The following is a 57,671-nucleotide window of genomic DNA, read 5'->3' as shown; positions in this document are numbered from 1 at the left end:
CAGTTCACGCCGGCCCGCGTGATCATGCAGGACTTCACCGGTGTGCCGTGTGTCGTGGACCTCGCCACCATGCGTGAGGCTGTCAAGGAGCTGGGCGGCGACCCGGCCAAGATCAACCCCCTCGCCCCGGCCGAGCTGGTCATCGACCACTCCGTCATCGCCGACAAGTTCGGTACGAAGGAAGCCTTCGGCCAGAACGTCGAGCTGGAGTACGGCCGCAACAAGGAGCGCTACCAGTTCCTGCGCTGGGGCCAGACCGCCTTCGACGAGTTCAAGGTCGTCCCCCCGGGCACCGGCATTGTTCACCAGGTCAACATCGAGCACCTGGCCCGTACGGTCATGGTCCGGGGTGGCCAGGCGTACCCCGACACCCTCGTCGGCACCGACTCGCACACCACCATGGTCAACGGCCTCGGTGTGCTGGGCTGGGGCGTCGGCGGCATCGAGGCCGAGGCCGCGATGCTCGGCCAGCCGGTCTCCATGCTCATCCCGCGCGTCGTCGGCTTCAAGCTGACCGGCGAGCTCCCGGCCGGCACCACCGCCACCGACCTGGTGCTGACCATCACCGAGATGCTCCGCAAGCACGGTGTCGTCGGCAAGTTCGTCGAGTTCTACGGTGAGGGCGTCGCCGCCACCTCGCTCGCCAACCGCGCCACCATCGGCAACATGTCGCCGGAGTTCGGCTCCACCGCCGCGATCTTCCCGATCGACGACGAGACGCTGAAGTACCTGCGCCTGACCGGCCGCGACGAGCAGCAGGTCGCGCTCGTCGAGGCGTACGCCAAGGAGCAGGGCCTCTGGCTGGACCCGGCCGCCGAGCCGGACTTCTCCGAGAAGCTGGAGCTGGACCTGTCGACGGTCGTTCCGTCGATCGCCGGTCCGAAGCGCCCGCAGGACCGCATCGTCCTCGCCGACGCCAAGGCGCAGTTCGCCCAGGACGTGCGCAACTACGTCTCCGAGGACGAGGAGTCGGGCAAGGAGTCCTTCCCGGCCTCCGACTCCCCGGCCTCCTCCAACGGTGTCCCGTCGCGTCCGACCACGGTCACGGCCCCCGACGGCACGACGTACGAGATCGACCACGGCGCCGTCACCGTCGCCGCGATCACCTCCTGCACCAACACCTCGAACCCGTACGTCATGGTCGCCGCGGCGCTCGTGGCGAAGAAGGCGGTCGAGAAGGGCCTGACCCGCAAGCCGTGGGTCAAGACCACCCTCGCCCCGGGCTCGAAGGTCGTCACCGACTACTTCGACAAGGCGGGCCTCACCCCGTACCTCGACAAGGTCGGCTTCAACCTCGTCGGCTACGGCTGCACCACCTGCATCGGCAACTCCGGCCCGCTGCCGGAGGAGGTCTCCAAGGCGGTCAACGAGCACGACCTGGCCGTGACCTCGGTGCTCTCCGGCAACCGTAACTTCGAGGGCCGGATCAACCCCGACGTCAAGATGAACTACCTGGCGTCCCCGCCGCTGGTCGTCGCGTACGCCATCGCCGGTTCGATGAAGGTCGACATCACCAAGGACGCCCTGGGCATCGACCAGGACGGCAAGCCGGTCCACCTCGCGGACATCTGGCCGTCGGAGGCCGAGGTGAACGACGTCGTCGCCAACTCCATCGGCGAGGACATGTTCAACAAGTCCTACCAGGACGTCTTCGCGGGCGACGCCCAGTGGCAGGCTCTGTCGATCCCGACCGGCAACACCTTCGAGTGGGACCCGCAGTCCACCTACGTGCGCAAGCCCCCGTACTTCGAGGGCATGACGATGGAGACGACCCCGGTCGCCGACATCACCGGCGCCCGGGTGCTGGCCAAGCTCGGCGACTCGGTCACCACCGACCACATCTCCCCGGCCGGTGCGATCAAGGCCGACACCCCGGCCGGCAAGTACCTCACGGAGCACGGCGTCGAGCGTCGTGACTTCAACTCCTACGGCTCGCGCCGAGGCAACCACGAGGTCATGATCCGCGGCACCTTCGCCAACATCCGCCTGCGCAACCAGATCGCCCCGGGCACCGAGGGTGGCTTCACCCGCGACTTCACCCAGGCCGACGCGCCGGTGTCGTTCATCTACGACGCCTCGCAGAACTACCAGGCCGCCGGCACCCCGCTGGTCATCCTGGCGGGCAAGGAGTACGGCTCCGGCTCGTCCCGCGACTGGGCCGCCAAGGGCACCGCGCTCCTCGGTGTCAAGGCCGTCATCGCCGAGTCCTACGAGCGCATCCACCGCTCGAACCTCATCGGCATGGGCGTCCTCCCGCTCCAGTTCCCGGAGGGTGCGACCGCCGAGTCCCTCGGCCTGACCGGCGAGGAGACCTTCTCCTTCACCGGCGTCGAGGAGCTCAACAACGGCACCACGCCGCGCACGGTCAAGGTCACCACCGACACCGGTGTGGAGTTCGACGCGGTCGTCCGCATCGACACCCCCGGTGAGGCGGACTACTACCGCAACGGCGGCATCATGCAGTACGTGCTCCGCAGCCTGATCCGCAAGTAGCCGGTCCGGCAGGGCAGTGGGCCGCACCTCTTCGCAGGACGAAGGGGTGCGGCCCTTTCCCGTACCGGCTCACCGTTGCACGGTCAGCGCTTGAGCGCCTTGGGCGAGGTGTAGCCGACGACGTACTTCGACACCGCCGACTGCTTGGTGTTCTTGTAGTTGAGCTTCTCGCTGGAGTTGCCCTCGACGGAGAAGTACGCCTTGTACTTGGTGCTGTACGCGGTGAGGACGCCGACGTGGTCGATGACACCGTCCCTGTTCCAGTCGTAGCTGACGACATCGCCCTTCTTCGGTATGTACGGGTTCTTCTTCTTGGCCACGTCGGCGCGGGTGTGCCAGGTGTGGTTGGTGCGCCCGTAGTTGCGGAAGGAAGCGGCGGACGCGTTGATCCCCGTCACCTTCGCGCCGCCCCAGTACCAGGTGTACTTCGCGAAGTCGGAGCACCAGGCGCGGGACTTCCACTTCACGGGCGTCCAGGTCTTGGTGCCCTTGACGTACATGTAGCCCTTGCTCGTGCCGCAGGTGGCGCGGTTGGTGCCGGTGCGCGGGGCCTTCGTGCCGTCGAAGCGGCGGTTGCGCGGGTCGGTCCAGAAGCCGGTGTAGAAGTTGCAGTTGTTCTTGGCGTTGACTCCGTTGGCCGCGCCCTCGAACTTGCGCTTCTTCACCTCGGCGTTCTTGCTGGTGTACTGACCGAGTGCCTGGGCGGCGATCTTGTTGCCGACCGTGCTGGCCGTGCTGGCCGTGCCGGCCGTGTCGGCCGTGTCGGTCTGGACGGCGGTCGCGGGGTACGTCGTGACCCCCAGGGTGAGCACGGTGCCGAGGCCGGCCGTCGCCAGGGCATGGCGAATTCGCATGTCTGCTCCTTGAGATCGGGCTGTTGTCCTGCTTCTCGGCAAGTGGGTCCTCGGCTGCCGGCTTCGCTGTCTTCTCCGGGAGCCCGTCCCCGAACCTGTCCGACGGGATGGACATCACCGTGCTCGGGCGACCCTGTCCCAACCTTGGAAAGAGCTTGAAACAGCTGCTCGGAGCCATTGGCTTCGGTCTAGGATCGCGCTCGGGGGGTGGGTGGCGTGGCCTTGGAATTCCGCGTGCTCGGAGGGGTCGAGGCCCGCGTCGACGGCCAGCGGCTGGACCTGGGGCCCGCACGGCAGCAACGTGTGCTGGCCGTGCTGCTGCTCGAAGCCGGCCAAGTGGTCACGGCGGACGAACTCGTGGACCGGGTCTGGGGCGAGCACGCCCCGCAACGCGCCCGGCCGACGCTGTACAGCTACCTCTCCAGGCTGCGCCAGGCGTTACGCACCGCGGCGCAGGACGCGCGGATCGCGCGGCGGTCGGGAGGATACGTACTGACCGTCGCCGCCACGGCTGCCGACCTGCACCGCTTCCGGGCCCTCTCCGCCAGGGCCAGGACCAGCGCGCACGCGGGGGACGAGCCGGCGGCGGCGCGCCTCTTCCAGGAGGCCCTCGCGAACTGGCAGGGCGAGCTGTGTCCCGGCATGGACACCCCGTGGTTCAACTCCCGGCGCGAGGCGGCGCAGGTCGAACGCCTCGCGGCCGTACTGGACTGGAGCGACCTCCAGCTGCGCCGCGGGTTCCACACCGAGCTGGTGACCGTGCTGTCCTCGCTCGCCGAGGACAACCCGCTGGACGAACGGCTCGCCGGGCAGCTGATGCTCGCCCTCTACCGCGGCGGACGCCCCGCCGACGCACTCAACCACTACCAGGAACTACGCAGTCGTCTCGTCGAGGAGCTGGGCATCGACCCGGCGCCGCCGCTGCGGAGCCTGCACCAGCAGATCCTGATCTCCGATCCGCGGCTCGCCCCACCGGCGCGCGACACCACGCCCGACCCGGTGCACCCCGCCACGACACACCCCAGACAACTGCCCGCTCCGCCGCCCCTGCTGGCCGGCCGGGACAGCGAACTGGTCTGCCTGGACAAACTGTTGGCGCCACAGGACGAACCGCACGGCGGGACTGTGCCGATCGCCGTGATCTGCGGCACCGGCGGCGTCGGCAAGACCTCGCTGGCACTGCGCTGGGCCCATGGCTGGCAGGAGCGCTGCCCCGACGGTCAGCTCTTCGCCGATCTGCAGGGCTTCACCCCCTCCGGTGAACCCGCCGACCCGTACGCGGTCATGCGCGGCTTCCTGGAAGCCCTCGGCGCCGACCCCGGGAGCCTTCCCGCCGCCCCTCAGTCCCAGGCCGCGCTGTACCGGAGCCTCACGGCAGGCCGGCGCCTGCTCATCGTGCTCGACAACGCCCGTGACACCGACCAGGTGGTGCCCCTGTTACCGGGCAGCCCCACCTGTACGGTCCTGATCACGAGCCGTCACCGGCTGCCCGGCCTCGCCGCCTCGCACGGCGCCGTCCAGCTCACCCTGGAGACGCTCGACCGCGCCGAGGCGCGAGACCTGCTCGTCCGCCGACTCGGCTCCCACCGGATCGCCGCGGAACCCGGGGCGGCGACCGAACTGCTCCACCACTGCGCCGGGCTGCCCATCGCCATCAGCGTCCTCGCCGCTCGCCTCACCACGGACCCGATGCTCACCCTGATCGCCCTGGCGGCCGAACTCCGGGAGGCGGCGACCCCGCTGGACGCCCTGGAGACGGGCGAGGCGAACGGCGACATCCGGATCGTCTTCGCCTCCTCGTATTTCGCACTCGACACCGATTCCGCCCGGGTCTTCCGGCAGTTGGCCCAGGCACCCGGGGCGGACATCGGCCTGCCCGCCGCCGCCAGCCTCACCGGCCTGTCGCCGCCCCGCCTCCGTACCCGGCTGCACCGCCTCCAGGCCCACCACCTCGTCCAGGAGCGCGTCCCCGGCCGCTTCACCTGTCACGACCTGCTGCGCGCGTACGCCCTGGAGATGACGGAGACCGTTGCCCCCGCCGGAGAGGCGGAAGCGGCACTCACCCGCGTACTCGACCACTACGCGCACACCGCGTACGCGGCCGACCGGCTCCTGCTGCCCCACCGCGACCCGCTCGCCCCGGCATCGCCGGCGGACGGCACGCGCCTTGAGGAATTCGCCGATGCCGACCGGGCCATGGCGTGGTTCGCGAGCGAGCACACCGTGCTGACAGCGGCCGTCAACCACGCGGTACGCGCCGGACACGACGCCCAGGCATGGCGGATGGCCTGGGCGATCACCACCTTCCTCGCCCGACGCGCGTGGTGGCCCGACGTCACCGCCGTGCACAGCACGGCGCTCGCCGCCGCGGTCCGCCTCGGGGATCCGACCGCCCAGGCGGAGTCCCGCCGCGCGCTCGCCTGGGCCCGCACGGAGACCGGGCGCTTCGCCGAAGCCCACCGGGAACTCGCCCACGCGCTGGCTCTCGCGGCGACGAACGGCGATCTCCTCTCCGCCGCCCACACCCACCTGGCCCTGGGCTGGCTGTACGAGCGCGAGGGCGACAATTCCGCCGCTCTGCGGCACGACCGGAGCGCCGTCGAGTACTTCACCTCGGCCGGAAACCTCCCGGGACGGGCCCGCGCCCTGAACGCGGTGGCCTGGGACCACACCCAGCTCGGGGACCACGAAGCATCGGTACGCCGCTGCCAGGAGGCGCTGGTGATCCAGCGGGAGCTTGGCGACGAACGAGGCCGGGCCGGCACCTGGGACACCCTCGGCTACGCCTACCACCGGCTCGGCGAACACGCGAAGGCCATCGACTGCTACCAGCACAGCCTGGACCTCAACCGCGCGCTGGGGCACCGCTACAACGAGGCCGAGACGCTGGTCCATCTGAGCCAGGCCCACCTCGCGACGGAGGCCGTCGAGCCGGCCAGGGACGCCCTGAGCGAGGCCCTCGCCATCTACCTCGACATCCACGCGCTCAGCCCCGAGGTGAACGAGGTCCGCGCGCTTCTGCGTGACCTGGGCGGCGCTCCGGAAACGAGTTGACCGGTGAGGGCCCGGACCGGTCGTATGAACCCGGCAGACAACCGTCGCCACCCCGACCCCCGAAGGGCGCCCATGCGGCCGGGCAAGATGCATGCCGACGAACCGGACTTCACCGAATCCCTCGTACACCGGCTGATCGCCTCGCAGTTCCCGGATTGGGCCGGACTGCCCGTCGAACAGGTCGTCCCCGTGGGCACGTCCAACGCCATGTACCGGCTCGGCGAGGACCTGGTGGTGCGACTGCCCCGCACGGCGGGGACGGCCGGTGAGGTGGCGATGGAGCAGCGCTGGCTGCCCCGGCTCGCCCCCTGGCTGCCCGCCGCGATCCCCGTACCGCTGGGCAGGGGTGTGCCCGCGGAGGGCTATCCATGGCACTGGTCGGTCTTCCGGTGGCTCGACGGCGCGAACCCGGTGGTCGGACAGCTGGCCGAACCCGGCCTGTTCGCAACGGACCTGGCGGACTTCGTCACCGCGCTGCACCGGATCGACCCCGCCGACGCACCGCCCTCCTTCCGCAGCGAGCCCCTGGCGGCCCGCGACGCCTCGACGCGCGCCGCACTCGCGGCGCTGCACGAGGCAGTGGACACCGGCGCGGCGCTCGCCGTGTGGGAGGCGGCGCTGCGGGCCTCCGCAACGACCGGCCCGGCCGTCTGGATCCACGCGGATCTGCAACCCGGCAACCTGCTGCTCGCGAACGGACGGCTCAGCGCCGTCATCGACTTCGGCTGCATGGGGCTGGGCGATGCCGCAGTCGACCTCATCGCGGCGTGGTACCTGCTGCCGGCGCACGCGCGCGGAGCCTTCCGTACCGCCGCGAACGCCGATGACGCGGCCTGGGCGCGGGGCCGGGGCTGGGCGCTGTCGACCGCGCTCGGCGAACTGCGCTACTACCGGGACTCGAATCCGGCCATGGCGACGATCGCCCGGCACGTCATCCGCGAAGTCCTCGCCGACGACGGATCCGCGTGGTGAGTGCGGCCCTTCGCGTCGGGCGCGGCGGCCGAGGTTGTTCTTCTACCGCTTGACGCTCTGCACGAAGGCCGCCCAGACCGGTGCGCGGAAGGGCAGCACCGGGCTGTTGGTCAGTTTGGTGTCGCGTACGGGGACGAAGCCGGGGACGTTGTCGGCGGCCTCGACGCAGCTTCCACCGTCTCCGTTGCTGTAGGACGAAGTTCGCCAAGCGGCACGGCTGAGGTCGGGCGTGCTTTTCATCGGTCGTAGTCCTTCGCCGCCGAGGTGATCAGTGCCAGGGACGCCTCCGGCGACAGCGCGACGGCCCTGGCCAGATCGTATGCCGATCGATAGTGCGCCACCAGAGCCGCATCTTCGATGAGTTGACCCGTGTAGGCGCCCTCCGTGTACACGACGGGCGGGGCGTCGACGAACTGCATCAGTGAGGACATGGTGTTCAGGAAAGGACGGAAGCCGGCGGAGAAGGGAAGATCGCATGCGGATGAGCCCGGGCCGTCTCGACGAGGTGGGCGAGCTGATCCCTCACGGCGCGGAGGCCGCCGATCGGCACGCGCAGTGCGGCCTCGTGAATGATCGCCCAGAAGTCCGGCCCGTTCTCGCAGCTGAAGAGTTGAGCGCGCTCCATGCGAGCGCTGACCGTCCGTTCCACCTCTTCGTCGGATGCCCGCCGCATCGTTCCTCTGGTCAACGCCGTGGCGCAGGCCCGCGTCTGGAGTACCCCCGGGATCAGCATCGGTGCGTACTCCTCGATGGACCTGGCCCGCTTCTCCAGTTCCGCCGCATCCGCGAAGTACCCCGCCACCTTCGACTTCCGCGCCAGACGGCACAGCCGCTGAAGGTGCTTGCCGCTCCCCAGGAGTTCGTCGAAGATGCGGGACATGTCGTCCTGCGGACGACGCTCCGCCATCTCGAACAGCCCGATGTACGTACCCGAGCAGAACGCCCTGTCACCCAGATCGCTCTGGGACATCCCGGCGGCCTCACGCAAGCGGCGCAACTCGGAACCGTAGAAGGAACGGGCGTCGGCGTACGGGTCGAGATCCTTGGGCTGCGGCATACGCCGCAATGTAGCGGCGCGCGGACGCATCGCTGCGGGAAACCTGGAATGCGCCACCCGTAGGCGTCCACCGCTGCCCCGACACCGAGGGTGAGCCGCACCCCGCCGCCGGCCCGGTGGAATGCGATCGTGGGCCCGCGGGTTCACACAACGACAACGACAACGACAGCGGCAACGGCACAGGCACAAGGCACAGGCACAGGCACAGAAAGAGCGGAATCATCATGGGCGAGCTGATCCTGATCCGGCACGGCGAGACGGAGTGGTCACGGTCCGGGCAGCACACGAGCTACACCGATCTGCCCCTGACCGCCTTCGGGGAACGGCAGGCCCGTGCGCTGGCGCCCCTGCTCGCCGACCGGCGCATCGCACTCACCCTCGTCAGTCCCGCCGTACGCGCCCGGCGCACCGCCGAGCTCGCCGGACTCGCCGCCCCCCGCATCACACCCGAGCTGCGCGAATGGGACTACGGCGGCTACGAAGGGGTGACCACCGACGAGATCCGCCGCACCCGCCCCGAGTGGAACCTCTGGACCGACGGAGTCGCTGCCGGCCCCGAGGCGCACCCCGGCGAAGCCCCCGACGAGGTCGGTGCCCGCGCCGACCGGGTGCTGGCCGAAGTCGCGGAGGCGGCGAGCCGTGACACGGACGAGGACGTCGCGCTCGTCGCGCACTCCCACTTCCTGCGCGTGCTCACCGCCCGCTACCTCGGCCTGACCCCGGCCGAGGGCACACTGTTCCAGCTCGCCACGGGAGCCGTATCCCGGCTCGGCACCGAGCACGGGAAGCCGGTCGTCACGGCATGGAATGTGACATTGCCGGAGAGCCTGTTTCCCCGGGCCGTACCGGAGACACCGGAACGCGACTGAGCGGGAGACGCGCCGCCCCGTGAGCGGACCGACGGCCGGTACCCCGGGGCGGGGGTACCGGCCGTCGGCCGTGACGAAGGGGAAACGTCGGGTCAGGAGAGCAACTCCAGCTCCGCGAGCGTGCCTTCACCGGCGAACACCAGGCGGTAGTGCGCGTACGAGCCCGGATCGGTCACCGAGAACACCCGCGTCTGCCTGTCCCAGGCAAAGGACTCGGCCGAGCGCTTGTCGAGGTCCTTCCAGGTCGTGCCGTCGTACGAGCCCTGGAGGACCCAGCCGGCCGGGGCCCCGGCCGCCTTGTCCGACGTCAGTGTGTAGCGGACCGCTTCCGTGGCCGAGGGGACCGGCAGGTCCACCGTGGCGACCTTCGCCGAGGTGGCCGACGTGTTGTCGAACAGGGCGCCGTCGCCCTTCACCACGTCCGCCTGCGGCGACGCCACCTCGTCGTCCGTGGTGATCGAGGTCGGTGCCGCGTCCTTGCCGGTGCCCCACGACGACGGCCTCGGGCTCATGTCGAAGTCCAGCACACCGCCCTCGGCCAGCAGCTCGTGCGGCAGCGAAGTGGAGGTCCACTTCTTGCCGTTGACCCTCAGGCCCTGCACATAGATGTTCTTCGCACTGTTCTTCGGTGCCCTGACGACCAGGTCGTGGCCGTTCTCCAGATGGACCGTGGTCTTCTTGAAGAGCGGGGAGCCGATCGCGTACTCGCCACTGCCCATGACCAGCGGGTAGAAGCCGAGCGAGGAGAAGAGGTACCAGGCCGACTGCTCGCCGTTGTCCTCGTCGCCGTGGTAGCCCTGCCCGATGTCGCTGCCGGTGTAGAGCCGGCTCAGGACCTCGCGGACCTTCTCCTGCGTCTTCCAGGGCCGCGAGGCCGCGTCGTACATGTAGGTGACATGGTGTGCGACCTGGTTGCTGTGGCCGTACTGCCCCATCCGTACGTCACGGGCCTCGGTCATCTCGTGGATGACACCGCCGTACGAGCCGACGAACTCGGGGCCCGCTGTCTCGGGAGTGGCGAAGTACGTGTCGAGCTTCTTCGCCAGGCCGTCCCGGCCGCCGTACAGATTCGCCAGACCGCGGCTGTCCTGCGGGGCGGTGAAGGCGTAGCCCCAGCCGTTGGTCTCCGTGTAGTCGTAGCCCCAGACCCGGGGGTCGTACTTCTCCGAGGGGAGCCGCCAGTCGCCCTTGGCGTCCTTGCCCTGGAAGAAGCCGGCCTTGTCGTCGAAGAGCTGGACGTAGTTGCGGGCGCGGTTGAGGAAGTACTCGGACTCCTCCTTGTACCGCTCCTTCTTCGTCTTCTTGTAGAGAGCCCGGCCCATCTGCGCGATGCCGTAGTCGTTGAGGTAGCCCTCCAGCGACCAGGACAGGCCCTCGTGCGTCGAGGTGTTCGCGTAGCCGACGAACGGGGAGGTGACCATGCCCTTGCGGCCGACGCCCGAGGACGGCGGGACCACCGTGGCGTTCTTCAGCGCCGCGTCGTACGCCGCCTCCGCGTCGAACTTCACGCCCTTGACGTAGGCGTCCGCGAACGCGACGTCCGAGGAGGTACCGGTCATCAGGTCGGAGTAGCCGGGGGAGGACCAGCGGGAGATCCAGCCGCCGTCCTTGTACTGCTGGACGAAGCCGTCGACCATCTCGCCGGCCCTGTCCGGGGTGAGCAGGGAGTACGCGGGCCACGTCGTCCGGTAGGTGTCCCAGAAGCCGTTGTTGACGTACACCTTGCCGTCGACGATCTTCGCCCCGGTGTGCGTCGGGGTGTCGGAGCCGACCTGCGGGGAGAAGGGGCTTGCGTACTTGTCCTTGCCGTCGACCCTCTCGAAGCCCGAGTTCGGGTACAGGTACAGCCGGTACAGGCTCGAGTAGAGGGTGGTCAGCTGATCGGCCGTGGCACCCTCGACCTCCACCTTGCCCAGGATGTCGTCCCAGGCCCGCTGCGCCCGGTCCTCGACCCGGCCGAAGGAGCGGGAGTCGGGGATCTCGGCGGCGAGGTTCCGCTTCGCCTGGTCGATGCTGATCAGCGAGGTCGCCAGGCGCAGGTTCACCGTGCGGTCCTTGCCCGCGTCGAAGCGGAGGTAGCCCGTGACGTCGTCGCCACCGCCGCCGGACAGCTTGCCGCTCGCGGTGACCGGGGCGTCGAAGACGCCGTACACGAACAGGCGGGTGGCACCGGTCGAGCCGCCGCTCTTCACATCGGAGAATCCGGTGAAGGAGCTGGTGTCCGGGTCGAGGGTGAGCCCGCCGTCGTTGGAGACGTTGTCGAAGACGATGCTCGCGTCGTCACCGGGGTAGGTGAACCGCATCCGGGCCGCGTGGTCGGACGGCGTCATCTCGGCCTTGAGGCCGTTGTCGAAGCTCACACCGTAGTAGTGCGGCTTCGCCGTCTCGTTCTCGTGGTGGAACGGCAGCGCACGCGCCTTGCGGGAGGCGTCCGGGGTGCCGCTGACCGCCGAGGGCATCAGCTGGAAGGTCTGCCGGTCGCCCATCCAGGGGCTCGGCTCATGGCTGGCGCTGAACGCCTGGAGGGTGGGCAGGTTGTCGTCGTTGTTGCCGCGCGCGTAGTCGTACAGCCAGCTGGTCGATCCGGCGTTGGTGACCGGCGTCCAGAAGTTGAAGCCGTTCGGGACCGCGGTGGCGGGGAAGTTGTTGCCCCGGGAGAAGCCGCCGCTGGAGTTGGTGCCGCGGACCGTCGACGCGTAGTCGGAGAGGTGCGCGCGGCGCTTCTCGGGCGCCTTCGGGGCGATCTCGATGTCGTCGATCCAGCCCTGGAACTTCGCCGTGCCCTTGGGGGAGTCGTACGCCACCAGGATCCGGTCGACGGTCTTTCCCGCCGCGACCGTGCCGATCGTCGACTCGACCTTGTTCCACTGGTTGACGTACAGCCGCTTGGCGTCGGCCTGACCCTGCGGGGTCAGCAGGCCGCCGTTGCTGTCGGTGGCCCGCAGATCGCTCAGATACGTGCCGTCCGTGAACGCCAGGTCCACCGCGACATGGGTCGCCGGATAGGAGAGGTCGGTCTCGCCCATCTGGGGATGGACCAGATAGGACAGTGAGGTGTCACGGGTGACGGCCGTGTTCACATCGAAGACCTTGTTGTACGAGTAGGCGCGGCCGTCCGCCTTGTGCGTACCGGCGTACCGCAGGGCCTTCTTCCCGGTGAAGCCCGCGCCCGCCTTCGCGGTGGGGGAGCCGGAGGGGCCGCGGTCGGGCTGGCTGCGCATCTCGTCGGGGGCCGGGACCGAGGTGTCGCCGTCGGAGAACTGGACATCGGCGAGCTGGGTGGCGTCGGAGGCGCCGTTGTTCTTCGTGATCCGCAGACGGTAGTGCTGATATGCCGTGTCAGATGTGAAATCGTACGACTTCGTCTGGAACCGCTCGGTGAAGGTCTGACCGGTCCGGGAGTCGAGGTCCTTCCAGTCCTTGCCGTCGGCGGAGCCCTGCAGGGTCCAGTCCTTGGGGTCGCGCTCGTCATGGTCATTGGCCGAAGTGAGCGCGTATGTCACGACCTTGACCGGTTCATCGAGATCGAACTCGACCCAGCCGGTGGGCTCGAAGGCCAGCCACTTGGTGCCGGACTCCCCGTCGATCAGGTTTTCCTTGACCTCCCCGCCACCGGTGTTCTCGCCACTGGCGCGGACATCTGTCACCTTGTCGGTGACATTGCCCGGTATTCCTGCGGAGAAGCCGCCATCGACACCCGATGACCGCTTCTTTCCGTCGGGACCCTCTTCTACGGTGTTGCGCCAGTCCGGCTGCTTTTCGTCCGCTTCGAAGGATGAGCTGAATGTCCGGTCCCCCGAAGGGGCCCGGCCCTTTTCGTGGGTCCGGGCCGACTGGGCGGCGGCCACGGAGGGGGCGGTCACGACCAGAACGAGTGAAGCCGCGATCAGTGCGGCCGTACGGCTTTGTCTCTTGCGAGAACCATGTCGGGGCTGCATGCCGAGCCATTCCTCCCGAGGAAGTGCGCCTGGACAACGTTGTCATAGAGCTGCGCAAGGTCCAGTAGGGAGCCAAGTGCCGGGGTGTGTCAAGGGTGTTGGGTGGGAAGCGCAAGCCGAATCGACCGTAATGCGGAAATCGTTACACCCGGATCAGGAAGGTGCGGGTGGCATGTATCCGCGAGGTCTCAACTCGGGAAAGACTGCCGCTCAAACTCGCATTCGATCTTGCTCAGTCGACCGGAAGTGGACTATACCTGTCGGCGTCCGCACCGCTTTTCCGGCCACGCGGACAAGGGGGACACGGGGGAAGGGCCGAGGACAGCACGACGGGTGCATCCGATGCCAGATCTCCCCGACCCCCCACTGCACATGGCTAGCCTGAAATCAGCACTACCCAAGCGCAACTGACCGCGGTGGCGGGGCCCTTCGCCTGAGGCGAATATCGACGGGCGACCGGTACACACCGCCTGAGTCCTGGAGAAGGCGAGGACTTGAGCATGGGATCCACCTCCGCCCACAAGAATGAGGGCCTTGGCCGTCGCGATGTGATCAAGCGATCGGCCGCACTCGGCCTGATCAGCGTTCCGACAATGGGCTTCCTGTCGGCGTGCGCGAGCGGCGACAGCAGCAGCGACAAGAAGGTCGAGAAGGGCAAGGCCACCAAGGCGAACCCGCTCGGCGTCAACGAGACGGCCCCGCTCGAGGTGGTCATCTTCGACGGCGGCTTCGGCCAGCAGTACGCGATCGACGCGGAGAAGAAGTACAACGCGGCGTTCCCGAAGGCTCCGAAGGTCAAGCACGTCGCGACCCAGAAGATCCAGTCGCAGCTGCAGCCCCGTTTCAACGGCGGCACCCCGCCGGACCTGATCGACAACTCCGGCGCCGAGCAGATGGACATGGGTGTCCTGGTCGGCAAGAAGCAGCTGCTCGACCTGACGCCGCTGATGGACGCCCCGTCCATCGACGACCCGAGCAAGAAGGTCCGCGACACGCTGCGCCCCGGTGTCCTGGAGATGGGCCAGTTCGACGGCGACCCGGTCTGGATCATGTACTACGCGTACACCGTGTACGGCGTCTGGTACTCGCAGACCGCGCTGGAGAAGCTCGACGCGCAGTACCCCGAGACCTGGGACGACATGCTCGCCCTCTGCGCGAAGGCGAAGAAGCAGGGCATCGCGGGCTGGACGTACGCCGGTAAGTACCCGTACTACCTGCCGTTCTCGCTCTACCCGTTCATCGCCAAGATCGGCGGCCGGGAGGTTCTCGACAAGATCGACAACCTGGAGCCGAACGCCTGGAAGGACCCCGCGGTCAAGGCGGCGTTCGAGGCGTACTACGAGCTGTACAAGAAGGGGTACATCCTCAAGGGCACCCCCGGTCTGACCCACATCCAGTCGCAGACCGAGTGGACCAAGGGCAAGGCGCTCTTCCTCCCGAACGGTTCGTGGGTGGAGAACGAGGCCGCGCCGACCACGCCCAAGGACTTCAAGATGATGGTCGCGCCGCCGTCCGGCCTGGACGCGTCTGACAAGCTGCCGTTCGGCACCATCTGGGCGTCCGGCGGCGAGCCCTTCATCGTCCCGGCCAACGCGAAGAACCCCGAGGGCGGCATGGAGCAGCTGCGCATCATGCTCTCCGAGGAGTCCTCGAAGAACTTCACCAAGCAGGTCAAGTCGCTCAGCGCCTTCAACGGCGGCACCGACGGTCTGACCCTGTCGACCGCCATGCAGTCCGGCGTCGACGTGCTGAAGAAGGCCGGCGACAACGTGGTGAACCCGCGCCTGCAGGACTGGTACGTGAAGCTCCAGAAGGAGCAGATCGGTGTCGCCGGTATCGGCGAGATGATGGCCGGCCGCGCGACCCCGGCGGAAGCCATCAAGAAGATCCAGGCCTTCGCCGACGCGGCGGCCAAGGACCAGTCCATCAAGCACTACAAGCACCAGTGAGCAACCGTCACCAGCGGCGGCACCCGCGGAAAGATCGGGGTCGGTAAACGATGCAGCATGGCAAGTACCGTTTCATCGTGGGATTCTTGGTACTCCCACTCGCGTTGTACGCGGTCTTCGTCATTTGGCCGTTCATCCAGTCCATCTACTACTCGTTCACGGACTGGACCGGCCTGAGCCCGGACTTCAAGATGGTCGGGTTCGGCAACTACACGAGGATGCTGAAGGACGACATCTTCTGGAAGTCGTTGCAGCACAGCGTGTTGCTTGTGGTGCTGCTGCCGCTGGTGACGCTGGGCCTGGCGCTCTTCTTCGCCTTCATGCTCAATGTCGGGGGCCGGCGGCGCAAGAACGCCGCGGTCTCCGGCGTGCGCGGCTCGGGTTTCTACAAGATCGCCTATTTCTTCCCGCAGGTGCTCTCGATCGTCATCGTGGCCCTGCTCTTCCAGTTCGCGTTCAATCCCACCAGCGGGATGCTGAATTCGACACTGAAGACGATCGGTCTGGGTTCCGTCCAGCCGGACTGGCTGGGCGACCCGAGCCTTGCTCTGGTCTGCGTCATGTCGGTGCTGGTCTGGTCGACGGTCGGATTCTTCGTCGTGCTGTTCTCGGCCGGAATGGCGTCCATCCCGAAGGACTTCTACGAGGCGGCGCTCCTCGACGGCGCCAACCGCTTCACCACGTTCTTCCGGATCACCCTTCCGCTGCTCTGGGACACGGTGCAGTCGGGCTGGGTCTACATGGGGATCCTGGCCCTGGGCGTCGAGGCGTTCACCGCCGTGCAGGTCATGACCGTGGGCCCCGGTGGCCCCGACTACTCGACCACGGTCCTGCCGCTGTACGTGTACCAGACGGCCTTCCGTGACGGGCAGGCCGGCTACGCGACGACGATCGGTGTCGGACTGCTCATCGTCACCATGGCCTTCGCCGCCATCGTGATGCGACTGGGCCGGCGCGATCGGCTGGAGTTCTGATGCTGCGATTCCCGGGAGACGGTTCCCGGACCCCCAGCAGGCACCACAGGTCGGCCTCCGTGTCCGGCTCGACAGTACGAGGTGAGTACACGTGAAGACGACTGACACCCCTCCCGCGGCCCCCGCTGCGGACCCGGCCCCGGTGGCCAAGGCGCCCGCACCGGCCGTGAAGGAGAAGAACGGTGAGGGCCAGGTCCTCAACGTCTTCTCGCACGGTGTGCTGATCATCTGGGCGATCCTGGTCGTCCTGCCGCTGCTGTGGGCGGTGATGGCGTCGTTCAAGACCGACGACTCGATCCTTTCGACGCCTTGGGCGCTGCCCGACAAACTGCACTTCGAGAACTGGTCGCGTGCCTGGAGCCAGGCGCACATGAGCGATTACTTCTTCAACACCGTCGTGGTGGTGGGCTGTTCGCTCGTCGGCACCCTGCTGCTGGGGTCGATGGCGGCGTACGTACTGGCGCGGTTCGACTTTCCCGGCAACCGCTTCATCTACTACCTGTTCATCGGCGGGATGAGCTTCCCGATCATCCTGGCGCTGGTCCCGCTGTTCTTCGTCATGAACAACATGGGCCTGCTGAACACGCGGCACGGACTGATCATGGTCTACATCGCGTACTCGCTGCCGTTCACCGTCTTCTTCCTCACCTCGTTCTTCCGGACGCTGCCGACCTCGGTGGCGGAAGCGGCGATGCTCGACGGGGCCTCGCACACCCGGACGTTCTTCCAGGTGATGCTGCCGATGGCGAAACCCGGCCTGATCAGCGTCGGGATCTTCAACTTCCTGGGGCAGTGGAACCAGTACATGCTGCCGACGGTCCTCAACACGGAACCGAATTACCGGGTGCTCTCCCAGGGCCTGGTCGAACTGGCCACCAGCCAGGGGTACAAGGGCGACTGGTCCGGTCTCTTCGCCGGTCTGGTGATGGCGATGCTGCCGGTCCTCGCGGCCTACATCATCTTCCAGCGCCAGGTCGTCGCCGGACTCACCGCGGGCGCGGTGAAGTAACCACCGGCACCGTCCCCGCACCCACGAACCGCCCCTCGGCCATGCGCCGGCGGGCGGTTCATGCGTGGACGGGGCGTTCATGCGTGTACGAACGGCCGCCCCGGGTGCGGACGCAATGCTCATCCGAGGCTTCGCTCGCTCAAGGTCTTGACGGGGGGTGCCGCAAAACGCTCAGCTTAGAGTTCACATGTTAGAGAAAACGGTAGGAGTGAGAGAGTCGATGGAGACTCCGGGGTCGCAGACATCTCTGCATCGCGCCAACCTTGAGCGGGTCGTGCGCGCGGTACGCATGGCCGGCTCGCTCACCCAGGCGGAGATCGCACGGAGCACCGGCCTGTCAGCGGCCACCGTCTCCAATATCGTTCGTGAACTGAAGGACGGCGGCACGGTCGAGGTCACCCCCACCTCGGCGGGCGGCCGCCGGGCCCGCAGCGTCTCGCTCAGCGGTGACGCGGGCATCGTGATCGGGGTCGACTTCGGCCATACGCATCTGCGGGTGGCGGTCGGCAACCTCGCTCACCAGGTGCTCGCCGAGGAGGCCGAGCCGCTGGATGTCGACGCCTCGTCCGCGCAGGGGTTCGGGCGGGCGGAGCAGCTGGTCAGGCGGCTGATCGAGACGACCGGGATCAGTCCGGAGAAGGTGATCGGGGTGGGCCTCGGTGTTCCCGGCCCGATCGACGTGGAGTCCGGCACGCTGGGCTCCACGTCGATCCTGCCGGGCTGGACGGGCATCAACCCCAGCAAGGAGCTCGCAGGCCGGCTCGGTGTGCCGGTGTACGTCGACAACGACGCCAACCTCGGCGCGCTCGGCGAGCTGGTCTGGGGGAGCGGCCGGGGGGTCAAGGACCTCGCCTACATCAAGGTCGCCAGCGGTGTCGGCGCCGGCCTGGTGATCGATGGGCGGATCTACCGGGGTCCGGGCGGCACGGCGGGCGAGATCGGGCACATCACGCTCGACGAATCGGGCCCGGTGTGCCGCTGCGGCAACCGCGGGTGCCTGGAGACCTTCACGGCCGCCCGGTACGTCCTGCCGCTGCTCCAGCCCAGCCACGGGACCGATCTCACCATGGAACGGGTGGTCCAGCTGGCCCGCGAGGGCGATCCGGGCTGCCGCCGGGTGATCGGGGACGTCGGGCGGCACATCGGCAGCGGGGTGGCCAACCTCTGCAATCTGCTCAACCCCAGCCGGGTGATCCTCGGCGGTTCGCTCGCCGAGGCGGGCGAGCTGGTGCTCGCGCCGATCCGTGACTCGGTCTCGCGCTACGCCATTCCGAGCGCCGCCCGGCAGCTGTCGGTGCTGCCGGGGGCGCTGGGCGGCCGGGCCGAAGTGCTGGGCGCACTGGCATTGGTGCTCAGCGAGATGGGGGATTCAACCCTTTTGGGGAGCAGCTCGCCGAAAGCCGCTCCTGCCTTCACTTAGATAACGAATGGCACCGTTGTCATCTCGTTAAGGATTTACTCCTTGACGCTGACGTTGCAGCCGAGTTGACTGCCAGCCACCTCGGCCGCAACGTTGCGGCCACGTCAGGGAGGCAACCCGTAATGAACGCAACGACGCGACGCATCGTCATAGGCACGGCCGCGGTCTCGATGGCCGTCTCCCTCGCCGCCTGTGGCAAGGCGGGCGACGACAAGGACTCCGGCAGCGGCGGGGACGGCAAGACCATCGGTCTGCTCCTGCCGGAGAACAAGACCACGCGTTACGAGACGTTCGACCGCCCGATCATCGAGGCGAAGATCAAGGCGCTGTGCGCCGACTGCGAGGTCAAGTACAACAACGCCGCGCAGGACAGCGAGACCCAGAAGAAGCAGTTCGACGCGCTGGTCACGCAGGGTGTGAAGGTCATCATCCTGGACACCGTCGACTACAAGGCCGCGAAGTCCTGGGTCCAGCAGGCCGCGAAGAAGGACGTCAAGGTCGTCGCGTACGACCGTCTCGCCGAGGGCCCGATCTCCGCCTACGTGTCGTACGACAACGAGAAGATCGGCCAGCTCCAGGGCGAGGCGCTGGTCAAGGCGCTGGGCGACAAGGCCAAGGACAGCAATGTCGTCATGATCAACGGCGCGCCGACCGACCCGAACGCCCCCTTCTTCAAGAAGGGCGCGCACAGCGTCCTCGACAAGCAGGTCAAGAAGGTCGTCTACGAGCAGGACATCCCGGACTGGTCGCCGGACGAGGCCAACAAGAAGATGGGCGCGGCCATCGACTCCCTGGGCAAGGACGGCTTCCAGGGCGTCTACTCCGCCAACGACGGCATGGCCGGCGGCATCATCACGGCCCTGAAGAAGCAGGGCGTCAAGGTTCCGGTCGGCGGTCAGGACTCCGAACTCGCCGGTCTGCAGCGCATCCTCACGGGCGAGCAGTCCTTCTCGATCTACAAGCAGATCAAGCCGGAGGCCGAGACCACCGCCGAGATCGCCGTCAAGCTGCTCAAGGGCGAGAAGATCGACGAACTGGCCCCGGTCAAGGTCGACAGCCTCTCGGGCGAGTTCAAGGGCATCCCGTCGCGTCTGTACGACGCCTCGGTCGTGACCAAGGAGAACATCGCCTCCACGATCGTCGCGGACAAGGTCTACAAGGCCGAGGAGATCTGCACCGCCCAGTACAAGGCGGCCTGCGACGCCGCCGGCATCAAGTAACCCGCGCCGGCAGGCGTCACCCGGTCCGGTCCGGCACCCGCCCCGTCAAATGCCCCGCAGCAGGGGCGGGCGCCGGACTGCTCACCGGCTTCGGACATCCCGCCGGTTCCGGCCCTCGGCGTGCGGTCGTCCCCCGGGCGACGGCCACTGCGGGACGGACCCCGGAGACCGCCCGGCCACCCCGGTGGCCCGGCGACCGGCACTGCCCCCTGTGCTCAGCAGCACCATCCCCGCCGGTCAGGCGGCGAAGGAGATGATTCACGTGTCCGCTACGCCCGTGCTGGCGTTGCGCGGAATCTCCAAGCGGTTCGGCGCCGTCCAGGCGCTCACCGATGTGGACCTGGAGATTCGTTCCGGCGAAGTGGTCGCCCTGGTCGGCGACAACGGCGCCGGCAAGTCGACCCTCGTCAAGACCATTTCGGGTGTCCACCCGATCGACGAAGGCGCCATCGAGTGGGAGGGCAGGACGGTCCGGATCAACCGGCCCAACGACGCCCAGGAGCTCGGAGTCGCCACCGTCTACCAGGACTTGGCCCTCTGCGACAACCTCGATGTGGTCGCCAACCTCTTCCTCGGCAGCGAACTGCGCAAGGTCTCCGTCCTCGACGAGATCGCGATGGAGAAGCGTGCCAAGGAACTGCTGGACACCCTGTCCATCCGGATCCCCAGCGTCCGTATCCCGGTCGCCTCGCTCTCCGGCGGTCAGCGCCAGGTCGTGGCCATCGCCCGCGCCCTGATCGGTGACCCCAAGGTCGTCATCCTGGACGAGCCGACCGCCGCACTCGGCGTGGAGCAGACCGCCCAGGTCCTCGACCTCGTCGAGCGGCTGCGCGAGCGCGGCCACGGCGTCATCCTCATCAGCCACAACATGGCCGATGTGCGCGCCGTCGCCGACAAGGTGGCGGTGCTGCGGCTGGGCCGCAACAACGGGGTCTTCGACGTGGCGACCACGTCCCACGAGGAGATCATCTCCGCGATCACCGGTGCCACGGACAACGCCGTCACGCGCCGCCAGGCCCGCACAGCCACGAAGGAGGACGCGAAGTGAGCGACCTCGCCAAGACCCCCAAGACCTCCGTCGAGAAGCCCGCCGCGGCGGCACCGGCGGCCGAGCCGTCGGCGGCCCCCGTTCCCGCGGTGGACCCGCGCCTGCTCGTCCGCGAAGAGGGCTTCGCGGGCTACTGGTCCGAGTTCACCCGCAAGGTGCGCGGCGGCGAGCTCGGCTCACTGCCGGTCTTCGTCGGACTGATCGTCATCGCGATCGTCTTCCAGTTCCAGAACAGCAACTTCCTCTCCGCCAGCTCCGTCGCCAACATCGCCGTCTACAGCTCCGGCCTCGGCATCATGGCGGTCGGCATCGTCTTCGTGCTGCTGCTCGGCGAGATCGACCTGTCCGTCGGCTCGGTCGCCGGTGTCGGCGCGGCAGTCTGGGCCGTACTCAACGTCAATCACGGCTGGAACGACTGGACGGCGGTCCTCGCCGCGGTGCTCTCCGGGATGGCGCTCGGCGCCCTGCACGGCTTCTTCTTCGCCAAGATCGGGGTGCCGGCCTTCGTCGTCACCCTGGCGGGATTCCTCGGCTGGAGCGGTCTGCAGGAGTGGATGATGGGCGGTGAGGGCTCGATCAACACGCCGTCCGGCAGCATCGTCGAGAACCTCACCAACTACTTCTTCGAGGACAAGGCCGCCGGATACGGTCTCGCCCTGGTCGCCGTCCTCGCGTACGCCGCCTCGCTCCTGGTGGACAGCCGGCGCCGCAGGTCCGCGGGCCTGCCCGCCCGCCCGACCGCCGAGATCGTGCTCCGTACGGGCGTCGTCGCGGTCCTGTGCTTCGCCGTCGCCTACGTACTGAACGAGCCCGCCGGCGCCCGCGGCCTGCCGCTGGCCCTGGTGCTCTTCCTCGCGGTGCTGGTCGCCGCGGACTTCGTGGCCCGCCGGACCACCTTCGGCCGCCAGGTCTTCGCGGTGGGCGGCAACCCGGAGGCGGCCCGCCGCGCCGGTATCAACGTCGACCGGGTCCGGATCACCGTCTTCGCGCTCTCCGGGATGCTGGGCGCCTTCGGCGGTCTCTTCATCGCCAGCCTCTCCGGCGGCGCCACCAAGAGCGTCGGCGGCGGAAACACGCTGATGCTGGTCATCGCGGCCGCCGTGATCGGCGGCACCAGCCTCTTCGGCGGCCGGGGCAAGGTCTGGTCCGCGCTGCTCGGCATGATCGTGATCCAGTCGATCCAGCAGGGCCTGAACATGATCGGTATGGCCAACGCCATCCAGTACATGATCACCGGCGCGGTCCTGCTGGCCGCCGTGGTCATCGACTCGGTCTCCCGCCGCACCCAGAAGACCGCGGGCCGCGCGTAGCCCCCGGGCCAACACGGTCCAGTGCCCGGCACCCCGGACGGGGGCCGGGCACTGTCGGTTGCGGGGTACGGGGTGTGACAGCCCACTCCATGCCCGATGCCCGCGAGGGCGGGCGGAACATTAGACTCATCGGATCGGCATGCTCGACCAGCTCAAGACGCAAGGAGGCACGGGTGGCTCTGCTGACCCGCATCGGTGGACCGCGTGACCTGGACCGGCTCACTCCCGAGCAGCTGGACCAGCTCGCCGAAGAGATCCGGACCTTCCTCGTCGACGCCGTGTCGAAGACCGGCGGCCACCTCGGCCCCAACCTGGGTGTGGTCGAGCTGACCATCGCCCTGCACCGGGTCTTCGACTCGCCGAAGGACAAGGTGCTGTTCGACACCGGCCACCAGAGCTATGTGCACAAATTGCTCACCGGCCGGCAGGACTTCTCGAAGCTCAAGAGCAAGGGGGGCCTGTCCGGTTACCCCTCGCGCGCCGAGTCCGAGCACGACATCATCGAGAACTCGCACGCCTCCACCGTCCTCGGCTGGGCCGACGGTCTCGCCAAGGCCAACGAGGTACTGGGCAAGGACGACCACGTCGTCGCGGTCATCGGTGACGGCGCACTCACCGGCGGCATGGCCTGGGAGGCGCTGAACAACATCGCCGCCGCCAAGGACCGCCCGCTCGTCATCGTCGTCAACGACAACGAGCGCTCCTACGCGCCGACCATCGGCGGCCTCGCCAACCACCTCGCCACGCTGCGCACCACCGACGGCTACGAGCGTTTCCTGGCCCGCGGCAAGGACATCCTGGAGCGCACCCCCGTCGTCGGGAGGCCGCTGTACGAGACACTGCACGGAGCCAAGAAGGGGCTGAAGGACTTCATCGCCCCGCAGGGCATGTTCGAGGATCTCGGCCTGAAGTACGTCGGCCCGATCGACGGCCACGACATCGAGGCCCTGGAGTCCGCGCTCCAGCGGGCCAAGCGCTTCGGCGGACCCGTCATCGTGCACTGCCTCACCGAGAAGGGCCGCGGCTACACCCCCGCCCTGCTCGACGAGGCCGACCGCTTCCACGCCGTCGGCAAGATCCACCCCGACACCGGCCTCCCGGTCGCCACCTCGGGCCTCGACTGGACCTCCGTGTTCGGCGAGGAGATGGTCAAGCTCGGCAAGGAGCGCGAGGACATCGTCGCGATCACCGCGGCCATGCTCCAGCCGGTCGGCCTGACCAAGTTCGAGAAGGCGTTCCCGGACCGGATCTACGACGTCGGCATCGCCGAGCAGCACGGCGCGGTCTCCGCGGCCGGCCTCGCCACCGGCGGACTGCACCCCGTCTTCGCGGTGTACGCCACCTTCCTCAACCGTGCCTTCGACCAGGTCCTGATGGATGTCGCGCTGCACAGGTGCGGTGTGACCTTCGTCCTGGACCGGGCCGGTGTCACCGGCACCGACGGCGCCTCGCACAACGGCATGTGGGACATGTCGATCCTGCAGTGCGTGCCCACGCTCCGGATCGCCGCCCCGCGCGACGCCGACCAGGTCCGCGCCCAGCTCCGCGAGGCCGTCGAGGTCGACGACGCACCGACCGTGGTCCGCTTCTCCAAGGGCGCGGTCGGCCCGGCGGTCAAGGCCGTCGGCAGGGTCGGCGGCATGGACGTGCTGCGCGAGCCCGGCACCACCCGGCCGGACGTGCTCCTGGTCTCCGTCGGCGCGCTCGCCCCGATGTGCCTGGAGATCGCCGATCTGCTGGAGGCCCAGGGCATCTCGACGACCGTCGTCGACCCGCGCTGGGTCAAGCCGGTCGACGAGGCGATGGCCCCGCTCGCCGAGCAGCACCGGGTCGTCGTCACCGTCGAGGACAACAGCCGGGCCGGCGGAGTCGGTTCCGCCGTCGCCCAGGCGCTGCGCGATGCGGACGTCGACGTACCGCTGCGTGACTTCGGCATCCCGTCGCGCTTCCTCGACCACGCCTCCCGCAAGGAGGTCATGGCCGAGATCGGGCTGACCGCACCGGACATCGCCCGCCAGGTCACCGGCCTCGTCGCCAAGCTGGACGGCCGCTTCGGGACCGGCGCCGACACCCCCTCCGTGATCGAGCCCGCCCGCGACTGACCCCAAGGCCGAGGTCCGTAGCGGCGATTTCGGCCGATGGGCCGGTCGGGCCACCCTGTACGGGTGGTCCGACCGGCCCATTTGCGTGAAATCGCCCGATACGGAGCCCTGTACCGTCGGCGCGGTCCCAATCATGGCGTACACGACGAGTGCGTGGAGGTACGCCGGTGACTGCCCAGCAGGACACACCACCCAGCAGTGACGGACTGTTCCGGACCAAGACGGTCGAGCAGTCCATCCGCGACACCGAGGAGCCGGAGCACGCGCTCAGGAAGTCCCTCTCCGCCCTGGACCTCACGGTCTTCGGAGTGGGCGTCATCATCGGCACCGGCATCTTCGTCCTCACCGGCAAGGTGGCCAAGGAGACGGCCGGGCCCGCCACCGCCCTCGCCTTCGTGGCCGCCGGCGTCGTCTGCGCCCTGGCGGCGCTCTGCTACGCCGAGTTCGCCTCCACCGTCCCGGTCGCCGGCTCCGCCTACACGTTCTCGTACGCCTCGCTCGGTGAACTGGTCGCCTGGATCATCGGCTGGGACCTGGTGCTGGAATTCGCGCTGGGCACTGCGGTGGTGGCGGTCGGCTGGTCCGGCTACGTCCGCTCACTGATGGACAACTTCGGCTGGCACATGCCCGCGGCGCTCTCCGGACCGGATGTGGCAAAAGGACTCGGCTTCGACATCCTGGCCTTCGCCCTGGTGCTCGTCCTGACCGTGGTGCTGGTGCTCGGCATGAAGCTGTCCGCCCGGGTCACGACCGTCGTGGTCGCCATCAAGGTCACGGTGGTCCTGATCGTGATCGCCGCCGGACTGTTCTTCGTGAAGGCCGCCAACTACTCGCCGTTCATCCCCGAGGCACAGCCGCAGACCTCGGGCTCCGGACTGACCGCACCGCTGGTCCAGCTGATGTTCGGTTACGCACCCACCAACTTCGGTGTCATGGGCATCTTCACCGCCGCCTCCGTCGTCTTCTTCGCCTTCATCGGCTTCGACGTGGTGGCCACCGCAGCCGAGGAGACAAAGCTTCCGCAACGTGACATGCCACGTGGCATCCTCGCCTCGCTCTTCATCTGCACCGTGCTCTATGTCGCCGTATCGCTGGTGGTCACGGGCATGGAGCACTACAGCCGGCTGTCGGTGGAAGCCCCGCTGGCCGATGCCTTCAAGGCCGTCGGCCATCCCGTCTACGCCGGACTCATCAGCTTCGGTGCCGCGATCGGCCTCACCACGGTCTGTCTGATCCTGCTGCTGGGACAGACCCGGGTCTTCTTCGCGATGAGCCGCGACGGGCTGCTCCCGCGGTTCTTCTCCAAGACGCACCCGAAGTTCGGCACCCCGTACCGCCCGACCATCCTGCTCGGCGTGATCATCGCGATCGTCGCCGGTTTCACCAGCATCAACGAGCTGGCAACGCTGGTGAACATCGGCACGCTCTTCGCGTTCGTCGTCGTGGCCCTGGGCGTACTGGTGCTGCGCCGCACCCGCCCCGATCTCCACCGGTCCTTCCGCACCCCGTGGGTGCCGCTGATCCCGATCCTCTCGGTGGCCGCGTCGGTGTGGCTGATGCTCAATCTGCCCGCGGAGACCTGGCTGCGGTTCGCCGTCTGGATGGTCATCGGCGTGGTCATCTACTTCGCCTACGGGCGCAGGCGCAGCCGGATCAACGAGCCCGTCGGCCAGGCGTAGTCCCGTCGGTACGCGACGGAGCCGCCGGCCGGTGACGGAGTCCCACGCACCGGCCGCCCCTCGCTCCGTCAGCCGCCGGTGGCGGGGGACTTCTTGGCGGACTCCGGGATCGTGCCGTCCTTGCGGATGGCCTTCCAGAGCTCGCCCGCCTGCGGCTGGGCCGCCACCACGCGGTTGGGGTCCTGCTTGTCGTACGCCACCGGAAGCGTGATCGTTTCCATCGTGCCCGGGTCCACGCCGTTCATCGACCGGGCGAACTCCGCGAGGGACTTGAGCGAGGCGAGACCCTCGTCGGTGGTCAGCGACTTGGTGGCCGAGCTGGCGATCTTGTAGGACTTGGCCGGACTGCCCAGCAGGTCCTGCGACTTGACCTCGCTCAGCAGGGCGAGCAGGAACTGCTGCTGGAGTCCGATCCGGCCGAGGTCGCTGCCGTCCCCGATGCCATGGCGGGTACGGACGTATGCGAGGGACTCGGTGCCGTCGAGCTTGTGCGGGCCCTTGGTGAGGTCGAGGCCGGACGACTTGTCGTGCATGTCCTGCGGAACATCGACCGTGACGCCCCCGATGGCGTCCACCAGGTCCTTGAACCCGGCGAAGTTGATCTCCAGGTAGTGGTCGATCCGGACCTCGGACATCTTCTCGACGGTCTTGACCACGCAGGCCGGACCGACCTGCGAGTAGACGGAGTTGAACATCACGCGGTTCGCCGACGGCACCGTCGAGCCGTCGGCCTTGGTGCACTCGGGCCGGGTCACCAGGGTGTCACGGGGGATGGACACGGCGACCGCCCTGGAGCGGCCCTCGGGAATGTGCACCACCATCGCGGTGTCGGACCGGGCACCGCTGACGTTCCCGCCGCCGCCCAACTCCTTGTTCTCGGCGCCGGCCCGCGAGTCGGAGCCGAGCACCAGCAGGTTCTGACCGCTGGTCGGCAGCTTCTCGGGGCGGTTGTCGCCGAGCGCCTTGTCGATGTCCACGCCCTGGATGTTCCCGTCGAGGCGGCTGTAGAGCCAGTAGACGGTGCCGCCGCCCGCGAGCAGCAGGACGAGCAGGACGCAGAGGGTGATCTTGAGGCCGCGGCGGCGCTTGCGAGGGCCTCCCCTCCGCTTCCGTCCGCCGCCATGAGAGGCCGAACGACCGTCGCGCGTGCCGTGGGTCATGGCGTCGTGGCTCATCGTGGTCGAGTCCTCAAATCTCATGGCCCGAGGTGGGCTGTGACGTGCGTGGGACTCGGGTGGGGGGTGTGGCCGGTCCGTACGTGCATGACTGAGCGTGCACTATAGAACAGAGGATCGTGCGAATGGGTGTTTTGGCCCCCGGAATCATGATCTGCACTGCTCGAACTACTATTCGTTCATGACTTGGTTGATCACGGGTGGGGCGGGCTTCATCGGGGCGCATGTCGTCCGCGCTATGCGCGAGGCCGGCGAGAAGGTCGCCGTGTACGACGATCTCTCGACGGGCGACCGCTCACGCGTCCCCGCGGACGTCCCGTTCGTCCGGGGTTCGACGCTCGACGCGGCCCGGCTGCGGCACACCCTGGCGGAACTGTCGGTGCGGGGCGTGGTCCACCTGGCCGCGAAGAAGCAGGTGGCGGAGTCCGTCGAACGCCCGCTGTTCTACTACCGGGAGAACGTGCAGGGTCTGCAGACCCTGCTGGAGGCCGCCGCCGACAGCGAGGTGCGGGCCTTCCTCTTCTCGTCGTCGGCGGCCGTCTATGGAATGCCCGACGTGCGGCTGGTGACGGAGACGACTCCGTGCGCCCCGATCAACCCCTACGGCGAGACCAAGCTGACGGGCGAGTGGATGGTGCGCGCCGCAGGCCGGGCGCACGGCTTCGCCACCGCCTCGATGCGGTACTTCAACGTCGCCGGCGCGGCCACTCCGGCCCTCGCCGACACGGGCGTGTACAACCTGGTGCCCATGGTCTTCGAGAAGCTGACGCAGGGTGCGGCCCCGGTGGTCTTCGGCGACGACTACGACACCGCGGACGGCACCTGCGTACGCGACTTCATCCACGTCGACGACATCGCATCGGCACACCTCGCCGCGGCGCGGGCACTTCTCGACCGGGAGCCGGGCAGCGACCTGACCGTCAACATCGGCCGGGGTGAAGGCGTCTCGGTGCGCGAGATGATCGAACTGATCGGTGAGGTGACGGGGTACGGGGCCGAGGCGGCTCCGGTCTCGGCACCGCGCAGGGCGGGCGACCCGGCGAGGGTCGTCGCCTCGGCCGACCGGATCCGCGGCGAGCTGGGCTGGTCCGCCCGGCACGACGCACGCGAGATGGTCGCGTCGGCGTGGGAGGGCTGGTGCCTCAGGCACCCCGAGGCGCGTCGCCCTGCCACCGCGGACACCTCGGCCTGAGCATGCCATGGCCTGTTTATGATGTCTCGATCCAGCGCCTGTGACTTGCACGGGCCTGTTCCCGGGGAGGGTGACGAACAGCGATGCGCAGCGCCTCCCTACGTGAAGCGAAGCAGCGGAGCGAGCCCGTCGCGGAAGCGTCCGAGCGGCTCACCCACGCCCTGGACGGCCCCTGGCTGCTGACCGGACATGACGGCAGGCTGACCGCGTACGTCCACGTCGAGGGTGCCGTGCTGCGATGGACGGAGTCCGCTCCCGGTGGCCGGCGGTGGGCCGGACCGGACGTCCTGCCCGCGAAGGACATCGACCGGCTCACCGTGGTGCAGGGGCAGAATCGTTACGCCCACCTGCTGGGGCGCCGGGTCCGGCAGCGGGTCGACGGCTGGACGAACGTAGACATCATGTATGCCACGCAGTACCAGACGGGCCGCCCGATGACGCAGTGGCGCTCGCTGGGCAATCCGTTCAAGGAGATCGACAAGGCGGTCGAGACCGGCGCCCCGGCCGGCGCCGTCACGAGCGACGGCGCGCTGCATGTCTGCGTCCCGACCGGACCGGGCGGAGTGGCCCTGCGCCGCGAGGACAAGCGGGGCCGGTGGGAGGCGTGGGCTCAGCTCCAGGTGTCCGGCGGCACCGACGGGCCGGCGCCCGCGGCGACCTCGTCCGGCCTGGTGGAGGTCCTGGTCCCCACCCGTACCGCCGCGCTTCGGCTCCGGCAGCCGGAGCCGGGCGGCGCCCTGGTGCGCGGATACGACGTGGCCGTGCCGCCCCTGCCCGGATCGGTGACCGCACTGGAGACCGCCCCGGGCCGGCTGACGTACTACCTGACCGATGCGCGGGGCACCGGTGTCATCGCGGTCCGGGCGGGCAGCTGGCCCGTACCGCTGGGAGGCAACCCCGGGGACGGCCGGATCGCCGCGGTCAGGACCACGGTGGACGGCTTCGACTGCACGGTGCTCGCGGTCCGCGGGGCCGACGGGACGGTCAACCTCGGTGTCTGTTCGACCGAGGGCGAGCAGGCCGGATTCTGGTGGACCGGCACCGGAATGAGCTGCGCCGGAGATCCGGCACTGGCGGCCGACGGTCACGGCAGGGCGGTCGTCGCGGCAGTCGGTGCCGACGGCTCCCTGGCCGTCGCACGCCAGGAGGACGGCCAGGGACTGACCCTCGGCGACTGGAGCCGGATATGAGCGCCGCGGGTTCACCGGAGCGGGTGACGATCGTCGCCGCACGCCATCGCGAGGCGGTGGCACTCGTCGCGGCCGAGAGAGCCGGCGCCGAGCTCACCGTGCTGTGCGTCGAGGAGGACGGCAAGGACGGGAAGGCGGCACTGGACCGCGCACTCGCGGACGCGGAACGGCGCGGCTGCCGGGTCGTGGGTTCCCCGCGGACGATCGGCGCGCAGGACGGCGACGGAAACGCGGCGCTGCTCCGGGAGCTGCGCGCACTTCGCCCGCAGCGGGTGCGCCTGGCGGATCCCGATCCGGCGCATGTGTCGTACGACGAGGCACGCGAGGTCCCGGTGCACGACGAGCCGGCCGAGAACGCCGCCGCCGCACTCGCCGCGCTGACCGCGGTCCGCGAACACCAGCTGGAAACGGGGATCCCGGTCCTCGTCGACTGCCGTCGCGCCGGTGCGGACGGGCCGCCCGGCACCGCTGGGCAGCCGCGCTACCCGCACACGACACATTGGCTGACCGAGGGATTCGACGGCAGGCTCTCCGCCTTCCTGTCCTCCGCGGCGGGTGTCGTGCGATGGACGCAGCGCGAACCGGGGGGCGCGGCCTGGCAGGGACCGGAACTCCTTCCCGGCCCGCGGCTGATGCCCGGCCTCCGGGTGGTCCGGGACCCGCATGGTTTCCCGCACCTCTTCGCACTGCGCAGAACCCCTCTCAAGGACGGCGGCGACGACCTCGCGGTGGTGCAGGCCACCCAGTACCGCACCGGACACCCCCTCACCCCATGGCGCTCGTTGGGCAGCCCGAACCCCGGCAACAAGCACCGGAGCCGGGAGGTCGGATTCCCGGCGGCCGCTTTCGACGGCACGAGCGGCCTCTTCGTCTTCGTACGCAACTTCGGGCACAGCGTGAGCTACCGGCACCAGGGGGCCGACGGTGCCTGGACCGCGTGGCAGCACCTGCGCGGGGTCCGCGTCGCCGACGAGCTCGTCGCCGTGACCACGGTCGGCGGGGAGGTCGAACTCTTCGCCCGGGCCCGGGACTCCGCCGCGGTGCTGCGCTGGTACCGCTCGGGGCCCGACGGCGCGTGGACCGAGGACCGGACGGTGCCGTTCTCGCCCCGTCCGGGATCGATGGCGGCCGGGCCCGAGCCGGGGACGGTTCTCTTCCGCGATCTGAGGACCAATGAGCCGTGCGTCTGGTGGCCGGGCGCGACGGGCCCGGTGCCGCTCGGCGGCGACGACGGAGTGGGCCCCGTCACCGGTGTCCGAGGCGTCGAGGTGGACGGCTGGGCCTACTCCCTGCTGGTCCGGTCCGGCCCCGGAGGCGCCTGTGCGGTGGGGGTGCACGCCGAGGGCCGGGCGGACGCGGGCGTGTGGTGGAACGAACTCCCCGCGGATTGGACTGTGATGCCCGCAGTTGTCCGGGACCGTATGGGCGTTGTTACCTTGGCGACCCTCACCGCCGGGTCACAGCTGGCACTTTCTCACCGAGAGTCACCGTCTGCCGGGTTTGAATTCGGTAGTTGGTACACAGTGTGACGCTTTGCCGTCCTTGATGATCTTTTTAGCCACAAGGTTGGCCGAAACCTGTTCAGGTTTTGATAAAGTCTGTGAATCTTCAATATGAAGAGTTCGGGGGAGTCTCGTGAACATTCGGATATCCCTCGACCGTGTATGGATGGACGGGGGCCTGCCGCTGTCGTTCTCGTGACTGAGGGGTTATGGCCAAGCTGTCCTTGCGTGCTGTCCAGAAGCTCACCTGCAAGAAGCGTGACGCATGGTGGACGGTGATCCTGGTCGACCCCGTGGCCACGCGGATGCTCATCGTGATGGCGCGGTTCAACTTCATCACGCCCAACCGTGTGACATGGGCGGCTCTGTTCGTCGGACTCGGCTCCGCCGGGTTCTTCCTCAAGGGCGACTGGCAGTCCCTGGTCATCGGGGCAGCGCTCTACCACCTGAGCTTCATCCTCGACTGCATCGATGGAAAGCTCGCGAGGCTCAAGGGCAACGGCACCGTCTTCGGTGGCTGGCTCGACTACGTCTTCGACCGCATCAGGGTGCTCTTCTGCGCCCTCGCCCTGATGGGCGGCCAGTACCTGCGCAACGGTGATGAAAGGTTTCTGCTGGCCGCGCTGATGGTCGTCTTCCTCGACATGCTCCGGTACGTCGACGCGCTTCAGATCTACAAGATGCGCATGTCGATGCGGACGAAGATCGAGAAGGTCACCCAGGAACGCCGCGAGGCCGAACTCGCCGCCGCCGGCGAGGACCGGGCGGAGCCCGAGGCCCAGCAGATCCGGTTCATGGAGGACCTGCTGCGCGAGAACCCCGAGGCGGAGGCGGAGCTGCTCAAGGAACAGGCGGGCGCAGGCCAGGTCGTCGACCTGCACGCCCAGTTCCGCCACCGCTTCCCCTGGTACCTGCGGGTGCGGCAGGCGCTGCTGCGCAGCCGTATCAGGCCGCACCTCATCAGCGGCATCGAGTTCCAGATGTTCGTCTTCATCGTGGGACCGCTGATCGGCCAGATCCTGTGGACCACGGCGGTCTCCGCGATCCTGCTGGGGATCTTCGAGCTGATCATCATGTACAAGTTCTGGCTCTCCACACGCGACTTCACCCATGTGATGGCCGAGCTGGCACAGACCCCGTCCGGCGCGGGCTCCATCGCCCCCCACCTCCACCGGGGCCGGCACCGCCGCGGTGTGCAGGACGACCCGCTCACCGACCCGGCGTTCCAGGCACCGCCGCCCTACGAGGACCCCGGATTCCAGCCGTACCCCGAGCCCTACCCGTCGTACGGGGCACCGGTCCCGCCGGCCGCGGAGCAGCCGTACCAGCAGCCGCAGGCACAGCCGTACCAGCCGCCGCGGACCCAGGGGTACGACCACCCGGCGCAGGGGCAGCCGGTGTACATCGCCCCCCATGCCGTGCCGCCTCACCGCGGGTACCCGGGCGATCGAGAGGGCGTCGGATGAACCACGAGCAGGACACACCTGACGTCTGGGTCACGGTGGTCATCCCCGCGTACAACGCGGCCACGACGATCGGCAAGGCGCTCCAGTCCGCCGTCAACCAGACGTACGAGCTGGTCGAGGTCGTCGTCGTGGACGACGCCTCCACGGACAACACCCTCGATGTCGTGAAGAACTTCGCGGGGAACAACCACCGCGTCCGGGTGCTCCGCCGTCCCACGAACAGCGGCGGCGTCGGCGCGCCCCGCAACCTGGGCATCGCACAGGCCGGCGGCCGGTACGTGATGTTCCTCGACGCCGACGACGAGCTGCCGCCCCGTGCCTGTGAGCTGCTGCTGGCCAGTGCGCTGGAGAGCGGCAGCGACATCACCGCGGGCAAGGCGGTCCGGGTCAACCGGGCCACCGGCGAGAGCGAGGGCTGGGCGCCCGAGGTGTACGCGCTGGGACGCACCGTGCCCAGCCTGGTGGAGTTCCCGCTGATGCTCGCCGACCCGATCGCGGCGGCCAAGCTGTACCGGGTGGACTTCCTGCGGTCGGGCGGGGTCTGGTTCCCCGAGGGGGTCTTCTACGAGGACACGTACTTCTCCACCGTGGCGGGCTGCCTCGCCGACGGGATCACCGTCATCACCGACCCCGTCTACCGGTGGATGTGGGAACCCGAGGGCGGATCGATCACCGGCCGCACGGGCGAGCTGCGCTCCATCAGCGACCGGGTCGCGGTGCACCGGGCCACCGACGCGTTCCTCCTCGACCGGGGTCTCTGGCAGCTCAAGGTCCGCAAGGACTCGAAGTTCCTCGCACACGACCTGCGCCTGTACATGAGGGCGCTCGCGGAGGGCGACCCGGAGTTCCAGCAGGGGTTCGCCGAGATCGCGAGCAACTACCTCTTCTCCATCAGCGACGAGGCGTTCGAGCTGTGCGACCCGGTCGACCGGGTCAGGGCCTACCTCGTCATGTACCAGGAGATCGAGGCCGCGCTCACCACGCTCGACTACGTGCAGCGCAAGAGCGTGCTGTCGTCCTTCCTCGTGGAGGAGGACGGACGGGTGTACTGGTCGGGCGACCATCTGCACCTGCCGGACGCCCGGCGCATGCTCGATGTGACGGAGCTCGGTCTCTCGGCGGCGAAGCTCGCCCAGGAACCGCTTTTCGCCCAGCTCGACGAGTGGTCCGTGAACGACGGGAAGCTCCGGTTCGAGGGCAGGCTGGTCAACCGTTTCGGGCGGATCGAGCCCGGACACGACCTCAGGCTTACCCTGGCCGTACGCAACCGCCACACCAAGAAGGACGTCACGGTCCCGGTCGCCGGCATCGAGGTCGACGAACGGTTCGTCGACTTCGGGGGCACCGTCGACCTGCCCGCCGTCCTCGGCGACGAGTTCTCCCAGAACACGGTCTGGAACGTGTCGGTCATCGTCGAGTGGAACCGTGCCAGGTCCCGCTCCCCGCTCAATGTGCGGGACGTGGAACTCTCCGGGCTCACCTTCCTGGCGAACGGGGAAGAGCTGGAGGGTTACCGCACGATCAGCGGCAACCTCGCCCTGAGGGCGGCCACGGCGGGCCGCCGGACCTTCGAGTCCGCGCAGAATGACCCCGACGCGCCGTGGATGTGGTGGCGCGACCGGCTTCACCCGCCGATATCCCGCCTGGACCATCCCTTCGAGATGGCCGTCGTCGTGCCCTGCTACAACGTGGCCAAGTATCTGGACGACTGCCTCGGCTCGATCGCGGCCCAGGAGGGCTTCGCGGCCACCCAGGTCATCCTGGTGGACGACGGCGCCACCGACGAGACACCCCGCATCCTCGACAACTTCGCGCAGTACTACGCCAATGTGACCGTCGTCCACCAGCGGAACGGCGGACTCGGAAACGCCCGGAACAACGGTCTCGACCTGGTCACCGCGCCGTATGTCACCTTCCTCGACTCCGACGACATCCTCGGCGAGCAGGCCCTGTCGCACATGCTCCAGGCGGCCTGGCGGGACGGCTCCGAGCTGGTCGTGGGTGACCTGGTGAACTTCCCCGACCGGCCCTACGGCCCGTGGAAGCAGTACTTCGGGCAGGGGGACCGCCGCATCGACGACTTCGCCTCCGTACCCGATCTCATCTTCAGCGGCTCCGCGTGCAACAAGCTGTTCAGCACGCAGCTGCTGCGACGGCTCGGGGTGCGCTTCGGCGAAGGAGTCCACTTCGAGGACTCCTGGGTGACGCTGCCGAGCATGCTGCGGGCCAACGCCATCAGCCTGGTCGACCGCCCGGTGTACTACTACCGGGGGCGCCCCGACGGGTCCTCCATCATGGACTCCCTGTGGAGCAAGCCGGCGAACTACCGGGACCACCTGCGGCTCAACCACTTCCTGCTGGACTACACCGCCACCGAGCGGGCCGACATCCGGCACATGTTCCAGCGCTATGTGACCCGCACCTACAAGGGCTTCCTGTGCAACGCCCGTAACGTCATGGGCCGGTCGCAGCTGGAGGAGATGTTCCCGGACATCTGCCGCCACTACGCGCAGATACCCGACGAGGTCATCCTCGAATACGCCACCAACCCCGCCCAGCAGCTCGATCACTACGCGGCGAAGAGCGGGAACCTGGAGCTCTTCTGCAACCCGGAACCGGCGCTGGAGAACGCCCCGCTGGCGCTGGAGATCGACGACGACGGCTTCCACCGGACCTTCGAGGGAGGCACCCGGAACACCCGGACCGCTCGCGTCAACGACCCCAACGTCGTCGTCGAATCGGTCCGTACCCGAGGCGATGTGCTGGTCGTGGAGGGATGCCTGGCCTTCCCCGGCATGGACATCGGCGGCCCCATGGAGAACCCGCTGGAATTCGTCTACCAGACCGCGCACGCCAAGATCGTCGTGCCGCTGCGCCAGGTCGCCCGCCGCGACCTGTGGAACACCCGCAACGGCCGTGACCTGTACGCCGGCTGGTACGCGGAGGTGCCGGTCAAGGACCTGGCGCGGGGTGGATTCGGGGTCGGCGACTTCCGGCTCCGGGTGCATCGCGTGGATCGCTCGCGGCAGCGCAACGTCATCATGAAGGCGCGCCTCCCGCTGCACCGGCTGAAGGGCCCCGGCCGGATCGCCGGCTACCCCTACATGCTGACCATCGGGGGCCAGGAGGCGCTGCACCTGCGCCTTGTCGACCGGAAGCGCGGCGCGCGGGCGAAGCACGCCCTGTGGCGGATGTCCCGTGAGATCCGCATTCTCAGGACCCGCAATCCCGGGTGGCGCATGCGTCTCGCCTACTGGCTCGTATACCCGTTCCTCAACTCCCGTGAGATCTGGCTCATCGGCGAACGGTCGGACACGGCCCAGGACAACTCGTACCACTTCTTCAAGTGGATGCGGACCCACCGCAAGCGGCGCAAGGCGTACTACGTCATCGACGGGAACTCCCCCGACTACAAGAAGGTCGCCCCCTTCGGCAGGGTGATCAAGCTCGGTTCCTTCAAGCACCGGATGTATCTGCTGCATGCGACCAAGCTGATCGGTTCGTACGACTCCGAGTCGTATCTGCTGCCCGAGGGCTATCGGAAGGTGCTCTTCCTGCACCGGTTCGGTGAGCTGCTGAAGTATCAGCGGGTCTTCCTGCAGCACGGAATCATCTACAACGACGTGACTTCGGGCGTGGACCAGCGGATCACCAGTTACGACATGATCGTGACCACGGGCCGTCAGGAGCGCGCCTACCTGGCGCGCGAGGCCGGCTTCGGTGACCGCGCGGTGCTGGCCGGCCTGCCCAGGTTCGACGCGCTGCGACGGGAGCCGGGGCAGCGTCCGCGCATCCTGCTCATGCCGACCTGGCGGCAGTGGATCGTCACGGCTTCCTACAAGAAGTCGGCGGGTCCGGCCAAGACGGCCTTCACCCAGTCCGAGTACTTCAGGTTCTACCGGTCGCTCCTCTCGGACCGGCGGCTCGTCGCGGCCCTGGAACACTTCGGCGTCGACCTGGAGTTCTTCCCGCACTACGAGATCCGGCCGTACCTGCACAACTTCCGGATCGATTCCCCCGCGATCGAGGTCGCCGATCCCAGGACGCGCAATGTCCAGGAAGCCATGAAGCAGTGCTCCCTCATGGTCACGGACTACTCGTCGGTCTTCTTCGACGTGGCCTACATGGGGATCCCGCTCGTCCATGTGCCCTTCGACGAGGAGGACTTCTACGGACGGCACTACAAGCGGGGTTACTTCAACCTGACGGAGCACGGCTTCGGCCCGGTCTGCCGTACGGTCGACCAGGCCGTCGACGAGATCATCGCCTCGATGGCCAGGAACTTCACCGTCGAGAGCCCCTACCGCGAGCGTGCGGAACAGTTCTTCGCACACCGCGGCGAGGGCAACTGCGAACGGGTCTACGAGGCGATCGACGCCCTGGGGACGGCGAGCGCCGCCGATCTCGGCCCTTCGGGACCCGTCGGCGCCCTGCCGGCCACCCGGGTACGCCGGGACGACGACATGCCGAGCGCTCGGGACACCGGCGGGGCGGCCGTGCACGCGGCCGGCCAGGGGACTTACGGGGCCGGGTGGGACCGTGCGGTCTGACTGGAATCCCGAGCAGGGCAGGCCCCGCAGGATCTTCCTCGCGGGCGACTCCGCCGCGGTGACGCGGGAAGCGAGCAAGGCGCCCATGACGGGCTGGGGCCAGGTGCTCCACTTCTTCCTCAGCTCGGAGGAGGTGGAGGTCGTCAACTGCGCACGGGCCGGAGCGAGTGCCCGCACGTTCAGCGAGCGCGGCAGGCTCGACTGGATCCTCCAGCACATCCGCCCCGGGGACTATCTGTTCACCTCGTTCGGCATCAACGACGCCAAGCCGGAGGAGTGGCTCCGCACGGAGGCGTACGGCGACTTCCCGTACCACCTGCGGAAGTTCGTCGACGGTGCGCGCGAACGCAATGCCCACCCGGTGCTGATCAGCCCGCCGGAACGGGACACCCACGACGCGCACGGCAACATGCCGAGGAGCATCACGGAGTACCCGATGGCGATGCGCGACCTCGCGGCCGAGTGCAGCGTTCCGTACATCAACCTCTACGACCAGAGCCACAGCTGGTGGGAGGGGCTGGGGCCGGAAGGCGTACGCCCCTTCTTCATCCACCTCGAACCGCAGGAACACCCGAACTATCCGGACGGCTTCCACGACCCCGGTCACATGACGCCGGAGGGTGCTATCGCGTGCGCACGCTATGTCGCCTACGCGCTGGTGGAGCAGCGGATCGTGCCACCGCACTGGGCCATCAACCTCGACCGTACGGATCTTCCTCCGGAATGGGTGACCTGGCTCGACGAGGAGACACACGCCGAACTGACCAGGTCACGCACGCTGGGCTCGAACTGAGAGTCGGACGATCATGAGCACCTTCACCCTCGCCGGAATGCGCAGCGTCCAGCAGGACAACCCCTCGATCGTGGCGCACATGGAGCTCCGGTCCGCCGCGGACCCCCGCCTGCCCGTCGAGCCCGGCCGGCGGATCGACTTCGAATGGATCCTCACCCCGCAGGGCGACGGCACCCGCTACTACGGGTATCTCATGGCCGACTCGTTCGACAAGGTCGCCACCATCGAGAACATGGCCGGAATGAGCCTGCTGCCCTCGGGCGACCGGTACGCGACATCGACGGGTCCCGGCGTCGAGCGCATCGCCAGGTTCACGCTCCGGGTGAACCGGCACGCCGCACCCGATGCCTTCCTCGTCCCCGTCCTTCGGACGGGCATCATCGCCGATGGCGGAAGGGGCCTCACCTCCACCACGTTCTCGCTGAAGAACCACGGCTTCCGGATCGCCCCGCTGCCTCCGCAGGGCCGGAGCATGACGGTGGCACCCGGGCACCGCGGAGTGCTGACCGACCTCACCGCCGGAATGGGCGAGGACGTCAGGCTGGTCGGTGTCGGACCCGCCCGGCACGGGGTGACGAGCGTCGAGGTGGACGGAGCGGTGACGTACCACCCGTTCTCCGGTCATCTGGGCTACGACTGGTTCGACTACGTACTGGACGCCGGTGGTGGCCGACTGGTCTCCGGCCGGGTGACGGTTCATGTCGGGGACCTCGGCGCGACACCCGGCGTGCTCGGAGGCTGGGCACCGGCACCGTGAGACCGCACCGGGAACGCCTCGTGCGGTGGTGCGCGGTCCTGCTGGCCATGGCGGTGACGGCAGCCGGGTGCACCGGGCACGGTCCCGGCCGACGTGACGACCCGCCGCGCCCGTCCCGGCCGGCCGGAGGGTGCGGGCAGACCCTGCCGTGCGGGGTGGAGGCGGAGTGGATCACCCGCCGACTGGCGGACGGTGCGCCGGTCTCCCTCGGCGTGGTGACCGTCAGCCCGTCCGCCCGGGTCACGGTGAAGCCGGTCGTCGGCGACCATCTCGCGACCACCGAGACCGTTACGAGGACGGCGCGGCGCGAACGAGCCGTGGCCGCGGTGAACGGCTCCTACTTCGACACCGCCGGGTCCCGCGTCTTCAGCGGCTATCCGGGAGACCCGCTGGGCGTTCTCGCCGTCGACGGCAGGCTGCTCAGCGAGGCGGCGAACGGCCGCACCGCGCTGATCCTTCCCGGCCCCGGGGGCCGGCCCCGCATCGACGAAGTGCGTTCCGGGATGCGGCTGACCGCGCCGGACGGAGCCGTGCGTGAGCTGGACGGGGTCGACCGGGTGCCGGGCAGGATCGTCGGCTGCGGAGGCACGGGCGGGGACCGGCCGGCCGGCACGGGCCTGCCGGAGCAGCGGCCCCGGCACAATCAACTCTGCCTGGACGAGAGCGAGATCGTCGCCTTCACACCTGACTGGGGCGCATATTCACCACCCGGCGCACCCGGCAGCGCGGAGGCCGTGCTCGACGCGGACGGGCGGGTGACGGAGCTCCGCAGCCCCGCGGGCGGCGAGATCCCCCGGACCGGCTCCACCCTCACCGGGGTGGGGGAGGGCGCCGACTGGCTGCGGAGACACGCACGTCAGGGGCTGCCGGTCGGGCGGCGGACGAGCGTGACGGACAGCAGCGGGCGGAACATCCTCGCACCTGGAGCGTCCGTACTGGGCGCGGGCCCCGCGCTGCTGCGCGGGGGAAGGACCTGGATCAACGCCGCGGCCAACGGTTTCACCGGCGACACGTCGACCGAGCGCCAGCCCCGCACGGCCGTCGGCATCAAGGCGGACGGCACGCTCCTCCTCGTCGCGTTCGACGGCCGCAGCCCCACCAGCGCGGGCGTCACCCTGGGGGAAGCGGCGGCACTCCTGCGCGATCTGGGTGCGGCGGACGCCATCAACCTCGACGGCGGAGGCTCCACCACGATGGTGGTGAACGGGCGGCTCCGCAACCGGCCCAGGGGCGCGGAGGGAGCGCCGGTGAGGGAACGCGCCGTGGCCGATGCACTGGCCGTCCTGCCGCGCTGACCCGCACACATGACACGGCCCATGACAGGTGTGCCATCACGGGCGCACGACGAACGGGCCGCACGGGGAGATCCCCGTACGGCCCGCCGTCGTTACCGTGCAGGTGTTACGCCGGAACGCTCGCCACGCCCTGTGCGAGGAACTTCTTGCCGTTCACCCGCTCCGAGACGCCCTCGCGGTCCAGGTACGGGGTGATGCCGCCCAGGTGGAAGGGCCAGCCCGCGCCGGTGATCAGGCACAGGTCGATGTCCTGGGCCTCGGCGACGACGCCCTCGTCCAGCATCAGACCGATCTCCTGCGCCACCGCGTCCAGGACCCGGTCGCGGACCTGCTCCTCGGACAGGACGACGTCGCCCTGCTTGAGAAGTGCGGCGACCTCCGGGTCCAGCTCCGGCTTGGCTGGGTTCTCGGCGGAGTAGACGTAGAAGCCGCGCTTGCCGGCCTTGACGACCGCGGCCAGGTTCGCGGAGACGGTGAACCGGTCCGGGAAGGCGCGGTTCAGGGTCTCGGAGACATGCAGACCGATGGCCGGGCCGACCAGCTCCAGAAGCACCAGCGGGGACATCGGCAGACCGAGCGGCTCGATGGACTTCTCGGCGACCTCGACCGGGGTGCCCTCGTCGATGACGTTCTGGATCTCGCCCATGAAGCGGGTCAGGATGCGGTTGACGACGAACGCCGGGGCGTCCTTCACCAGCACCGCGGTCTTCTTCAGCTTCCGTGCCACACCGAACGCCGTGGCCAGCGAGGCGTCGTCGGTCCGCTCACCGCGGACGATCTCCAGCAGCGGCAGGATCGCGACCGGGTTGAAGAAGTGGAAGCCGACGACCCGCTCGGGGTGCTTCAGCTTCGACGCCATCTCGGTGACCGAGAGGGACGAGGTGTTGGTGGCGAGGATCGCGTGCGCCGGGGCGACCGCCTCGACCTCCGCGAACACCTGCTGCTTGACGCCGATCTCCTCGAAGACGGCCTCGATGATGAAGTCGGCGTCGGAGAAGCCCTCCGCCTTGTCCAGCACACCGGAGACCAGGGCCTTGAGGCGGTTGGCCTTGTCCTGGTTGATCCGGCCCTTGCCGAGCAGCTTCTCGATCTCGGCGTGGACATAGCCCACACCCTTGTCGACGCGCTCCTGGTCGATGTCGGTCAGCACGACCGGCACCTCCAGACGGCGCAGGAACAGCAGCGCCAGCTGCGAGGCCATCAGACCGGCACCGACGACGCCGACCTTGGTGACCGGACGGGCCAGGTTCTTGTCCGGGGCCCCGGCCGGGCGCTTGGCGCGCTTCTGGACCAGGTTGAAGGAGTAGATCCCGGAGCGCAGCTCGCCGCCCATGATCAGGTCCGCGAGGGCCTGGTCCTCGGCGTCGAAGCCGGCGCCCAGGTCGCCGTCCTTCGCCGCGGCGATGATCTCCAGCGCGCGGTACGCGGCCGGGGCGGCGCCGTGCACCTTGGAGTCGGCGATGGCCTTGCCACGGGCGACGGCCTGGTCCCAGGCGTCACCGCGGTCGATCTCGGGGCGCTCCACCGTGACCGTGCCGTTGAGCACGTTCGCGGTCCAGATCAGCGACTGCTCCAGGAAGTCCGCGCCCTCGAAGAGCGCGTCGGCGATCCCGAGCTCGAAGACCTGCTTGCCCCCCAGCTGACGGTTCTGGTTCAGCGAGTTCTCGATGATGACCGAGACCGCGCGGTCGGCGCCGATCAGGTTCGGCAGCAGGGCGCAGCCGCCCCAGCCCGGAACCAGACCGAGGAAGACCTCGGGCAGCGAGAACGCGGGCAGCGCCTTGGAAACGGTGCGGTACGAGCAGTGCAGACCGACCTCGACACCGCCGCCCATCGCCGCGCCGTTGTAGTACGCGAACGTCGGGACCGCGAGACCGGAGAGGCGGCGGAAGACGTCGTGGCCGCCCTTGCCGATGGCGAGCGCGTCGTCGTGGTTCCTCAGCAGCTCGACGCCCTTGAGGTCGGCGCCGACCGCGAAGATGAACGGCTTGCCGGTGATGCCGATACCGGTGATCGCACCCTCGGTGGCCTCCTTCTCGACCTGGTCGATGGCGGCGTTCAGGTTCGCCAGCGACTGCGGTCCGAAGGTGGTCGGCTTGGTGTGGTCCAGGCCGTTGTCCAGCGTGATGAGGGCGAAGCGGCCCGCACCGGCCGGCAGGTCCAGGTGGCGTACGTGCGCCTGGGTGACGACCTCGCCGGGGAACAGCTCGGCCGCACCCTTCAGAAGCTCAGTGGTGGAGCTCATGCCTGACCCTCGCTTCGCTCGGCCCAGCCTTCGCTCAGGCTGCGCCTCTTGTCTGTTCGCTCGCTGCGCTCGCTCACGCGTTGCCTCCGTCTGCCTTGTCGAAGTGCGGGTTCTCCCAGATGACCGTCGCGCCCATGCCGAAGCCGACGCACATGGTCGTCAGGCCGTAGCGGACCTCGGGCTGCTCCTCGAACTGGCGGGCCAGCTGCGTCATCAGACGCACACCCGAGGAGGCCAGCGGGTGGCCGTAGGCGATGGCGCCGCCGTACTGGTTGACGCGCGCGTCGTCGTCGGCGATGCCGTAGTGGTCGAGGAAGGCGAGCACCTGGACGGCGAACGCCTCGTTGATCTCGAACAGACCGATGTCGCCGATGGTCAGCCCGGCCTTGGCGAGGGCCTTCTCGGTCGACGGGATCGGGCCGTAGCCCATGACCTCCGGCTCGACGCCCGCGAAGGCGTACGAGACCAGGCGCATCTTGACCGGGAGGCCCAGCTCGCGGGCGACGTCCTCTGCGGCGAGCAGGGAGGCGGTGGCGCCGTCGTTGAGACCGGCGGCGTTACCGGCGGTGACCCTGCCGTGGGCGCGGAACGGGGTCTTCAGACCGGCGAGCGACTCCAGGGTCGTACCCGGGCGCATCGGCTCGTCGGCGGTGACCAGGCCCCAGCCGGTCTCGCCGGCCTCGGCGTTGGTGCGGCGCACCGAGATCGGCACCAGGTCCTGCTGGATCTTGCCGTTGGCGTACGCCTTGGCGGCCTTCTCCTGCGAGCGGACCGCGTACTCGTCGGCGCGGAGCTTGGTGATCTGCGGGTACCGGTCGTGCAGGTTCTCCGCGGTCATGCCCATGAACAGGGCGGACTCGTCGACCAGCTTCTCCGACACGAAGCGCGGGTTCGGGTCCACGCCCTCGCCCATCGGGTGGCGGCCCATGTGCTCGACACCGCCGGCGACGACGACGTCGTACGCACCGAAGGCGATGGAGCCGGCCGTCGACGTGACGGCGGTCAGGGCGCCCGCGCACATGCGGTCGATGGAGTAGCCAGGCACGGACTGCGGGAGCCCGGCCAGGATTCCGGCGGTCCTGCCCAGCGTCAGGCCCTGGTCGCCGATCTGGGTGGTCGCGGCGATGGCGACCTCGTCGATCTTCGCGGGGTCCAGGTCCGGGTTGCGGCGCAACAGCTCCCGGATGGCCTTCACGACGAGATCGTCGGCGCGGGTCTCGTGGTAGATGCCCTTCGGGCCCGCTTTGCCGAACGGGGTGCGGACGCCGTCGACGAAGACGACGTCCCGGATGGTACGAGGCACGGTGGCTCTCCTCCAGGGTGCGGGATGGCACTGCTGCGCGGCACGCCCGGAAGCGCGCCACCACCATCATGCTACTTGCGGGTAACCAGACTGCCCAGCCCCCACGGCGGGAGCGGCGAAGGTCACATGCGGGCGGGGCCGGGCGCGGGCGCCGTTCGGGCCCCGAAACGCCGATCGCCGGACGGGGCTGAACCAGCCCCGTCCGGCGATCGGGAACACCACGTGGCCTCAGGCCGCACAACCTGGCGCGAATACGCCCCTCGGCGAGCCCTCCGGCAATGGCCCCTCAGGCCGCCGGCGCCAGCGCGCGGACCAGCAGCGGGGCCACCTGCTCGATCTGCCAGCGGCGCGCCCCGTACCCGGCGAGTGCGGTCTCGACCGCGTCCGGGGTCGGGTTCCTGGGCGGCTCCCAGCAGATCCGGCGCACCGTGTCCGGAGTGATCAGGTTCTCCTGCGGCATGTGCAGCTGCTCGGCGAGTTCCGACACCGCGGCGCGGGCGGCCGAGAGCCTGGCCGCCGCAGCGGGGTCCTTGTCCGCCCAGGCGCGGGGCGGCGGCGGACCGGCGAGGGTCTGGCCGGGCTGGGGGAGCTCGGTCTCCGGCAGTGCCTTGGCCCGGTCGATGGCCGCCTGCCACTGTTCCAGCTGGCGCCTGCCCATGCGGTGGCCGTACCCGGGCAGCGCGGTCAGCGCCTGTGTGTTCAGCGGGAGCGCGAGCGCCGCCTCGACGATCGCGGTATCGCCCAGAACCTTGCCGGGCGAGATGTCACGCCGTCGTGCGACCTGGTCGCGCGCGGTCCACAGCTCGCGTACCACCGCCATCTGGCGGCGACGGCGGACCTTGTGCATGCCGGACGTGCGGCGCCACGGGTCCTTGCGCGGGGGAGCGGGCGGTGCCGAGGCGATCGCGTCGAACTCCTCGCGGGCCCATTCCAGCTTGCCCTGCCGGTCGAGCTCGTCCTCCAGGGCGTTGCGCAGATCGATCAGCAGCTCGACGTCGAGCGCCGCGTAGCGCAGCCAGGGGTCGGGGAGCGGGCGGGTGGACCAGTCGACCGCGGAGTGGCCCTTCTCCAGCGAGTAGCCGAGCACGCTCTCGACCATGGCGCCGAGGCCGACGCGCGGGAAACCGGCGAGCCGTCCGGCCAGCTCGGTGTCGAACAGCCCGGTGGGAGTCATCCCTATTTCGCGCAGACAGGGCAGGTCCTGAGTGGCGGCGTGCAGGATCCATTCGCTGCCGCTCAGGACCTTGCCGAGGTGCGACAGGTCGGGGCAGCCGACGGGGTCGATCAGCGCGCTGCCCGCGCCGTCGCGGCGCAGTTGCACAAGGTAGGCGCGCTGGCCGTAGCGGTAGCCGGAGGCCCGCTCGGCGTCGACGGCCACCGGGCCGGAACCGGCGGCGAAAGCGGCGATCACCCGGGCGAGGGCGTCGTCGGACGCCACCACCGGGGGAATGCCCTCGCGAGGTTCGAGCAAGGGGATCGGCGCCGGGGCGACGTCGTCCGGGGGGGCGCCCCCGGTGGTTCGCAGTGAAGTGTCTGCTGCGGTCTCTTGGGCGTCGGTCACGTGTCAAGGGTATCTGTGTATGTACGGCGCCCGTCGACGGAACGTTCCGTCGACGGGCGCGGATGAATGCAAACCAGCCGGTCCGTGCCTGTGCGGACCCGCCGGGTACGGGGCGGGCGTCAGTGGATGATTCCCGTCCGCAGGGCGACGGCGACCATTCCGGCGCGGTCTCCGGTGCCGAGCTTGCGGGCGATTCGGGCGAGGTGGCTCTTGACGGTCAGGGCGGACAGTCCCATGGAGACGCCGATGGCCTTGTTGGACTGGCCCTCGGCGACCAGTCGGAGGACCTCGACCTCACGGCCGGACAGTTCGCGGTAGCCGCCCGGGTGGCTCGGGGCGCCGGGGGGCCGACGGTGCATACGGGCGGCGTTGGCGCCGATGGGGGCGACGCCGGGACGGGTGGGGTGGCCGATATTGGTACGTGTGCCGGTGACGACATAGCCCTTCACGCCGCCCGCGAGGGCGTTGCGTACGGCGCCGATGTCATCGGCGGCGGAGAGGGCGAGGCCGTTCGGCCAGCCGGCGGCTCGGGTCTCGGACAACAGGGTCAGCCCGGAACCGTCGGGCAGGTGGACGTCGGCAACGCAGATGTCGCGCGGATTGCCGACGCGGGGACGAGCCTCCGCGATGGACGACGCCTCGATGACGTCACGTACTCCGAGTGCCCACAGATGGCGGGTGACGGTGGAACGGACGCGCGGGTCGGCCACGACGACCATGGCCGTCGGCTTGTTCGGGCGGTAGGCGACCAGGCTTGCGGGCTGCTCTAGGAGAACGGACACCAGGCCTCCTGGGGAGTGGCGGGACGGGCCGGCTCGGGGATGAAGCCGGGGCGAACCGTGCTTGAAGGGTCATTGACCTCTTCGGCAGCAGACCCGTGCTCCTTTAGGGGAAGATCACGATTTGGTGAGTAACAATTCGGGCAAATCGGACATGCGATCGATTGTACGAAAAAAATACCGGTAACTGTGCGAGAAATGTGACGCACAGTCACCGGCAGGGGGAGAGTTTCGGCCAGAGAATTCAGAGAAGAAGATCAGGAAACCTGCGGACCGCGCCGCTGCGGGAGAGTCACCACCGCCGCGTCGACGGGCCCCGATGGCGGCAGGCCGGCGATCTGGCACAACAGGTCGCCCCACGCCATGAGATGCGCCGCCGTGTCCGGCACCCCGTCGCGGCCCTCCCGAGGCGTCCACGACGCCCGGATCTCGATCTGGGTCGCCGGGCGCCTCGTGCCCAGCGCGCCGAAGTAGTGCGACCCCGCCCGGGTCACCGTGCCGCCCGCCTCCCCGTACGACAGACCGCGCGCCTCCAACGCGCCGGTCAGCCAGGACCAGCACACCTCCGGCAGCAGCGGATCGGAGGCCATCTCCGGCTCCAGCTCGGCCCGTACCAGCGTCACCAGGCGGAAGGTGCCCTGCCAGGCGTCGTGCCCGGCCGGGTCGTGGAGCAGTACCAGGCGGCCGTCGGCGAGATCGACCTCACCGTCGACGACCGCGGCCTCCAGGGCGTACGCGTACGGCGCGAGCCGCTTGGGCGGCCTCGTCGACTCCACCTCCAGCTCGGGGCGGAGCCGCGCCGAGTGCAGCGCGTCCACCGCCGACCGGAACGCGGGCGGGACGGAACCACCCTCCTCGCTGTCCTTGCTGTCAGCGCCATCTGATTGATCGGAGAACTGTCCCTGAGCCGGAGCCATGCGGGGAAGAGTAGGCGGAACCGGCGCTTCGCGCAGGGAGGACACCCGGGCCGGGCCGGCTGCTTGCCGCTTCATGCGAAGATTCCTGGTGTGAGTGCCAACGATCGCCCCATGGGCCAGCAGACGAAGACCTCCGCCACCCATGAGTCGGCGTTCCTGAAGGCGTGCCGCCGCGAGCCCGTTCCGCACACGCCGGTCTGGTTCATGCGCCAGGCGGGGCGCTCGCTGCCGGAGTACCTGAAGGTGCGCGAGGGCATCCCGATGCTCGACTCCTGCATGATGCCGGAGCTGGTCGCGGAGATCACGATGCAGCCGGTCCGCCGTCACAAGGTCGACGCCGCGATCTACTTCAGCGACATCGTCGTACCGCTCAAGGCCATCGGGATCGACCTCGACATCAAGCCCGGTGTCGGCCCGGTCATCGCCGACCCGATCCGCACCCGCGCCGATCTGGCCCGGCTGCGCGACCTCACGCCCGAGGACGTCGGCTATGTCACCGAGGCCATCGGCCTGCTCACCGCCGAGCTGGGCGCCACCCCCCTGATCGGTTTCGCCGGGGCCCCCTTCACCCTCGCCAGCTACCTCGTGGAGGGCGGCCCGTCCCGCAACCACGAGCACACCAAGGCCCTGATGTACGGCGACCCGCAGCTCTGGGCGGATCTGCTGGACCGGCTCGCCGAGATCACCGGCGCCTTCCTCAAGGTGCAGATCGAGGCGGGTGTCTCGGCCGTCCAGCTCTTCGACTCCTGGGTGGGCGCGCTGGCCCCCGCCGACTACCGGCGTTCGGTGCTGCCCGCCTCGGCGAAGGTCTTCGACGCCGTCGCCCGGTACGGCGTCCCGCGCATCCACTTCGGCGTCGGCACCGGCGAACTCCTCGGCCTGATGGGCGAGGCGGGCGCGGATGTCGTCGGCGTCGACTGGCGGGTTCCGCTGGACGAGGCCGCGCGCCGGATCGGCCCCGGCAAGGCGCTCCAGGGCAACCTCGACCCCGCGGTGCTGTTCGCACCGACCGCGACGGTGGAGGAGAAGACCCAGGAGGTGCTGGACGCGGCCGCCGGTCTCGAAGGCCATGTCTTCAACCTGGGCCACGGCGTGATGCCGACCATGGACCCGGACGCGCTGACCCGGCTCGTCGAGTACGTGCACACCAGCACCGAGCGCTGAGCGCCCGGGGACGCCGGGCACCGCGCACTCAGGCGGTGCCCGCCCGGCGCACCGCGGTCACCGCCTTGCGGGCCGCCACCAGAACCGGGTCCCAGACCGGCGAGAACGGCGGGGCGTAGCCCAGGTCCAGGGCGGTCAGCTGCTCCACCGTCATCCCGGCCGTGAGCGCCACGGCCGCGATGTCCACGCGCTTGGCCGCCCCGTCCCGGCCCACGATCTGCACCCCGAGCAGCCGGCCGGTCCGGTACTCCGCGAGCATCTTCACCGTCATGGGCTGCGCCCCCGGGTAGTAGCCCGCCCGGCCCGTCGACTCGATCGTCGCCGTGACGAACCGCAGTCCCACCGCGCGGGCGTCCTTCTCGCGCAGACCGGTGCGGGCGATCTCCAGATCGCACACCTTGCTCACCGCCGTGCCGACCACGCCCGGGAACGTCCCGTAGCCGCCGCCCACGTTGGACCCGATGATCTGGCCGTGCTTGTTGGCGTGGGTGCCCAGCGCGATGTGGCGGGTCCGGCCCGCCACCAGGTCGAGGACCTCGACGCAGTCGCCGCCCGCCCAGATGTTGTCGTGCCCGACGACCCGCATCGACAGATCGGTCAGCAGGCCGCCGTGCGGACCCACCGGGAGGCCGACGGCGCGCGCCAGCGTCGTCTCCGGCTCGACGCCGATCCCGAGCACCACCACGTCCGCCGGGTAGGAGGCGTTGCCCGTGGCGACCGCGCGGACCCGGCCGTCCGAGCCGGTGCGGATCGCGGTGACCTCGGCCCGGTTGACCGTGGTGATGCCCAGACCGTCCATCGCGTCGTGCACCAGCCGCCCCATGTCGGGGTCGAGCGTCGCCATCGGCTGCTCGCCGCGGTTGAGCACGGTCACCTCGAAGCCGCGCTTCAGCATCGCCTCCGCCATCTCCACGCCGATGTAACCGGCTCCGACGACGACCGCCCGCCTGCTGCCCGGCGCCCGGTCCAGCGACTCCAGCAGCGCCTGACCGTCGTCCAGGGTCTGTACCCCGTGCACCCCGGGCGCGTCCATGCCGGGCAGCGCCGGACGTACCGGACGGGCCCCCGTCGCGATCACCAGCTTGTCGAAGTCCGTCCAGTACGCCTCGCCGGTGCCCAGGTCCAGAGCCCGCACCCGCTGCCCGGCGACATCGATCTCCGTGACCTCGGTGCGCATCCTGAGGTCGATGTCGCGTGCCCGGTGCTCCTTCGGCGTGCGCGCGATGAGGTCGTCCCGCGCCACGACGTCGCCGCCGACCCAGTACGGGATGCCGCAGGCGGAGTACGAGGTGAAATTGCCCCGCTCGAAGGCGACGATGCTCAGCTCGTCGGGGCCCTTGAGCCTGCGGGCCTGGGACGCGGCGGACATGCCCGCCGCGTCACCACCGATGACCACCAGTCGCTCCGCCGTCATGCCAGGTCCCTTCGACACCGAGTCCGAAGGGACCACGCTACGACGCCGGGGGAGCGGGCGAGTGCTCGGCCGGCTCGGGCGTCCGCGGCGCACGGCGTCCGGGCAGCCGGTGGCGCAGCAGCCGCCACAGCAGCAGAAGTACCGCGAGCGCTGCCAGGAACGGGGCCGCGGCGCCCAGCGCCATCGCGAGCCACAGCAGCATCGTCACGAACGCGTGCCAGCCGCCGCCCAGCGCGTCCAGGAAGCCGGAACTGTCGTCGTCGTCCTCCGCCGCCCCCTCCGGCTCGGTGAGATCCAGGGTGATCGTGGCGAGCGCGGTGCGGTCCTTCAGAGACGCCTGCTGGGCGAGCAGCGACTCCAGGGCCGCCTGACGGCTGCTCAGTTCGCCTTCCAGCGTGACCACGTCGCTGAGCTTCCCGGCCCGTTCCATCAGCTTCCGCACGCGCGCCACACTCGCCCGCTGGGTGGCGATCCGGCTCTCCACGTCGACCACCTGGTCGGTGACGTCCTTCGCCGACGAGGTGCGCGACAGCAGCTTTCCCGTGCCCGCGAGATCCTTCAGCACCGCGTCGTACTCGCCCTGCGGAACGCGCAGTACGAGATGTGACATGTCGTGTGTGTCATCGATCCGCTCGGTCTCCTCGCCGGCCACCAGACCGCCCGAACCCTCCGCGACCGAACGGGCGACCGCGGCCGCCTTCGGCACGTCCTTCACCTCCACCGAGAGCGAGGCGGTCCGGATGACATGGGTGCCCGAGGACAGCGCATCGGCCTTCTTCGGCCGGGCCGGCGAACCGCCAGCCTCCTGCGGTTCCCGCGCCGTCTTCCCGGCCGCGGAGTCGGCGGCGCCCCGCTCCGCCGTGCCGATCGCCTTCTTGTCGTCGCCGGAACTCGCGTCGCTCGCACTGTCCGATGTGCCGCAGCCGTTCAGCGCGAGCAGGCCGGCCACGAGTCCGGCCGCCAGGACCATGCGCGAACGATGGACGGATGAACGGCCAGGATGCCGGTCTCTCTGCATGACTGCCCCCCAAGGCGGGTCGTTGATGGTGCCGGTTCGACGTGCCGGACACGGGAACGGGTTGCCGAATAACGGTTTCGAAGCAGTCACGTTCAGGACTCGGAAGAGGTTTGAGAGAGTGGGGGCATGCAGCGTTCAATGAACCGAGCGGACCAGGGCACCGGACACGTCGTCGTCATCGGCGGCGGCATCGCAGGTCTCGCCGCCGCCCACCGGCTCCTCGGGGCCGGCCTGCGGGTCACCCTTCTGGAGGCCACCGAGCGGCTCGGCGGCAAGCTCATGACCGGGGACATAGCCGGAACCCGGGTCGACCTGGGCGCCGAGTCGATGCTCGCCCGGCGCCCGGAGGCGGTCGGCCTGGCCCGCGACGTCGGCCTCGGTGACCGCCTGCAGCCGCCCGCCACGGCCACCGCGTCGGTCTGGACACGCGACGCCCTGCGGCCCATGCCCAAGGGCCATGTGATGGGCGTACCGGGCGACCCTGCGGCGCTCGACGGACTGCTCACCCCGGAGGGCCTGGCCCGCATCGCGCAGGAGCGCGACCTCACCCCGACCACCGTCGGTGACGACGTCGCCGTCGGCGCGTACGTCGCCGACCGCCTGGGCCGCGAGGTCGTCGACCGGCTCGTGGAGCCGCTGCTCGGCGGCGTGTACGCGGGCGACGCCTACCGGATCTCGATGCGTGCCGCCGTACCGCAGCTCTTCGAAGCGGCCCGGGAGGGCGGCTCGCTGCTCGACGGCGTCCGCCGCATCCAGGAGCGGGCCGAGGCCCGGCAGCAGACCGGACCGGTCTTCCAGGGCATCGACGGCGGTGTCGGCACCCTGCCCCACGCGGTCGCCGACGCCGTACGTGCGGCGGGCGGGGAGATCCTGACCGCCACCCCCGTCCTCGGCCTGACCCGTACCGCCGAAGGCTGGGACGTCCGCACGGACGCCCGGGTGATCGCCGCCGACGGCATCGTGCTCGCCGCCCCCGCCTGGTCCGCCTCCACGCTGCTCGCCGCCGAGTCCCCGGCGGCCTCCGCCGAGCTCGCCGGGGTCGAGTACGCGTCGATGGCGCTCGTCACCATGGCGTTCCGCCGCTCCGACATCGCCGCCACGACCGCGCTCGACGGCCGCTCCGGCTTCCTCGTCCCCCCGGTCGACGGCCGCACCATCAAGGCGTCCACCTTCTCCTCCCACAAGTGGAGCTGGGTCGCCGATTCCGCCCCGGACCTCTTCGTGCTGCGGACCTCCGTCGGCCGCTACGGCGAGGAGGACCACATCCACCGCGAGGACCACGAGCTCGTCGATGTGTCGCTGCGCGACCTCGCCGAGGCGACCGGACTGGCCGCGAAGCCCGTGGACACCGAGGTCACCCGGTGGATCGGCGGACTGCCCCAGTACCCCGTCGGCCACCTCTCCCGGGTCGCCCGGATCCGCGACGAGGTCGCCAAGCTGCCCGCCCTGCGGGTCTGCGGAGCGGTCTACGACGGCGTCGGCATCCCGGCGTGCATCGCGAGTGCCCACCGCGCCGCGGACGAAATCGCGGCCGAGGTCACCGGTGGTTCCGGGGAAGAGATCATCGCCACGTCGACCCTGGTTAAGGGCACACGGAGCGAGGCGGGACAATAGCCGTATGAGTGCGCCTGAGACTGTGAAATCAAGCAAGGGCCCCAACGCGGGTAAGAAGGCCAAGGACCTCAACGAGGTCATCCGCTACACGCTGTGGTCCGTCTTCAAGCTGCGCGACGTCCTGCCCGTGGACCGCGCCGGTTACGCCGACGAGGTCCAGGAGCTGTTCGACCAGCTCGCGGCCAAGGACATCACCGTCCGCGGCACCTATGACGTCTCCGGCCTGCGTGCTGACGCCGACGTCATGATCTGGTGGCACGCCGAGACGGCGGACGAGCTCCAGGAGGCGTACAACCTCTTCCGGCGCACCAAGCTGGGCCTGGCACTGGAGCCTGTCTGGTCGAACATGGCGCTGCACCGCCCCGCCGAGTTCAACAAGTCGCACATCCCGGCGTTCCTGGCCGACGAGACGCCGCGCAACTACATCAGCGTGTACCCCTTCGTGCGCTCCTACGACTGGTACCTGCTGCCCGACGAGGACCGCCGCCGCATGCTCGCGGACCACGGCAAAATGGCCCGCGGCTACCCCGACGTCCGGGCCAACACCGTCGCCTCCTTCTCGCTCGGCGACTACGAGTGGATCCTCGCCTTCGAGGCCGACGAGCTCGACCGCATCGTCGACCTGATGCGTCACCTGCGGGCCTCCGAGGCGCGGATGCATGTCCGTGAAGAGGTCCCGTTCTACACGGGGCGCAGGAAGTCGGTTGCAGACCTGGTGGCCGGGCTCGCGTAGCGAGCGGGCTCCGACCACCCCAACCCGGAAGATCAGAGGGCGGGCACCGGCGCGTTCGCGCTGCCCGTCGTTCCAGCGACACCGGGTTCGGCTCCGGGTGCGGCGCGCGTTCCGCGCGCCGCACCGGCGTCCTTCGACACGCACCACCCCGTGACGGACCGGCCGTGCTACCGGAGCGGTCCGCCCGGACCGCCGCCGAGCGCGGCCCGCAGCGCCGGATCGTCCCCGGCGCGCACCCCCCGTACGGCGATCGCCGCCAGCACGTCGCGGTCCGCCCCGGCGGCCGGAACGTCGTGCTCGGCCAGCAGCCGCTGACCGGCGGGCGAGGCCCACGAGCTGTAGGGATGGATCTCCATCCGGGCGATGGCCAGACAGCCGACGGTCAGCGCGAGCGGCAGCCCGAACCGGACGAGCAGCGACACCACCGGGCCGCCGGGACCGTGCTCCTGACCGGGCATCAGCAGCGTGACGGCACCCATCGCGACCACCAGCAGAGCCGCGCCGCGCACCGCCCGCACCGCGGCGGCGACATCGGTCCCGGCACCGCCCGGCAGGGCCAGCCCGGCGGCGACGAGCCGCTCGGCCAGGGCGCGTACGGCGTCGGAGGTGGCCGCGGCCGCCCGTATCGGCGGTATAGGGGACTGGCCCTGCGGGCCTGTCGCACGGATCACCGTGCGCTCCATCTCGTCCCGGCCCTCCGGGTCGACGACCGTCGCCCAGCCGGTGGGGGCGAGCAGCAGCCGTCGTCGAAGATGCATGGTGGCCAGCGTCAGATCGACCACCCGGTGGGGACCGCCGGCCAGGAACGCGGTCTCGTACAGGGTCAGTTCATGACCGGCGCCGATGTCTGGTACGGCATCCGCGGACGCGCCGGACAGCAGTCCCGTGCGGGCCGAGACGAGGCAGAGCCGGATGCACGTGATGGCTGCCGCACCCCATGCGACCAGCAGAAACAGAACCCAGAGCATGGCGGCTTTCTATCCGAGGCGGGGGTGGAAAGCCATGGCCCGTTCATCATGCGGACGCTTCGGCGGCGCCGGACAGCCCTTAGCCGCCACAACTGGACCCGCCACCGCAGCTGCTGCTGGAGCAACTGGAGCCGCTGCTGCCACCGCAGCCGGACCCGGACCCCGATCCACAGCTCGCCCCGGAACTGCACCCACCGCCGCCTCCGCCGCTGCCCCCGTCACCCGAGCTCCCGCAACTGCCGTGACCGGCACTCGTACCGGCACACCACACCACCGGCGCGAGGAGCAGGGCGGAGGCGCCCGCGGACGCCGTCGCCGCCGAGTGCGCCTGCCACCCTGCCGCCCGGCCGCGCGGCTGCATCCGGGCCGCCGCGATCAGCTGAGCCTGCAACTCGGGGTCGGGGAGGGCCCGCAGCCCGTGCGTGGCCACCAGATGGGCCGGGCCCGGGTGGTACGCCTGGGCGGTGCGGTACGTCTCCGCGGCCCGGCGCCCCGCCCCGGTGACGCGCCCCCGGGCGATGCCGGCGCAGATGAAGCCGGTGAGGAAGCCGGGGATCAGGAACGGGAGCACCTTGAAGACGAAGGGCACGGGGGAGTCCGCGGACAGTTCGTCGGAGAGCGACTGCGCGACGGTCATCACGACGGTGAGCGGGACGGCCAGTACGCAGACCAGCCCCTGGGCGATGCCCCAGCGGCGCCAGGTCCGGCTAGCGGCGGGCGCGGCCAGCAGACCGCGGGCCGCGAGCCCGTCGCCGATCTCCTGCACCGCGGGGTGCCGCATCACGGCCTCGCGCAGGGTGTGCAGCGCGCCGCTGGGGGCCGTGGCGTGTTCCTGGAGCACCGCGCGCTCCACCGGGTCCCGGGCGTCGGCCCGCTGGACGGCGACGATTCCGGGACCTCCGACGGCGAGCCGTCCGTCCGCCTGCATCGCGGTGAGCGCGGTGTCCACGACCCTGCCCGGACCACCGTTGAGGAAGGCGACTTCGTAGAGGTCGTGGACGGAGCCGCCGACGCCGCCACGGGCACGCGCGAGCCCCACGATCAGGAGCACGGAGGAGACCACGACGCCGAGATCCATCAATACCGCGACGGTGTTCATGCCGGTCACCTTCCGATCAGGGCCGCGCGGGCGGCTCGTACCAGCCGGGTGGTGCGGCGCGGTGGACGCGCGGCGGCCCGGTCCTGCCACCAGTGGGTCAGCCGGCGCCGGGCGGCGTCGTCGGCGGGCCGGCCCGCGATCAGCAGCTGCTCGGCGAAGTCCAGCGCGTCGCGCCGGTAACCGGCGGACATGGGACGGGTCCTGGCGTACGAGAGGAAGGCCTCCCGGTAGCCGGCGCCCAGGATCTCCGGCAGTTCGGGTGCCACCTTGGCGACGACCCCGGCCCGCTTGGCCGCCAGGGCCCGGCTCTGGATCCCGAGGCGGCGCCGGTCGAAGCCCTGCGGGGCGGGGCCACCGGCGACGAGGGCGGAGAGCAGCGCGGTCTGGGCGGCCGCGAGCCGGTCGCGCGTGGCGTCCGGGGGCGCGGAGGCTCCGGTCCGCGCGGCCGGACGGAGGACCGGGGCGGACCGCGTCACGTTCCCCGCCGCCCGGTCCAAGGTGGCGCGGATCGTGTCCAGTTCGCCCGCCAGCTCCCCGGCGGGCGGGAAGTCGTCGTCGCGCTCCAGGAGGACGCCGGGCGGGTCGACCCGGGAGCGGAGTTCGGCGAGGACGTCGAGGACGGGCGCGGTGACCGGGTGGGCGTGGGTGTCGTGCCAGACGCCGTCCTTCTCGACGCCGCCCGCCACATGGACGTACGCGATGGCCTCCACCGGCAGCTCGTCGAGCGCGGTGGCCGGGTCCTCGCCCCGGTTCACGTGGTTGGTGTGCAGATTGGCGACATCGATCAGCAGCCGGACCCCGGTGCGCTCGACCAGCTCCGCCAGGAACTGCCCCTCGGTCAGCTCCTCGCCGGGCCAGGAGATCAGCGCCGCGATGTTCTCCAGGGCCAGCGGCACCGGCAGCGAGTCCTGCGCGATGCGTACGTTCTCGCACAGCACGTCCAACGCGTCCCGGGTCCTCGGGACGGGCAGCAGATGGCCCGCTTCCAGCCCCGGCGAAGCGGTACGCGGCCCCCCGGCCCGTACGAACGCGATGTGCTCGCTCACCAGCGGGGCGGAGAGCAGCTCGGCGCGGGCGGCAAGATCCGCGAGCCGTCCCGCGTCGGGACGGCCGGCCCCGCCGAGGCCCAGCGAGACGCCGTGCGGCACGACCGTGACCCCGCGCTCCCTGAGCCGTACCAACGAATCGGGCAGATGGCCGGTGCAGATGTTCTCCGCCACCGCCTCCACCCAGTCGATCCCCGGCAGTGCCTCGACGGCGTCCGCGATCTCCGGCCGCCAGCCGATACCGATTCCCAGCCTCATGCCGTCCCCCTCCTCCGCTCCGTGCAGGGCTCATGGCCCCGGAGGGCGGTGCTGAATCCGAACAGGGAGACGTTCAGAGGTTGATTTGAGGTTCCCGTCCGGCGCTCAGCCGCGTCGCAGCGCCGGATGGTCGGCGACCACCGTGCACGACCCGGGGGCGATCTCGGTGAACCCGGCGTCACGCACCACCGGAAGCCCGCTCGTCGTCAGTTCCTGCCAGCGGCCCGCCTCCGCGGTGGCGACCGAGAGCGGAAAACCCGCCTCGCGCCATGCCTTGCGCTCCGTGTCGGACAACTCCCACCAGGCGAGCTGCGCACCGTGTCCGGCCTGCGCCATGGCCTTGCCCGCCGACATGTCCAGCTCCGGGTTGAGCCACAGCACCGGGCCCGAGGGACCGGGCGCGGCCGGCGGCTCGGGGTCGTCCAGATCCGTCCCCGACACCTGGAGCTTCGCCAGCTCCTTCGGCCAGCCGTCCAGGGGCACGGGAGGGAAGACCCGCACCTCGGCGCTCTCGCCCGTGACTGTGATGCCCGGCAGCGCGGACGCCTTGCGCCACTCCGCACCGCGCGCCCGCCGCACCACCTTGCGGATGCGGGCGTCCTGCCAGTCCCGCATCGCCCGCGCCCACTCGCCCTCGCCGTCCGAGCGCTCGTCGGAGAGCATCACGAGCACCGCGCGGGCAGCGGTCCGCAGCGCGTCGGTACGGGTCGGGGGAGCCGTCTTCTCGATGTGCACGACCAGCGGCAGTACGTACTGCGGCGCCTCGTCGCGGCTCGTCGGCTCCGTCCTGAACGGGCTGTCCGCCGCGGGCGGGTCGGGCGTGGCCGGGACTCCGGACGGGGATACGGGAGTGTCATTGCTGCTCACCCGTCCAGTCTGCCAGCCGCCCAGGAAACGTTTCTTGGCGGAATGAACCGCTCCGGGTGAGGATGCACCGCATGAAGAGCGATCTCTTTTCCAGCGAGAACCTGGCACAGCAGGCGACGGTCCCCGGAATGACCCTGCAGAACGCCAAATCCATCAAGTACGCCGTCAACGGCGAGATGCACGCCCGCCAGGGAGCGATGATCGCCTTCCGCGGCGATCTGCAGTTCGAGCGCAAGGGCCAGGGCATAGGCGGCATGCTGAAGCGCGCCGTCAGCGGCGAGGGGCTGCCGCTGATGGCGGTCCGCGGGCAGGGCGAGGCCTGGTTCGCACACGAGGCCGCCAACTGCTTCATCGTGGAGATGGAACACGGCGACGTCCTCACGATCAACGGCCGCAACGTGCTCTGTTTCGACCCCACCATCTCCTACGAGATCAAGACCGTGAAGGGCGCCGGGATGACCGGTGGCGGGCTCTTCAACAGCGTCTTCACCGGATACGGCAAGCTCGGCCTGATGTGCGAGGGGCACCCCATCGTGATTCCCGTCACGCCGCAGCAGCCGGTCTGCGTCGACACGGACGCGGTGGTCGGCTGGAGCGCCAACCTGACCACGTCGCTGCACCGTTCGCAGAGCTTCGGCTCGATGATCCGCGGCGGTTCCGGCGAGGCCGTCCAACTGCGGCTGGACGGCGAGGGATTCGTGATCGTACGCCCCAGCGAGGCTCTTCTGCCGTCGCTCGGCTGCTGTCCGCCTGCGGCGGGCCACCTCCGCTTCCACCACTGGCAAAACCGATGGGAAGGCCGGCGTCATCCTCGACA

The 57,671-nt window shown here is 69.6% G+C and carries 41 protein-coding genes and 1 pseudogene (1 of these 42 running past the window's edge); 25 read left to right on the top strand and 17 right to left on the bottom strand.

The window, feature by feature from the left end; all coding sequences use genetic code 11:
- Nucleotides 1-2,493: the 3' portion of an aconitate hydratase AcnA gene (gene acnA / locus ABZY11_RS04205; RefSeq protein ID WP_356477638.1), read on the top strand. 222 nt of this gene lie to the left of the window's left edge; the window shows 2,493 of its 2,715 coding nt (coding positions 223-2,715); the start codon falls outside the window, past its left edge; the stop codon is at nt 2,491-2,493.
- 83 nt (nt 2,494-2,576) lie between these two features.
- Here acnA and ABZY11_RS04200 read toward each other — a convergent pair whose 3' ends face one another.
- Nucleotides 2,577-3,347: an amidase domain-containing protein gene (locus ABZY11_RS04200; RefSeq protein WP_356477637.1), complete on the bottom strand. Its 771-nt coding sequence runs from the start codon at nt 3,345-3,347 to the stop codon at nt 2,577-2,579.
- Between the two features lie 216 nt (nt 3,348-3,563).
- On the opposite strand from ABZY11_RS04200, the gene ABZY11_RS04195 reads away from it, so the two are divergent.
- Together ABZY11_RS04195 and ABZY11_RS04190 are read left to right on the top strand one after the other, a co-directional pair.
- The gene (locus tag ABZY11_RS04195; RefSeq protein WP_356477636.1) at nt 3,564-6,401 is read left to right on the top strand and encodes a BTAD domain-containing putative transcriptional regulator; all 2,838 of its coding nucleotides are present in this window, start codon (nt 3,564-3,566) and stop codon (nt 6,399-6,401) included.
- Between the two features lie 72 nt (nt 6,402-6,473).
- On the top strand, nt 6,474-7,373 hold the full coding sequence (locus ABZY11_RS04190; RefSeq protein WP_356477663.1) for an aminoglycoside phosphotransferase family protein: 900 nt from the start codon (nt 6,474-6,476) through the stop codon (nt 7,371-7,373).
- A 42-nt stretch (nt 7,374-7,415) separates the two neighbouring features.
- On the opposite strand, the gene ABZY11_RS04185 is transcribed toward ABZY11_RS04190, so the two are convergent.
- The 3 genes from ABZY11_RS04185 to ABZY11_RS04175 are packed head-to-tail and all read right to left on the bottom strand — an operon-like array spanning nt 7,416 to nt 8,430.
- Nucleotides 7,416-7,613 (bottom strand): DUF397 domain-containing protein, encoded by a 198-nt coding sequence (locus ABZY11_RS04185; RefSeq protein ID WP_356477635.1) that lies wholly within the window; start codon nt 7,611-7,613, stop codon nt 7,416-7,418.
- Entirely contained in the window at nt 7,610-7,804 is a 195-nt protein-coding gene (locus ABZY11_RS04180; protein ID WP_356477634.1) for a Scr1 family TA system antitoxin-like transcriptional regulator, read from the bottom strand. Before ABZY11_RS04180 ends, ABZY11_RS04185 begins: the two co-directional genes overlap by 4 nt.
- A 5-nt stretch (nt 7,805-7,809) precedes the next feature.
- A complete protein-coding gene (locus ABZY11_RS04175) occupies nt 7,810-8,430 on the bottom strand; it encodes a helix-turn-helix transcriptional regulator (RefSeq protein ID WP_356477633.1) in 621 nt (206 codons plus the stop codon).
- A gap of 224 nt (nt 8,431-8,654) precedes the next feature.
- On the opposite strand from ABZY11_RS04175, the gene ABZY11_RS04170 reads away from it, so the two are divergent.
- Nucleotides 8,655-9,299 (top strand): histidine phosphatase family protein, encoded by a 645-nt coding sequence (locus tag ABZY11_RS04170; protein ID WP_356477632.1) that lies wholly within the window; start codon nt 8,655-8,657, stop codon nt 9,297-9,299.
- A gap of 92 nt (nt 9,300-9,391) precedes the next feature.
- Here ABZY11_RS04170 and ABZY11_RS04165 read toward each other — a convergent pair whose 3' ends face one another.
- Nucleotides 9,392-13,237: a GH92 family glycosyl hydrolase gene (locus ABZY11_RS04165; RefSeq protein ID WP_356477631.1), complete on the bottom strand. Its 3,846-nt coding sequence runs from the start codon at nt 13,235-13,237 to the stop codon at nt 9,392-9,394.
- 500 nt (nt 13,238-13,737) lie between these two features.
- Between ABZY11_RS04165 and ngcE the strand changes: the two genes are divergently transcribed.
- The 9 genes from ngcE to ABZY11_RS04120 all read left to right on the top strand — a co-directional run bounded on the left by ngcE (nt 13,738) and on the right by ABZY11_RS04120 (nt 25,948).
- Entirely contained in the window at nt 13,738-15,186 is a 1,449-nt protein-coding gene (ngcE, locus tag ABZY11_RS04160; protein ID WP_356477630.1) for an N-acetylglucosamine/diacetylchitobiose ABC transporter substrate-binding protein, read from the top strand.
- A 50-nt stretch (nt 15,187-15,236) separates the two neighbouring features.
- Nucleotides 15,237-16,160 carry a sugar ABC transporter permease gene (locus ABZY11_RS04155; protein WP_356477629.1) on the top strand — a complete coding sequence of 308 codons (924 nt, stop codon included), beginning with the start codon at nt 15,237-15,239 and terminating at the stop codon, nt 16,158-16,160.
- 91 nt (nt 16,161-16,251) lie between these two features.
- Complete coding sequence (locus ABZY11_RS04150) at nt 16,252-17,169, top strand: carbohydrate ABC transporter permease (protein ID WP_356477628.1); 918 nt, start codon at nt 16,252-16,254, stop codon at nt 17,167-17,169.
- Between the two features lie 220 nt (nt 17,170-17,389).
- Entirely contained in the window at nt 17,390-18,589 is a 1,200-nt protein-coding gene (locus ABZY11_RS04145) for an ROK family transcriptional regulator (protein ID WP_356477627.1), read from the top strand.
- 122 nt (nt 18,590-18,711) lie between these two features.
- Nucleotides 18,712-19,809, top strand: coding sequence for a substrate-binding domain-containing protein (locus tag ABZY11_RS04140; protein ID WP_356477626.1), 1,098 nt, complete (start codon nt 18,712-18,714; stop codon nt 19,807-19,809).
- A 253-nt stretch (nt 19,810-20,062) separates the two neighbouring features.
- On the top strand, nt 20,063-20,857 hold the full coding sequence (locus ABZY11_RS04135) for an ATP-binding cassette domain-containing protein (RefSeq protein ID WP_356477662.1): 795 nt from the start codon (nt 20,063-20,065) through the stop codon (nt 20,855-20,857).
- Nucleotides 20,854-22,167, top strand: coding sequence for a sugar ABC transporter permease (locus ABZY11_RS04130; RefSeq protein WP_356477625.1), 1,314 nt, complete (start codon nt 20,854-20,856; stop codon nt 22,165-22,167). Before ABZY11_RS04135 ends, ABZY11_RS04130 begins: the two co-directional genes overlap by 4 nt.
- Before the next feature lie 173 nt (nt 22,168-22,340).
- Nucleotides 22,341-24,269: a 1-deoxy-D-xylulose-5-phosphate synthase gene (dxs, locus tag ABZY11_RS04125; protein ID WP_356477624.1), complete on the top strand. Its 1,929-nt coding sequence runs from the start codon at nt 22,341-22,343 to the stop codon at nt 24,267-24,269.
- 167 nt (nt 24,270-24,436) lie between these two features.
- Complete coding sequence (locus tag ABZY11_RS04120; protein WP_356477623.1) at nt 24,437-25,948, top strand: amino acid permease; 1,512 nt, start codon at nt 24,437-24,439, stop codon at nt 25,946-25,948.
- A 68-nt stretch (nt 25,949-26,016) separates the two neighbouring features.
- Here ABZY11_RS04120 and ABZY11_RS04115 read toward each other — a convergent pair whose 3' ends face one another.
- On the bottom strand, nt 26,017-27,123 hold the full coding sequence (locus tag ABZY11_RS04115; protein ID WP_356477622.1) for an LCP family protein: 1,107 nt from the start codon (nt 27,121-27,123) through the stop codon (nt 26,017-26,019).
- Between the two features lie 181 nt (nt 27,124-27,304).
- On the opposite strand from ABZY11_RS04115, the gene galE reads away from it, so the two are divergent.
- The 8 genes from galE to ABZY11_RS04075 all read left to right on the top strand — a co-directional run bounded on the left by galE (nt 27,305) and on the right by ABZY11_RS04075 (nt 39,868).
- Entirely contained in the window at nt 27,305-28,315 is a 1,011-nt protein-coding gene (galE, locus tag ABZY11_RS04110; RefSeq protein ID WP_356477621.1) for a UDP-glucose 4-epimerase GalE, read from the top strand.
- 83 nt (nt 28,316-28,398) lie between these two features.
- Nucleotides 28,399-29,505: a hypothetical protein gene (locus ABZY11_RS04105; RefSeq protein ID WP_356477620.1), complete on the top strand. Its 1,107-nt coding sequence runs from the start codon at nt 28,399-28,401 to the stop codon at nt 29,503-29,505.
- Complete coding sequence (locus tag ABZY11_RS04100) at nt 29,502-31,034, top strand: hypothetical protein (RefSeq protein ID WP_356477619.1); 1,533 nt, start codon at nt 29,502-29,504, stop codon at nt 31,032-31,034. Before ABZY11_RS04105 ends, ABZY11_RS04100 begins: the two co-directional genes overlap by 4 nt.
- Nucleotides 31,035-31,216: 182 nt before the next feature.
- Complete coding sequence (locus ABZY11_RS04095) at nt 31,217-32,473, top strand: CDP-alcohol phosphatidyltransferase family protein (protein WP_356477618.1); 1,257 nt, start codon at nt 31,217-31,219, stop codon at nt 32,471-32,473.
- Nucleotides 32,470-37,023 (top strand): glycosyltransferase, encoded by a 4,554-nt coding sequence (locus tag ABZY11_RS04090; RefSeq protein WP_356477617.1) that lies wholly within the window; start codon nt 32,470-32,472, stop codon nt 37,021-37,023. Before ABZY11_RS04095 ends, ABZY11_RS04090 begins: the two co-directional genes overlap by 4 nt.
- The gene (locus ABZY11_RS04085) at nt 37,013-37,816 is read left to right on the top strand and encodes a rhamnogalacturonan acetylesterase (RefSeq protein ID WP_356477616.1); all 804 of its coding nucleotides are present in this window, start codon (nt 37,013-37,015) and stop codon (nt 37,814-37,816) included. Before ABZY11_RS04090 ends, ABZY11_RS04085 begins: the two co-directional genes overlap by 11 nt.
- Before the next feature lie 13 nt (nt 37,817-37,829).
- Nucleotides 37,830-38,573: an Ig-like domain-containing protein gene (locus ABZY11_RS04080; RefSeq protein ID WP_356477615.1), complete on the top strand. Its 744-nt coding sequence runs from the start codon at nt 37,830-37,832 to the stop codon at nt 38,571-38,573.
- A complete protein-coding gene (locus tag ABZY11_RS04075; RefSeq protein WP_356477614.1) occupies nt 38,570-39,868 on the top strand; it encodes a phosphodiester glycosidase family protein in 1,299 nt (432 codons plus the stop codon). Before ABZY11_RS04080 ends, ABZY11_RS04075 begins: the two co-directional genes overlap by 4 nt.
- 106 nt (nt 39,869-39,974) lie before the next feature.
- Here the strand turns inward: ABZY11_RS04075 and ABZY11_RS04070 are convergent, their stop codons facing one another.
- From ABZY11_RS04070 to ABZY11_RS04050, 5 genes are all read right to left on the bottom strand, one after another.
- Nucleotides 39,975-42,113, bottom strand: a complete 2,139-nt coding sequence (locus ABZY11_RS04070) for a 3-hydroxyacyl-CoA dehydrogenase NAD-binding domain-containing protein (protein ID WP_356477613.1) — start codon at nt 42,111-42,113, stop codon at nt 39,975-39,977.
- Nucleotides 42,114-42,186: 73 nt separating this feature from the next.
- On the bottom strand, nt 42,187-43,416 hold the full coding sequence (locus tag ABZY11_RS04065; RefSeq protein WP_356477612.1) for an acetyl-CoA C-acyltransferase: 1,230 nt from the start codon (nt 43,414-43,416) through the stop codon (nt 42,187-42,189).
- A 286-nt stretch (nt 43,417-43,702) separates the two neighbouring features.
- Nucleotides 43,703-44,977, bottom strand: a complete 1,275-nt coding sequence (locus tag ABZY11_RS04060) for a ribonuclease D (protein WP_356477611.1) — start codon at nt 44,975-44,977, stop codon at nt 43,703-43,705.
- A 119-nt stretch (nt 44,978-45,096) separates the two neighbouring features.
- Nucleotides 45,097-45,759 carry a response regulator transcription factor gene (locus ABZY11_RS04055; protein ID WP_093542274.1) on the bottom strand — a complete coding sequence of 221 codons (663 nt, stop codon included), beginning with the start codon at nt 45,757-45,759 and terminating at the stop codon, nt 45,097-45,099.
- Nucleotides 45,760-46,013: 254 nt separating this feature from the next.
- Entirely contained in the window at nt 46,014-46,673 is a 660-nt protein-coding gene (locus ABZY11_RS04050) for a DUF3000 domain-containing protein (RefSeq protein ID WP_356477610.1), read from the bottom strand.
- A gap of 111 nt (nt 46,674-46,784) precedes the next feature.
- Between ABZY11_RS04050 and hemE the strand changes: the two genes are divergently transcribed.
- Entirely contained in the window at nt 46,785-47,837 is a 1,053-nt protein-coding gene (gene hemE / locus ABZY11_RS04045; RefSeq protein WP_356477609.1) for a uroporphyrinogen decarboxylase, read from the top strand.
- A 28-nt stretch (nt 47,838-47,865) separates the two neighbouring features.
- Here the strand turns inward: hemE and ABZY11_RS04040 are convergent, their stop codons facing one another.
- Together ABZY11_RS04040 and ABZY11_RS04035 are read right to left on the bottom strand one after the other, a co-directional pair.
- On the bottom strand, nt 47,866-49,251 hold the full coding sequence (locus ABZY11_RS04040) for an FAD-dependent oxidoreductase (RefSeq protein ID WP_356477608.1): 1,386 nt from the start codon (nt 49,249-49,251) through the stop codon (nt 47,866-47,868).
- A 37-nt stretch (nt 49,252-49,288) separates the two neighbouring features.
- Complete coding sequence (locus ABZY11_RS04035; protein WP_356477607.1) at nt 49,289-50,269, bottom strand: DUF4349 domain-containing protein; 981 nt, start codon at nt 50,267-50,269, stop codon at nt 49,289-49,291.
- A gap of 126 nt (nt 50,270-50,395) precedes the next feature.
- Here ABZY11_RS04035 and hemG point away from each other — a divergent pair, with 126 nt between their 5' ends.
- A complete protein-coding gene (gene hemG / locus ABZY11_RS04030) occupies nt 50,396-51,883 on the top strand; it encodes a protoporphyrinogen oxidase (protein ID WP_356477606.1) in 1,488 nt (495 codons plus the stop codon).
- Between the two features lie 4 nt (nt 51,884-51,887).
- Nucleotides 51,888-52,616, top strand: coding sequence for a hydrogen peroxide-dependent heme synthase (gene hemQ, locus ABZY11_RS04025; RefSeq protein ID WP_356477605.1), 729 nt, complete (start codon nt 51,888-51,890; stop codon nt 52,614-52,616).
- A gap of 167 nt (nt 52,617-52,783) precedes the next feature.
- Here hemQ and ABZY11_RS04020 read toward each other — a convergent pair whose 3' ends face one another.
- From ABZY11_RS04020 to ABZY11_RS04005, 4 genes are all read right to left on the bottom strand, one after another.
- Nucleotides 52,784-53,584 (bottom strand): TIGR04222 domain-containing membrane protein, encoded by an 801-nt coding sequence (locus ABZY11_RS04020; protein ID WP_356477604.1) that lies wholly within the window; start codon nt 53,582-53,584, stop codon nt 52,784-52,786.
- Between the two features lie 79 nt (nt 53,585-53,663).
- The gene (locus ABZY11_RS04015; RefSeq protein WP_356477603.1) at nt 53,664-54,683 is read right to left on the bottom strand and encodes a TIGR04222 domain-containing membrane protein; all 1,020 of its coding nucleotides are present in this window, start codon (nt 54,681-54,683) and stop codon (nt 53,664-53,666) included.
- Nucleotides 54,684-54,688: 5 nt separating this feature from the next.
- The gene (locus tag ABZY11_RS04010) at nt 54,689-55,987 is read right to left on the bottom strand and encodes a DUF692 domain-containing protein (RefSeq protein ID WP_356477602.1); all 1,299 of its coding nucleotides are present in this window, start codon (nt 55,985-55,987) and stop codon (nt 54,689-54,691) included.
- A gap of 105 nt (nt 55,988-56,092) precedes the next feature.
- The gene (locus tag ABZY11_RS04005) at nt 56,093-56,854 is read right to left on the bottom strand and encodes a peptidyl-tRNA hydrolase (protein WP_356477601.1); all 762 of its coding nucleotides are present in this window, start codon (nt 56,852-56,854) and stop codon (nt 56,093-56,095) included.
- A gap of 71 nt (nt 56,855-56,925) precedes the next feature.
- Between ABZY11_RS04005 and ABZY11_RS04000 the strand changes: the two are divergent.
- Nucleotides 56,926-57,573, top strand: a pseudogene (locus ABZY11_RS04000) (AIM24 family protein); the annotation flags it as partial.
- Nucleotides 57,574-57,671 lie beyond the last annotated feature (98 nt).

The organism is Streptomyces sp. NPDC006510 (assembly GCF_040611955.1).
Taxonomy (GTDB): domain Bacteria; phylum Actinomycetota; class Actinomycetes; order Streptomycetales; family Streptomycetaceae; genus Streptomyces.
The sequence above is the reverse complement of the archived record's forward strand: the minus strand, read 5'-3'. Positions and strand labels throughout refer to the sequence as shown.

Excerpts from the sequence above, each read along its gene's own strand:
- ABZY11_RS04200 (WP_356477637.1), bottom strand. The coding sequence starts at position 3,347 with ATGCGAATTCGCCATGCCCTGGCGACGGCCGGCCTCGGCACCGTGCTC.
- ABZY11_RS04190 (WP_356477663.1), top strand. The coding sequence starts at position 6,474 with ATGCGGCCGGGCAAGATGCATGCCGACGAACCGGACTTCACCGAATCC.
- ABZY11_RS04185 (WP_356477635.1), bottom strand. The coding sequence starts at position 7,613 with ATGAAAAGCACGCCCGACCTCAGCCGTGCCGCTTGGCGAACTTCGTCC.
- ABZY11_RS04180 (WP_356477634.1), bottom strand. The coding sequence starts at position 7,804 with ATGTCCTCACTGATGCAGTTCGTCGACGCCCCGCCCGTCGTGTACACG.
- ABZY11_RS04175 (WP_356477633.1), bottom strand. The coding sequence starts at position 8,430 with ATGCCGCAGCCCAAGGATCTCGACCCGTACGCCGACGCCCGTTCCTTC.
- ABZY11_RS04170 (WP_356477632.1), top strand. The coding sequence starts at position 8,655 with ATGGGCGAGCTGATCCTGATCCGGCACGGCGAGACGGAGTGGTCACGG.
- ABZY11_RS04165 (WP_356477631.1), bottom strand. The coding sequence starts at position 13,237 with ATGCAGCCCCGACATGGTTCTCGCAAGAGACAAAGCCGTACGGCCGCA.
- ngcE (WP_356477630.1), top strand. The coding sequence starts at position 13,738 with ATGGGATCCACCTCCGCCCACAAGAATGAGGGCCTTGGCCGTCGCGAT.
- ABZY11_RS04155 (WP_356477629.1), top strand. The coding sequence starts at position 15,237 with ATGCAGCATGGCAAGTACCGTTTCATCGTGGGATTCTTGGTACTCCCA.
- ABZY11_RS04145 (WP_356477627.1), top strand. The coding sequence starts at position 17,390 with ATGGAGACTCCGGGGTCGCAGACATCTCTGCATCGCGCCAACCTTGAG.
- ABZY11_RS04140 (WP_356477626.1), top strand. The coding sequence starts at position 18,712 with ATGAACGCAACGACGCGACGCATCGTCATAGGCACGGCCGCGGTCTCG.
- ABZY11_RS04135 (WP_356477662.1), top strand. The coding sequence starts at position 20,063 with ATGATTCACGTGTCCGCTACGCCCGTGCTGGCGTTGCGCGGAATCTCC.
- ABZY11_RS04115 (WP_356477622.1), bottom strand. The coding sequence starts at position 27,123 with ATGAGCCACGACGCCATGACCCACGGCACGCGCGACGGTCGTTCGGCC.
- galE (WP_356477621.1), top strand. The coding sequence starts at position 27,305 with ATGACTTGGTTGATCACGGGTGGGGCGGGCTTCATCGGGGCGCATGTC.
- ABZY11_RS04105 (WP_356477620.1), top strand. The coding sequence starts at position 28,399 with ATGCGCAGCGCCTCCCTACGTGAAGCGAAGCAGCGGAGCGAGCCCGTC.
- ABZY11_RS04100 (WP_356477619.1), top strand. The coding sequence starts at position 29,502 with ATGAGCGCCGCGGGTTCACCGGAGCGGGTGACGATCGTCGCCGCACGC.
- ABZY11_RS04095 (WP_356477618.1), top strand. The coding sequence starts at position 31,217 with ATGGCCAAGCTGTCCTTGCGTGCTGTCCAGAAGCTCACCTGCAAGAAG.
- ABZY11_RS04090 (WP_356477617.1), top strand. The coding sequence starts at position 32,470 with ATGAACCACGAGCAGGACACACCTGACGTCTGGGTCACGGTGGTCATC.
- ABZY11_RS04080 (WP_356477615.1), top strand. The coding sequence starts at position 37,830 with ATGAGCACCTTCACCCTCGCCGGAATGCGCAGCGTCCAGCAGGACAAC.
- ABZY11_RS04070 (WP_356477613.1), bottom strand. The coding sequence starts at position 42,113 with ATGAGCTCCACCACTGAGCTTCTGAAGGGTGCGGCCGAGCTGTTCCCC.
- ABZY11_RS04050 (WP_356477610.1), bottom strand. The coding sequence starts at position 46,673 with ATGGCTCCGGCTCAGGGACAGTTCTCCGATCAATCAGATGGCGCTGAC.
- hemE (WP_356477609.1), top strand. The coding sequence starts at position 46,785 with ATGGGCCAGCAGACGAAGACCTCCGCCACCCATGAGTCGGCGTTCCTG.
- ABZY11_RS04040 (WP_356477608.1), bottom strand. The coding sequence starts at position 49,251 with ATGACGGCGGAGCGACTGGTGGTCATCGGTGGTGACGCGGCGGGCATG.
- ABZY11_RS04035 (WP_356477607.1), bottom strand. The coding sequence starts at position 50,269 with ATGCAGAGAGACCGGCATCCTGGCCGTTCATCCGTCCATCGTTCGCGC.
- hemG (WP_356477606.1), top strand. The coding sequence starts at position 50,396 with ATGCAGCGTTCAATGAACCGAGCGGACCAGGGCACCGGACACGTCGTC.
- hemQ (WP_356477605.1), top strand. The coding sequence starts at position 51,888 with ATGAGTGCGCCTGAGACTGTGAAATCAAGCAAGGGCCCCAACGCGGGT.
- ABZY11_RS04020 (WP_356477604.1), bottom strand. The coding sequence starts at position 53,584 with ATGCTCTGGGTTCTGTTTCTGCTGGTCGCATGGGGTGCGGCAGCCATC.
- ABZY11_RS04015 (WP_356477603.1), bottom strand. The coding sequence starts at position 54,683 with ATGAACACCGTCGCGGTATTGATGGATCTCGGCGTCGTGGTCTCCTCC.
- ABZY11_RS04010 (WP_356477602.1), bottom strand. The coding sequence starts at position 55,987 with ATGAGGCTGGGAATCGGTATCGGCTGGCGGCCGGAGATCGCGGACGCC.